The sequence below is a fragment of the Aureimonas sp. AU12 genome (assembly GCF_001463705.1).
Classification (GTDB): domain Bacteria; phylum Pseudomonadota; class Alphaproteobacteria; order Rhizobiales; family Rhizobiaceae; genus Aureimonas.
Map to the genome: position 1 here is coordinate 1 of NZ_BBWH01000033.1, position 56,273 is coordinate 56,273.

The 56,273-nt window shown below is 69.3% G+C and carries 50 protein-coding genes (1 of these 50 running past the window's edge); 26 read left to right on the forward strand and 24 right to left on the reverse strand.

The features are described 5' to 3' along the window. Positions 1-23: 23 nt before the first annotated feature. Positions 24-740: a LuxR family transcriptional regulator gene (locus AUL33_RS13925; RefSeq protein WP_062209169.1), complete on the reverse strand. Its 717-nt coding sequence runs from the start codon at positions 738-740 to the stop codon at positions 24-26. Between the two features lie 365 nt (positions 741-1,105). Between AUL33_RS13925 and hslU the strand changes: the two genes are divergently transcribed. Then, complete coding sequence (gene hslU / locus AUL33_RS13930; protein WP_062209173.1) at positions 1,106-2,413, forward strand: ATP-dependent protease ATPase subunit HslU; 1,308 nt, start codon at positions 1,106-1,108, stop codon at positions 2,411-2,413. A gap of 140 nt (positions 2,414-2,553) precedes the next feature. Here the strand turns inward: hslU and AUL33_RS13935 are convergent, their stop codons facing one another. Both AUL33_RS13935 and AUL33_RS13940 read right to left on the reverse strand, forming a co-directional pair. After that, positions 2,554-3,897 carry an SDR family oxidoreductase gene (locus AUL33_RS13935; protein WP_244492247.1) on the reverse strand — a complete coding sequence of 448 codons (1,344 nt, stop codon included), beginning with the start codon at positions 3,895-3,897 and terminating at the stop codon, positions 2,554-2,556. Next, positions 3,894-4,361, reverse strand: coding sequence for a DUF2269 domain-containing protein (locus tag AUL33_RS13940; protein WP_062209178.1), 468 nt, complete (start codon positions 4,359-4,361; stop codon positions 3,894-3,896). Before AUL33_RS13940 ends, AUL33_RS13935 begins: the two co-directional genes overlap by 4 nt. A gap of 280 nt (positions 4,362-4,641) precedes the next feature. Between AUL33_RS13940 and AUL33_RS13945 the strand changes: the two genes are divergently transcribed. Then, a complete protein-coding gene (locus AUL33_RS13945; protein ID WP_062209181.1) occupies positions 4,642-5,724 on the forward strand; it encodes a phosphatase PAP2 family protein in 1,083 nt (360 codons plus the stop codon). Positions 5,725-5,955: 231 nt separating this feature from the next. Then, on the forward strand, positions 5,956-7,272 hold the full coding sequence (locus AUL33_RS13950) for an MFS transporter (RefSeq protein ID WP_062209199.1): 1,317 nt from the start codon (positions 5,956-5,958) through the stop codon (positions 7,270-7,272). 142 nt (positions 7,273-7,414) lie between these two features. Here the strand turns inward: AUL33_RS13950 and AUL33_RS13955 are convergent, their stop codons facing one another. Both AUL33_RS13955 and AUL33_RS13960 read right to left on the reverse strand, forming a co-directional pair. Beyond that, positions 7,415-8,233 (reverse strand): class II glutamine amidotransferase, encoded by an 819-nt coding sequence (locus AUL33_RS13955; RefSeq protein ID WP_062209202.1) that lies wholly within the window; start codon positions 8,231-8,233, stop codon positions 7,415-7,417. A gap of 60 nt (positions 8,234-8,293) precedes the next feature. Next, the gene (locus AUL33_RS13960; protein WP_082652594.1) at positions 8,294-9,097 is read right to left on the reverse strand and encodes an aspartate/glutamate racemase family protein; all 804 of its coding nucleotides are present in this window, start codon (positions 9,095-9,097) and stop codon (positions 8,294-8,296) included. A gap of 175 nt (positions 9,098-9,272) precedes the next feature. On the opposite strand from AUL33_RS13960, the gene AUL33_RS13965 reads away from it, so the two are divergent. From AUL33_RS13965 to AUL33_RS13975, 3 genes are all read left to right on the forward strand, one after another. Then, positions 9,273-9,734, forward strand: coding sequence for an Lrp/AsnC family transcriptional regulator (locus tag AUL33_RS13965; protein WP_062209205.1), 462 nt, complete (start codon positions 9,273-9,275; stop codon positions 9,732-9,734). Continuing rightward, complete coding sequence (locus AUL33_RS13970; protein ID WP_062209208.1) at positions 9,727-10,317, forward strand: hypothetical protein; 591 nt, start codon at positions 9,727-9,729, stop codon at positions 10,315-10,317. Before AUL33_RS13965 ends, AUL33_RS13970 begins: the two co-directional genes overlap by 8 nt. A gap of 173 nt (positions 10,318-10,490) precedes the next feature. After that, a complete protein-coding gene (locus AUL33_RS13975) occupies positions 10,491-11,453 on the forward strand; it encodes a DUF1402 family protein (protein ID WP_062209211.1) in 963 nt (320 codons plus the stop codon). A 6-nt stretch (positions 11,454-11,459) separates the two neighbouring features. Here AUL33_RS13975 and AUL33_RS13980 read toward each other — a convergent pair whose 3' ends face one another. From AUL33_RS13980 to AUL33_RS14010, 7 genes are all read right to left on the reverse strand, one after another. Beyond that, a complete protein-coding gene (locus AUL33_RS13980) occupies positions 11,460-12,179 on the reverse strand; it encodes a hypothetical protein (protein WP_062209214.1) in 720 nt (239 codons plus the stop codon). A gap of 79 nt (positions 12,180-12,258) precedes the next feature. Then, entirely contained in the window at positions 12,259-15,528 is a 3,270-nt protein-coding gene (locus AUL33_RS13985) for an efflux RND transporter permease subunit (protein WP_082652595.1), read from the reverse strand. Next, the gene (locus tag AUL33_RS13990) at positions 15,525-17,195 is read right to left on the reverse strand and encodes an efflux RND transporter periplasmic adaptor subunit (RefSeq protein WP_062209217.1); all 1,671 of its coding nucleotides are present in this window, start codon (positions 17,193-17,195) and stop codon (positions 15,525-15,527) included. Before AUL33_RS13990 ends, AUL33_RS13985 begins: the two co-directional genes overlap by 4 nt. Positions 17,196-17,353: 158 nt before the next feature. Beyond that, the gene (locus tag AUL33_RS13995) at positions 17,354-17,749 is read right to left on the reverse strand and encodes a helix-turn-helix domain-containing protein (protein ID WP_062209220.1); all 396 of its coding nucleotides are present in this window, start codon (positions 17,747-17,749) and stop codon (positions 17,354-17,356) included. After that, a complete protein-coding gene (locus tag AUL33_RS14000) occupies positions 17,746-18,330 on the reverse strand; it encodes a Smr/MutS family protein (RefSeq protein WP_062209223.1) in 585 nt (194 codons plus the stop codon). Before AUL33_RS14000 ends, AUL33_RS13995 begins: the two co-directional genes overlap by 4 nt. Beyond that, positions 18,327-19,469, reverse strand: a complete 1,143-nt coding sequence (locus AUL33_RS14005) for a murein transglycosylase A (protein WP_062209225.1) — start codon at positions 19,467-19,469, stop codon at positions 18,327-18,329. Before AUL33_RS14005 ends, AUL33_RS14000 begins: the two co-directional genes overlap by 4 nt. 1 nt (position 19,470) lies before the next feature. Then, a complete protein-coding gene (locus tag AUL33_RS14010) occupies positions 19,471-20,169 on the reverse strand; it encodes a Tim44/TimA family putative adaptor protein (protein ID WP_062209228.1) in 699 nt (232 codons plus the stop codon). A gap of 183 nt (positions 20,170-20,352) precedes the next feature. On the opposite strand from AUL33_RS14010, the gene AUL33_RS14015 reads away from it, so the two are divergent. From AUL33_RS14015 to AUL33_RS14025, 3 genes are all read left to right on the forward strand, one after another. Further along, a complete protein-coding gene (locus AUL33_RS14015) occupies positions 20,353-20,883 on the forward strand; it encodes an FxsA family protein (protein ID WP_062209231.1) in 531 nt (176 codons plus the stop codon). Between the two features lie 136 nt (positions 20,884-21,019). Then, on the forward strand, positions 21,020-21,520 hold the full coding sequence (secB, locus tag AUL33_RS14020; RefSeq protein ID WP_156419419.1) for a protein-export chaperone SecB: 501 nt from the start codon (positions 21,020-21,022) through the stop codon (positions 21,518-21,520). A gap of 295 nt (positions 21,521-21,815) precedes the next feature. Next, the gene (locus AUL33_RS14025) at positions 21,816-22,997 is read left to right on the forward strand and encodes an acyltransferase family protein (protein WP_062209234.1); all 1,182 of its coding nucleotides are present in this window, start codon (positions 21,816-21,818) and stop codon (positions 22,995-22,997) included. On the opposite strand, the gene dnaQ is transcribed toward AUL33_RS14025, so the two are convergent. The 5 genes from dnaQ to AUL33_RS14050 form a co-directional block, all read right to left on the reverse strand. Then, positions 22,966-23,688 carry a DNA polymerase III subunit epsilon gene (gene dnaQ, locus AUL33_RS14030; protein WP_062209237.1) on the reverse strand — a complete coding sequence of 241 codons (723 nt, stop codon included), beginning with the start codon at positions 23,686-23,688 and terminating at the stop codon, positions 22,966-22,968. The genes AUL33_RS14025 and dnaQ overlap by 32 nt on opposite strands. 84 nt (positions 23,689-23,772) lie before the next feature. Further along, positions 23,773-24,381, reverse strand: a complete 609-nt coding sequence (gene coaE, locus AUL33_RS14035; protein ID WP_062209240.1) for a dephospho-CoA kinase — start codon at positions 24,379-24,381, stop codon at positions 23,773-23,775. 12 nt (positions 24,382-24,393) lie between these two features. Further along, positions 24,394-24,846 (reverse strand): hypothetical protein, encoded by a 453-nt coding sequence (locus AUL33_RS14040; RefSeq protein WP_062209243.1) that lies wholly within the window; start codon positions 24,844-24,846, stop codon positions 24,394-24,396. Between the two features lie 65 nt (positions 24,847-24,911). After that, entirely contained in the window at positions 24,912-25,817 is a 906-nt protein-coding gene (locus AUL33_RS14045; RefSeq protein ID WP_082652596.1) for a shikimate dehydrogenase, read from the reverse strand. Next, positions 25,810-26,409 carry a Maf-like protein gene (locus AUL33_RS14050; RefSeq protein WP_062209246.1) on the reverse strand — a complete coding sequence of 200 codons (600 nt, stop codon included), beginning with the start codon at positions 26,407-26,409 and terminating at the stop codon, positions 25,810-25,812. Before AUL33_RS14050 ends, AUL33_RS14045 begins: the two co-directional genes overlap by 8 nt. 817 nt (positions 26,410-27,226) lie before the next feature. Between AUL33_RS14050 and hemE the strand changes: the two genes are divergently transcribed. The 6 genes from hemE to mnmE all read left to right on the forward strand — a co-directional run bounded on the left by hemE (position 27,227) and on the right by mnmE (position 33,909). Continuing rightward, entirely contained in the window at positions 27,227-28,246 is a 1,020-nt protein-coding gene (gene hemE / locus AUL33_RS14055) for a uroporphyrinogen decarboxylase (RefSeq protein WP_062209250.1), read from the forward strand. A gap of 131 nt (positions 28,247-28,377) precedes the next feature. Continuing rightward, complete coding sequence (hemJ, locus tag AUL33_RS14060) at positions 28,378-28,941, forward strand: protoporphyrinogen oxidase HemJ (RefSeq protein WP_062209252.1); 564 nt, start codon at positions 28,378-28,380, stop codon at positions 28,939-28,941. Positions 28,942-29,179: 238 nt separating this feature from the next. Then, positions 29,180-29,686, forward strand: a complete 507-nt coding sequence (locus AUL33_RS14065; RefSeq protein ID WP_062209334.1) for a gluconokinase — start codon at positions 29,180-29,182, stop codon at positions 29,684-29,686. A 269-nt stretch (positions 29,687-29,955) separates the two neighbouring features. Continuing rightward, complete coding sequence (rho, locus tag AUL33_RS14070) at positions 29,956-31,266, forward strand: transcription termination factor Rho (protein ID WP_156419420.1); 1,311 nt, start codon at positions 29,956-29,958, stop codon at positions 31,264-31,266. Positions 31,267-31,514: 248 nt separating this feature from the next. After that, the gene (locus AUL33_RS14075; protein ID WP_062209255.1) at positions 31,515-32,000 is read left to right on the forward strand and encodes a YbaK/EbsC family protein; all 486 of its coding nucleotides are present in this window, start codon (positions 31,515-31,517) and stop codon (positions 31,998-32,000) included. 457 nt (positions 32,001-32,457) lie between these two features. Next, positions 32,458-33,909 carry a tRNA uridine-5-carboxymethylaminomethyl(34) synthesis GTPase MnmE gene (gene mnmE, locus AUL33_RS14080; protein ID WP_244492249.1) on the forward strand — a complete coding sequence of 484 codons (1,452 nt, stop codon included), beginning with the start codon at positions 32,458-32,460 and terminating at the stop codon, positions 33,907-33,909. Positions 33,910-33,930: 21 nt separating this feature from the next. Here mnmE and AUL33_RS14085 read toward each other — a convergent pair whose 3' ends face one another. Beyond that, on the reverse strand, positions 33,931-34,494 hold the full coding sequence (locus AUL33_RS14085; RefSeq protein WP_082652597.1) for a Uma2 family endonuclease: 564 nt from the start codon (positions 34,492-34,494) through the stop codon (positions 33,931-33,933). A gap of 191 nt (positions 34,495-34,685) precedes the next feature. Between AUL33_RS14085 and mnmG the strand changes: the two genes are divergently transcribed. The 4 genes from mnmG (at position 34,686) to AUL33_RS14105 (ending at position 39,369) form a co-directional block, all read left to right on the forward strand. Then, positions 34,686-36,569, forward strand: coding sequence for a tRNA uridine-5-carboxymethylaminomethyl(34) synthesis enzyme MnmG (gene mnmG, locus AUL33_RS14090; protein ID WP_062209264.1), 1,884 nt, complete (start codon positions 34,686-34,688; stop codon positions 36,567-36,569). After that, on the forward strand, positions 36,553-37,287 hold the full coding sequence (gene rsmG, locus AUL33_RS14095; RefSeq protein ID WP_244492251.1) for a 16S rRNA (guanine(527)-N(7))-methyltransferase RsmG: 735 nt from the start codon (positions 36,553-36,555) through the stop codon (positions 37,285-37,287). Before mnmG ends, rsmG begins: the two co-directional genes overlap by 17 nt. Before the next feature lie 88 nt (positions 37,288-37,375). Beyond that, a complete protein-coding gene (locus AUL33_RS14100) occupies positions 37,376-38,185 on the forward strand; it encodes a ParA family protein (protein ID WP_244492253.1) in 810 nt (269 codons plus the stop codon). Between the two features lie 134 nt (positions 38,186-38,319). Then, complete coding sequence (locus AUL33_RS14105; protein WP_062209270.1) at positions 38,320-39,369, forward strand: ParB/RepB/Spo0J family partition protein; 1,050 nt, start codon at positions 38,320-38,322, stop codon at positions 39,367-39,369. 212 nt (positions 39,370-39,581) lie between these two features. On the opposite strand, the gene ilvD is transcribed toward AUL33_RS14105, so the two are convergent. The 5 genes from ilvD to leuS all read right to left on the reverse strand — a co-directional run bounded on the left by ilvD (position 39,582) and on the right by leuS (position 47,105). Further along, positions 39,582-41,426, reverse strand: a complete 1,845-nt coding sequence (gene ilvD / locus AUL33_RS14110) for a dihydroxy-acid dehydratase (RefSeq protein WP_062209273.1) — start codon at positions 41,424-41,426, stop codon at positions 39,582-39,584. A 284-nt stretch (positions 41,427-41,710) separates the two neighbouring features. Next, positions 41,711-42,748, reverse strand: a complete 1,038-nt coding sequence (locus tag AUL33_RS14115; RefSeq protein ID WP_062209275.1) for an aldo/keto reductase — start codon at positions 42,746-42,748, stop codon at positions 41,711-41,713. A gap of 113 nt (positions 42,749-42,861) precedes the next feature. Then, positions 42,862-43,908, reverse strand: coding sequence for a DNA polymerase III subunit delta (gene holA, locus AUL33_RS14120; protein WP_062209278.1), 1,047 nt, complete (start codon positions 43,906-43,908; stop codon positions 42,862-42,864). 1 nt (position 43,909) lies between these two features. Then, a complete protein-coding gene (locus tag AUL33_RS14125) occupies positions 43,910-44,479 on the reverse strand; it encodes a hypothetical protein (RefSeq protein WP_062209281.1) in 570 nt (189 codons plus the stop codon). Between the two features lie 10 nt (positions 44,480-44,489). Further along, the gene (leuS, locus tag AUL33_RS14130) at positions 44,490-47,105 is read right to left on the reverse strand and encodes a leucine--tRNA ligase (RefSeq protein ID WP_062209284.1); all 2,616 of its coding nucleotides are present in this window, start codon (positions 47,103-47,105) and stop codon (positions 44,490-44,492) included. A 379-nt stretch (positions 47,106-47,484) separates the two neighbouring features. On the opposite strand from leuS, the gene AUL33_RS14135 reads away from it, so the two are divergent. From AUL33_RS14135 to AUL33_RS14165, 7 genes are all read left to right on the forward strand, one after another. After that, on the forward strand, positions 47,485-48,555 hold the full coding sequence (locus AUL33_RS14135; protein ID WP_062209287.1) for an HD-GYP domain-containing protein: 1,071 nt from the start codon (positions 47,485-47,487) through the stop codon (positions 48,553-48,555). Positions 48,556-48,634: 79 nt separating this feature from the next. Next, positions 48,635-49,306: a YggS family pyridoxal phosphate-dependent enzyme gene (locus AUL33_RS14140; RefSeq protein WP_062209290.1), complete on the forward strand. Its 672-nt coding sequence runs from the start codon at positions 48,635-48,637 to the stop codon at positions 49,304-49,306. A 139-nt stretch (positions 49,307-49,445) separates the two neighbouring features. Then, positions 49,446-50,525: an AI-2E family transporter gene (locus tag AUL33_RS14145; RefSeq protein ID WP_062209293.1), complete on the forward strand. Its 1,080-nt coding sequence runs from the start codon at positions 49,446-49,448 to the stop codon at positions 50,523-50,525. A 122-nt stretch (positions 50,526-50,647) separates the two neighbouring features. After that, positions 50,648-52,600 carry an acetate--CoA ligase gene (gene acs / locus AUL33_RS14150; RefSeq protein ID WP_062209296.1) on the forward strand — a complete coding sequence of 651 codons (1,953 nt, stop codon included), beginning with the start codon at positions 50,648-50,650 and terminating at the stop codon, positions 52,598-52,600. Positions 52,601-52,731: 131 nt separating this feature from the next. Continuing rightward, positions 52,732-54,171: a PTS galactitol transporter subunit IIC gene (locus AUL33_RS14155; protein ID WP_062209299.1), complete on the forward strand. Its 1,440-nt coding sequence runs from the start codon at positions 52,732-52,734 to the stop codon at positions 54,169-54,171. After that, the gene (locus tag AUL33_RS14160) at positions 54,168-54,632 is read left to right on the forward strand and encodes a PTS sugar transporter subunit IIA (protein WP_062209302.1); all 465 of its coding nucleotides are present in this window, start codon (positions 54,168-54,170) and stop codon (positions 54,630-54,632) included. Before AUL33_RS14155 ends, AUL33_RS14160 begins: the two co-directional genes overlap by 4 nt. 46 nt (positions 54,633-54,678) lie before the next feature. Further along, entirely contained in the window at positions 54,679-54,963 is a 285-nt protein-coding gene (locus AUL33_RS14165) for a PTS sugar transporter subunit IIB (RefSeq protein WP_062209305.1), read from the forward strand. A gap of 342 nt (positions 54,964-55,305) precedes the next feature. On the opposite strand, the gene AUL33_RS14170 is transcribed toward AUL33_RS14165, so the two are convergent. Then, positions 55,306-56,273, reverse strand: the 3' portion of a protein-coding gene (locus AUL33_RS14170; RefSeq protein ID WP_062209307.1) for an aldo/keto reductase. The gene runs 142 nt beyond the window's last position; 968 of the gene's 1,110 nt are visible here — the last part of the coding sequence; its start codon lies off the right edge, out of view; its stop codon occupies positions 55,306-55,308.

Genomic DNA, 56,273 nt, shown 5'->3' on the forward strand with positions numbered 1-56,273 from the left:
TGTTCAACCCGCCGCTGGCCGCGTCATGAGAGATATCCCAACTGCGCCGCGAGGGCGACCGCGTGGGTGCGGTTGGAGGCGTCGAGCTTGCGGGTCGCCGCCGTCAGGTATTGCGAGATCGTGTGCTCGGAGAGCGTCAGGATCGTGCCGATCTCCGAGGAGGTCTTGCCGAGCATGGCGAGCTTCAGGCATTCGCGCTCGCGCGCCGTCAGCGGGTTGTTGCGCCGGTTCTCCTCGAAGCGGCACGCCGCGAGGATGCCGAAGATCGAGAAGGCGGCCAGATGCAGGTCGTCGGCCTCCTCGTCGCTCACCGGCGCGCCCGGTCCCGAGAGCACCAGCACCCCGTTGAAGCTCGTCAGGCCGTGCACCGGGCAGTAGATCCCCGACAGGCAGGCATTCACCCCGAGAAACTTCGCCTGCGGGCTCATTTCCGGGTCGCCCTCGTCGTAGCCGTGCAGCGTCTCGGCATCCCAGACGAACGGCACGGCGCCGCCGCGCAACGCCCGCAGAACCGGCGTGAAGCGGTTGAAGCCGAGCCGCTCGAAGCCGCGACGGAACTCCTCGCTCCAGTTCGACAGGATCATCCGCATCTCCGCCCCCGCGTCGTCGGACGAGGGCACGGTCATCAGCGCGAAGCGGGTGAAGCCCCTCGCCTCGGCGAGCGCCGCCACGGCCGCCATCAGGCCCTCTTCCGTCCAGGGGCGCTCGAGCCGCGCGAGAAGGGCGGGACCGGCGCTCATCCCCGCGCGACGCAAGCGTCGAGGGAGGGAAAGATGGCGAGGATGGGGTCGAGACCCGTCGGGGTCATGCGGCGAAATCCTCTTTCGCAGGAGAACGGGACGAAGCGGCGGCAGTGATTCGATGGGCGTTCCGACTCCTCTGTCCTATCGCAAACCTGGCCGCTTTCGAACCGGGAAACGGCCGGGTTTCCTTGAGGGACACGATTTCTTCGCACTGCATGCTCATCGCCGCCCGCCCCCGTGAAACGGGGCCACGCCCGCCGTCCCGCCGCTCCTCTGGCACTCGGGCCCCGGCGATCCCATCTTGGAGGCCGACGCGCCCGCAGCCGGCGGGCGCCCCGCACACCACCGGACCGCTGAGCCGCATGACCGACTTTTCCCCCCGCGAGATCGTCTCCGAGCTCGACCGCCACATCATCGGCCAGGGCGACGCCAAGCGCGCCGTCGCCGTCGCGCTGCGCAACCGCTGGCGCCGGCAGCAGCTCACCGGTTCGCTTCGCGAAGAGGTGATGCCGAAGAACATCCTGATGATCGGACCGACCGGCGTCGGCAAGACCGAGATCTCGCGCCGCCTCGCAAGACTTGCCGGCGCGCCCTTCATCAAGGTCGAGGCGACGAAGTTCACCGAGGTCGGCTATGTCGGGCGCGACGTCGAGCAGATCATCCGCGACCTCGTCGAGATCGGCATCGGCCTCGTGCGCGAGAAGAAGCGCGAGGAGGTCAAGGCCCGGGCCCACCAGGGCGCCGAGGACCGGGTGCTCGACGCGCTCGTCGGCAAGACCGCTTCGCCCGCGACACGCGACAGCTTCCGCAAGAAGCTGCGCTCGGGCGAACTCGACGACAAGGAGATCGACGTCGAGGTGGCCGATACGTCCAACCCGATGGGCGGGCTCGACATTCCCGGCATGCCCGGGGCGAATGTCGGTGTCCTCAACCTGTCCGAGATGTTCGGCAAGGCGATGGGCGGGCGCACCAAGCAGCGCCGCACCAGCGTCAAGGAGAGCTACGACCTTCTCATCAACGAGGAGTCGGACAAACTGCTCGACAACGAGGTGGTGGTCGCCGAGGCGATCTTCGCGGTGGAGAACAACGGCATCGTCTTCCTCGACGAGATCGACAAGGTCGCCAACAAGGACGGCCATGGCGGCGCCGGCGTCTCGCGCGAGGGCGTGCAGCGCGATCTGCTGCCGCTCGTCGAAGGCACCACCGTCGCCACCAAGCACGGGCCGGTCAAGACCGACCACATCCTCTTCATCGCGTCCGGCGCCTTCCACGTCTCCAAGCCCTCCGACCTCCTGCCCGAACTGCAGGGCCGCCTGCCCATCCGCGTCGAGCTGAAGGCGCTGACGAAGGACGACTTCCGCCGCATCCTGACCGAAACCGAAGCCTCGCTCATCAAGCAGTACATCGCCCTGATGAAGACCGAGAACGTCGATCTCGAGATCACCGACGACGCCATCGACGCCATCGCCGATCTCGCGGTGTCGCTGAACGGCTCGATCGAGAACATCGGCGCCCGCCGCCTGCAGACCGTGATGGAGCGCGTCCTCGACGACATCTCCTTCGAAGCCCCCGACAAGGGCGGCCAGAGCTACCGGGTGGACGGCGCCTACGTCCATAAGGCCCTCGACGGCATCGCGGGCAATACCGACCTGTCGCGCTTCATCCTTTGAAGCGCGTGCCGGGTCTTGTTGGCAACACCGACCTGTCGCGCTTCATCCTTTGAAGATCTGGCGCGCTTAGCTGGCAGCACTCACTCGTCGCGATCCCTCTTCTGGGACGCGGCGAGCCTTGCCGATGAGACCGATCGCACTCAGCCGCGGTCGTCGAGAAGCGCCAGGGCGACAAGCATCAGGATGAGCGCGGGGACCGTCTTTACCATCGCCCCCAGCGGATCCAGCCAGAGCGTAGGCGTCAGCACCACGGCGCCCGCCATGTAGCCAAGCGTCAGCGCGATGCCGGCCTTGAGGCCCGCGCCGCTCCAGCGCCTCGTCGCGATGGCGAGGCCGATGGTGATGTCGGCCAGGCTCGTGACGGCTGTGATCGCGGCGGCGAGCGGGCGTGGAACGCCTTGCGCCACGAGGATCCCCGTGGCCGCATCGAAGGCCGGCCAAAGCGCGACCGCGCCTGAGACGATCCAGAACAGCGAGAGCCCACCCAGGATCGCGGCCTTCAGGAGATAGAGCCGGGCGAACCAGCGCTCCTGCACGGTGGCCGGCAGGTCGGCGACGATGCGGCGGATGTCGGGCGGCACGAGGCCGGTCTCGCGCATCCACGGCCCGGGGTCGCCCGCGACGCCGCGCTGCATTTCGCGCAGCGCCGTGGTGCGGATCGGCGGGCGCCAGCCGAGGAGCGCCGCCGCGTCGCCGGCCCGGCTGCCCAGCGCCAGAAGCCAGGACGGCAGGACGAAGCGCGGCTTGACGCCCCCGAACCGCGCGCGGAACGCCGCCAGCACGTCGCCGACGTCGGAGGGCGTGGCCTCCATCACGTCGAACGTCGCGCGTTGCCGGCGCTCTCCGTCCGCCCAGCGCGTCGCCAGATGCGCGATCCCGGAGCCGATATCGGCCATGCGCGTCGCCGCGAAGGGCCGCGCCGCCAGTCCGGCCGGAAGCGCGATGGGCAATGTGGCCAGGGCCCGCATCAGGGCGCTGCCGCCGAAGGCGGCATCACCGATGACGAAGCCCGGCCGCAGGATCACGAAGGGTATCGAGGCCGCCTCGATTCGGCGCTCGGCCTCGCGCTTGGTGCGGCTGAAAGCGGTGCCGTCCTCCTCCGGCCGGCCGGGCACCGACAGGTGCACGAGGAGCACGGGCCGGGGCTGTGCCGCGATCGCTTCGAGAAGGCGCGAGACGAAACCGGCATGGACGTCCCCCGTGCTCGATCCCCCGCCGTCCTGCAGCACGCCGATGCAGTTGACCACGAGGTCGGCGCTTGTGTCGGTCAGGAGTTGCGCAAGCGCCGGCGCATCGAGATCGACGAGCGGCACGATGCGGGCGCTCGAGCCGAAGGCCAAGCGCTGTGCGGCCGACAGGCGGCGCGCGGCGGCCACCACCGGAAAGCCGGCCGCCGCCAGATGGCGCGCGGTGGCCTCGCCGATGAGGCCCGCGGCGCCGAGGACGAGGATCGTCGGCCGGGCACTCACAGAACGGGCGCTCACAGGACGGGCTTCGCGATCATCAGCCAGACGATCGCCAGCACCGAGCCGAAGCCGGGAATGCCAAAGGCGAACCACCAGCGGAACAGCGTGTGATAGGCCGGCGGCAGCGGTTCGCCGACGAGCACCGCGGCGCGGGCGAGATCGCGCATGCGCGCCTGCATCCACACCACCGGCAGCCAAAACAGGCCGGCGACGCCGTAGAGCACCAGCGAGGCGAGGATCCAGCCCTCGCCGATCGGAAAGCCGGCTTCGCGCGCCAGGACGTATCCGGTGATCGGCTGCACCACCACCGCCGAGGCGGTGAAGAGGAGATCGGCGGTGACCACGGTCCCGGCGGTGCGCGCGATGAAGGCGGCGTCGCGGCTGCGATGGGCCATCAGCATGAAGAAGGCGATGCCGCTGCCGGTACCAAGAAGCACCGTCGCCCCGACCACGTGCAGGAACTTGAGGACGAGATAGGACATGGGGCAAGCGCAACGCGGACGAGGGGCAGGATGCCTGATCATCGCAACCGGGCGTGGAGATCCGGTAAAGGCCCGAGCGAGGCCCAAGGGCTCGCAACGCCGGTCGATCCGTTGCTCTGTCGCGACCGACATCGGCGCAGGGCGTTCGCAGGCACAACCACCGCGGCGTGAACCCTCGGGATCGGGCGGTCGTCCGGTGCATGTCGATTGCGTGCCAGCACGCCTTTCTTAACCGCTACCGTCTAAAGATCGGTCGTCGGTCCCCGGGGGGCGCTCCATCATGCCTGCCTATCTTCTCGGCCATGCCGGCGGTCTCATGCTGGAGATCCGACGCGCCGCCCGGCAATTTCGCTTCGTGGCTCTTCTCGTCGCGGCCCACGCGGCGGCCGCGGCCTTCGTCGTCGCGCAGTCCGGCCTGCCGACGAACGTCGCGTTGCTGGAGAGCGGACTCGACCTCTCGGCGTGGGTCTTCGTGCCCTTTCTCCTGTTCTTCGTGGTCTGGCGCGCAGTCCGGCTGATTGCGGTCGAGCGCCCGCCTCGCCCGCTCACGCGCCTTGTCGAGGATCTCGCCCTGATCGTCGGCGACCGGCGCCGGCTGGCGGAGGGTCTCGTCGTCACCCTGATCTACCTCGTGCTGATGGCGAGTTTTGCCCAGATCAAGCATCACGTTCCCCTCGTCGCACCCTTTGCGTGGGACAAGACCTTCTTCGAGCTCGACCACCTCCTCTTCCTCGGTCACGACCCCTGGCGCCTGCTCTGGCCTCTCCTGGGGTCGGCGGAGGCGACCTTCCTCGTCAACCTCTGCTACAATCTCTGGCTCTTCGTCGTCTATTTCTGGATGCTGGCCGCCGCGTTCTCGGTCAGCGATCGCGAGCGCAAGCTCGCCTTCCTCTTCGGCTTCGCGCTCATCTGGATCGTCGGCGGCAATGTCCTGGCGATCGCCTTCTCCTCCGCCGGGCCGGTCTATTACGAGCGCCTTGGCCTTGGAACCGCCTATGTCGAACTGATGGACGGGCTCGCAGCGTCGGACCGGATCTATCCGGTCTGGGCGCTCGGCGTGCAGGAAACGCTCTGGAACAGCTACGCCCACGGCATGGCCGGGCCGAGCGGCATTTCCGCCATGCCGAGCATGCACAACGCCTCCACCGTGTTCCTCGCCGCTTGTGCCCGCACGGTTCATCCCCGGCTCGGGCGGATCATGGCGGGCTTTGCGGTGGTGATCCTCCTCGGCTCGATCCATCTCGGCTGGCACTACGCCGTGGATGGCATCCTCGGCGCCGCCATCGGCGTGGCCGGCTGGTGGATCGGACGGGCGCTGGCCCGCGCCTCGATCCGCGCGACGCCGCGCAACGCCGAGCGCTGACCCGAGTTCGGCGGCCAGGCGCGATCCTCCCGCAAGATCGAAGCTTCGAGCCGCTCTTGCCAAAGGCCGGGTGGCCTGACCGGCGCCACCACCACCACCGAGCGAGTTCTGATCCCGCCATGACCGGGTCGCGGCAACCGACGTTGACGCGCCCGTGAAGGCCATGAACAGTCGCTCGCCGCGAATCGGGCGGGGCCGCTTCGGCCTGCCGCGCGGAGGGGATGACTGGCGATGTCCGCACTTTCCGTCGACGCCGCGCTCGCGGGGATCGGCACCGGCCGCTTCCAGCGCCGGCTCCTCCTCACCTTCGGCCTTGTCTGGGCCGCCGATGCCATGCAGGTCCTGGCGATCGGCTTCACCGCGCCCTCGATCGCCGCGAGCTTCGGCCTCACCGTGCCGCAGGCGCTGCAGACGGGAACGCTGTTCTTCCTCGGCATGCTCGTCGGCGCCTTCGCCTTCGGGCGGCTGGCGGACCGCATCGGACGGCGCAACGTCCTCCTCGTCACCATTCTTCTCGACGCGGTCTTCGGCATCGCCTCGGCCTTCGCGCCCGATTTCGGCTGGCTGCTAGCGCTGCGCTTCCTGACCGGGCTCGGCGTCGGCGGCACGCTGCCGGTGGACTACGCGATGATGGCCGAGTTCCTGCCCGCCGACCGGCGCGGCCGCTGGCTGGTCATGCTCGAAGGCTTCTGGGCGCTCGGTACGGTGTTCGTGGCGCTCGCCGCGCTCGGCGTGCAGACGGCCGGCGTCGAGGAGCCCTGGCGCGCGATCTTCCTCCTCACCGGCCTGCCCGCGCTGCTCGGTCTCGCGATCCGCTTCTGGATCCCGGAATCGCCGCTCTACCTCCTGAAGCGCGGACGCACCGCCGAGGCGCAGGCGGTGATCGCGACCGTGGCGCGGGTCAACGGCCATGCCGGCCCGGTGCCCGAACTTCTGGCGGTGGAAACGCGCCGCGTCTCGCTCGCGGGCCTTTTCCGCGAGCCGGGCCTTGCCCGCCGCACGGCACTGATTCTCGCCACCTGGTTCCTCGTCTCGATGTCCTATTACGGCATCTTCGTCTGGCTGCCGGTGCGCCTCGCCGGCCAGGGGCTCGGCTTCCTGCGCGGCCATCTCTTCCTCGTGCTCGTCGCGCTGGCGCAACTCCCCGGCTACGCGCTGGCGGCCTACGGCGTCGAGCGCTGGGGCCGGCGGCCGACGCTGATCGGCTTCCTCCTCCTCAGCGCCGCCGGGTGCCTGGCCTACGGGCTCGGCACTGCACCGGCGCTCGTGGTGGCCGCGACGCTCGGCATGAGCTTCGCGCTGCTCGGCACATGGGGCGCGCTCTACGCCTTCACGCCCGAGCTCTACCCGACCGAACTGCGCGCCACCGGCATGGGCACCGCCGGCGCCGTGGCGCGGCTCGGCGGGCTGCTGGCGCCCTCGCTTCTGGCGCCGGCCATGGCCGCGAGCTTCGGCCTGACGCTCGGCCTCTTCGCGGCGCTGCTGGCCGGGGCGGCACTGGCGGTGACGATGATCCGCGAGGAGACGCGCAACCAGCCGCTCGCCTGAGCGACGAGCGCATGTCCGGACGAAGCGAACCCCTTCGCTTTCGGACGACGGGGACGTGACGGAGACCTTGGGGGCGTCCGGCGAACCGACGGTCGCGGGACCGGCCCTGGCTCGGCCCGCTTGGGATCAAACACCTGGCTCGTCAGGCCGCCGCGCGGGAGGCGAGCGCGGCGGATTGGCCTTTGAGCGCAAGCCGCGGGTTGAAGCGCCGCAGGATCACCTCGCCGCCTGCCCCGGTTTCGAGGACGCTGCCGGGCGGAATCGCCTGCCAGCCGGCGGCGTCCGCGCCGCAGGGCTCGGAGGCGATGAGCACCGAGCCGTTCTCGATCTTCGAATAGAGCGAGGGCGGCAGGCCGTCGCTCGCCCAGCGGAAGGCGAAGAGCCGCGTCCCGTCGCTATGAACGGCGGCGAAGCGCACGGGCTCGCCCGGCTCGCCGGCCCGCAGCGCCAGGATTTCGGCGAGGATCTCGCCATAGGCGCCGATCGGATCGCTCTCCATGCCGCGCCCCAGCGCCGCGAGGAAGATCGCCTCGGAATCGCAGGTGCCCTTGCGCGCCGGGTAGAGCGCGTCGGGAATCATCGCCTCGACGCGACGGCGCACCTTGGCGTAGTCGCCGATCTGCCCGTTGTGCATGAAGAGCTGGCGCCCCTGCGCGAACGGGTGGCAATTGGCGGTGGAGACCCCGCCCGAGGTCGCCGCGCGCACATGGGCGAGAAAGAGCTTCGAGCGGATCTGCCGGCAGAGCGAGGTGAGGTTGGCGTCCGACCAGGCCGGCAGGATGCCGCGATAGAGGCCGGGCTCGGCCCGCTCGCCATACCAGCCGAGGCCGCAGCCGTCGCCGTTCACCACCGTGCGTGCCTCGCGCGCCGCCATCGACTGCGAGACGAGCGAACCTTCGGGCCGGATCAGGAGGTCCTCCAGGAAGAGAGGCGTTCCGGAATAGGCGAGAAGGCGGCACATGGGCGAACCGGTTCCTGATGCGAGGCCAGACGGGGCGGCGGCAACCGCCGCCGGCAGAGCCTATGCTGCGATGCGTTCCCCGGGCTGACCTCCGGTCGGCCCCATGCGCTCGACGGTCTGACCGGAGGTCGGGCTGGTGCGCCCGACGGGCTGACCACAGGTCAGGGCCGGCTCGCCGAAGGCGAAGCGGATGGCGGCCGCCGCATGGATCGCGGTGGAATCGAAGCCGGGCAGTTCGAGGGCGCCCGGATCGAGCGACAGGCAGATCTCGGTGCAGCCGAGGATGACGCTGTCGGCGCCGGCCGCTCGGCCGCGGGCGATGATGGCCTTCAATGCCTTGCGCGAGCCGTCGAGCACGCGGCCGGCGCAAAGCTCTTCGAAGATGATGCCATGGACGCTCGCGCGGTCCGCTTCGTTCGGGACGATGGGCCGGATGCCGCAATGGGCCTCCATGCGGTCGGCGTAGAAGCCGTGTTCCATCGTGTAGCGGGTGGCCAGCAGGAGCGGACGGCGTATGCCCGCATTCGCCAGCGCCGCGCCGGTCTCCTCGATGATGTCAATGAGCGGGATCGCGACGGCCGAGGCAACGGTCTGCGAGACCAGATGCATCGTGTTGGTGCAGATGAGGACGCAGTCGGCACCGGCCCGCTCCAGCCGTCCGGCACTCTCCGCCAGAAGCGCGCCGGCCAGATCCCAGCGCCCGGCCTTCTGAAGCGCCACGACCTCGGCGAAGTCGAGCGAGTGGATGAGGACATCGGCCGAGGCGAGGCCGCCGGCGCGGGCCCGCACCGCCTCGTTCAGCATGCGGTAGTAGACCGCGGTGGATTCCCAGCTCATGCCGCCGATCAGTCCGATGCGCTTCATTGCGAGGTCCCCTGCCCTGTTATCCCTGTCGATGCACCCAGAATGACACGAGCGCCGCGCGCCATGATCCGCGACTTTCCGAGAATATCGACATCTCCATGCACGATCGAAGCGTCATTCAGCGATATAGCGCATCCAGCTTGCGCCGCTCCTTCACTCGTCGCACATTGCTCCCATGCTCGACGATCGCGACCATCTTCTCCTCACCCTCCTGCAGGACGATGCCGACCGCCCGGTGGCGGAACTGGCCGAACGCGCCTCGCTCTCGCCGTCGGCCTGCTCGCGCCGCATCCAGCGGCTGCGCGACGAGGGTTATATCGTCAGGCGGATCGCGCTGGTGGATCGCCAACGGATCAACCTGCCGACCACGATCTTCGTGATCGTGAAGACCTCGCAGCACGAGAGCGGCTGGCTGGAGGAATTCCGCGCGGCTGTTCATGCGGTGCCGGAGATCGTCGAGGTCCACCGCCTCACCGGCAATTTCGACTACATCCTCAAGCTCGTGCTGCCCAATGTCGAGCACTACGACACGATCTACAGGCGGCTGGTGGCACGGGTCAGCCTGTTCGAGATGTCCGCCTACATCTCGATGGAGACGGTAAAGTCGCAGACCGCGGTGCCGACGCGGTATGCGTGAGCGGCGGCGGCAAGACGGGGACGGGACGGGCAGCGCCCTGGTGTTCGTCGGGGTTCTGCTGCTGGCGACGCCGAGCATCCTCTGGTTCGTGCTCCTCAGCATCGGAGGCACGCTAACGACGATTGTGGTCCTTCCCACCTGGATGGCATCGTCTTTCGACGCCTTTTGGACCGATCCGATCCCGAACGACATCGCGCTTACGTCAGGGCAGGGCATCATCACAAAGGCAGTCGGCCTGATCGGTATCCTGTTTCTCGGCCCGCTGGGGCTGTTCGCGCTCGGGCACCTCGTCGTCCTGCTCAGCGCGCGCGCGACCACGGGTCGGGCAGGGCTTCGGAACTCCCGCCGGTTTGTCGCAAGATGTTTCGCATCCGGCCTCTTGCCATTGCTCGCCGTCCTTGCGATTTCCATCGAATGGGTTGGTTCTCCTTCGACTACGTTTCTGTCCGACGATGACGGGCGGTGGACGATCCGTTGGGCGATCATGAGCGGTTGGCCGATGCTGCCTCTGCTGGTCCTGCTGGCAGCCGAGACCTGGAGCCGGCCTCCCCCGCAGAACACACGGGCCGACGACAGTCCCTGACAATGACCTCGTATGAGACGATAGCGGCGTGTCCTCTCCGGCAACCGAACCCGCCCGACTGTGCGCGAAATGTTTCACGTGGAACGGCCATCGCACCCCTCAGCCTGTTTGGCCTCGCGCCCGCCCCATTGTCCGGTCTAGGACGGGGACCACCCCCGAAGGCCGTCCTGTCCATGTCCCCTTTCGCCGCGATCGCCGCAGCTCTCCTCCTCACCTTCGCGATGCCCGTCGGCGCGGTCAGCCTCGTGCCGCCCGGCAACCGCAATGCCGAGCAGCCCGCGGTACCCGGCGGCTCGACCGCGCGCACGAAGGCGACGCGCTCAAGCTTCGACGCCAAGTACGAGAAGATCCGCGCGCTTCTGGCGGGAAACAAGGACCTGCAGGAGAAGATCCGCACGGCGGCGCGGGCCTACGGCATCCGCCCCATCCACATCGCGGGGGCGCTGGTCGGCGAGCACACCTACAATGTCGACGCGCTCGATCGGCTGCAGACCTATTACGTCAAGGCCATGTCCTACATGAATTCGGGCGTCGCCTTCGCCTATGCGGGCGAGCCGATCGAGGACTTCCTCGCCCGCCCGCAGTTCGGCGTCTGCGACGTCGACGGCGCCAGCGACACCGCCCTCTGGTCCTGCCGCGAGCGGGTCTTCGACGCCGCCTTCCGGGGCCGCGCGGTGGAGGGGCGCTCCTATCCCGCCAACCGCTTCGGCGCGGTGTTCTTCCAGCCCTTCTATGCCGGCCAGACCTTCGGCCTCGGCCAACTCAACCCGCTGACGGCGCTGTCGGTCTCCGACATCGTCCACCGCGTCTCCGGCTATCCCGAGCTCGACATGCGCGAGGCCGGCGAGGTCTATGCGGCGATCATGGATCCCGACAAGACGCTGGCCTACATGGCCGCCGTCATCCGCTCCTCGATCGAGGCCTATCGTGACATCGCCGGCTTCGACATCTCGGGCAATCCCGGCCTCGTCGCGACGCTCTACAATGTCGGCGATCCCGTCGGCCGCGCCCGCGCCCTGAAAGCCGACAACGAGCGCAACCGCGCTGCGGGACGCGCGCCCCGCCTGCCGGAAGAGAACTATTACGGCTGGCTGGTGAACGACCGGATCGAAGATCTCAGCGCGATCTTCCCCTGAGCCGCGTCAGCGCGCGTCCGGTCTACCGAGAACTCCACGTCCATCATGATCCAACGGATGCAGGACGAGGCGTCCCTCCCGCTCGCGATCCTCGAACCAGCGGCGCTCGGCCTCCCAGGCATGGCCGTCCCAGCCGGCGAAGCCGAAGCCGTAGCAGTCGATCCGGGTGTGCGGCGTGGCGACGGTCTCCAGGAGATGGCGCACGGTGAGGAAGCCGGTGCTCGGCGGCGGCGACGGGGTGCCGGGGGCGTCGCCGCGCTCCGTCGCCAGCAGTCGGCTGCTCGCCTCCTCGAGGGCGCCGGGCAAAAGTTTCACAGGCCGTCCGAGCGCGGCAAGGCGAGCCGCCGCCTCCTGCGTCCAGTCGTGGTCGCCGGGTGCCGCCCGCTTCTCGGCGTCCGGGCGCGGTGTGCGCAGCGCCGCCTCGCCGGGATGGATCGGGAGCAGGAACTCGGCAGCCGCGCGCAACACCGGGCGATCGAGGAAGCCGTGATCGTCGAGCCACTCGCGCATCTGCCCGCCGAAATTGACGAGCACGAGATGGGTGACGCGCCGGCCCGTCCTGGCGCCGTGGCCGGCGGCATTGTTGAACCGCACCACCCAGTCGGCGGCGTCGATGGCGTCGCGATGGTCGCCGACCTCCGGCGCGTTGCCGACCACCGCGATCGTGCGTGGCGGCGTCGGAATGTCGTCATGGGCGACGCCGGCAAACAGGGTGATCGGTTTCATCAGGGCCGGCGGGGTCAGGAGGTTCGAAGGACGATGCGCGGGTCTTCGCAGGACAGGCCGTCGCCGGTCTGACCCCGCCTCACTCCGCCGGTGCCGGCCGCGGGGGGGCCTTGGTCCCGAAGCTCCAGGGGAAGCGATCCTCCTGGGTCGAGCTCGGCGCCGCACCCTCCGGCGCCCGCTCGGCTTCGGCTGCCTCGGCCTTCGCCTTCGCGCGCTCCGAAAGGTCGGACCGGTCTTCCCGCTCGCGGCCCCAGAACTTGCCCTTGCGACCCTCGCGCAGCCGCTCGAAGAAGGCGAAGAGCGCCGGCACGATGAAGATGCCGATGAAGGTCGCCGCCAGCATGCCGCCGATCGCCGCCGTGCCGATGGCGTTGCGCGAAGCCGCCCCCGCCCCCGAGGTCAGGACCAGCGGCACGAGGCCGAGGATGAAGGCCAGCGCGGTCATCAGCACCGCGCGGAAGCGCTGCTTGGCGCCGACCACCGCCGCCTCGGTGATCTCCATCCCGTCGAGTTCGCGTCGTTCCTTCGAGAACTCGACGATGAGGATGGCGTTCTTGGCGGCCAGGCCGATCAGCATCACCATGCCGATCTGCGAGTAGATGTTGGAGGAGTAACCGAAGAGCGCCAGCGCCCCCGCCGCGCCTGCGGCCGCGATGGCGATCGACAGCATGACCGCGAGGGGCTGCAGCCAGCTTTCGTACTGCGCCACGAGGAAGAGATAGGCGAAGACGAAGGCCAGCGCGAAGGCGATGGTGGTCACCGAGCCCGCCTGCTGCTCCTGATAGGAGGTGCCGGAAAACTGGTAGGAATAGCCCTCGGGTAGCGTCTCCGCGGCCACCTCCTCCAATGCCGCGAGCGCGGCGCCCGAGGAATATCCCGCCGCCGGCTGGCCGGTGATCTGCGGCGCGGTGAAGAGGTTGAAGCGCGGCACCGTATACGGGCCGAAGGTCGTGTCGACCGTCACCACCGAGCGCAGCGGCACCATCTGTCCGCTGGCGTTCTTGGCGTAGAGTTCGGCGATGTCGGAGGCCGCCGCGCGCGCGTCGGCCTCGGCCTGCAGGCGCACCTGATAGACGCGCCCGTCATAGATGAACTGGTTGACGAAGGTCTCGCCCATCGCGCTGCCGACAGTGTCGTAGATGTCGGAGACGGTGAGGCCGAGAGTCTCGGCCCGGTCGCGGTCGATCGTCATGTAGAGGCGCGGCACGTCGGCCGAGAAGGTGGTGCGGGCGCCCTCGATCTCCGGCCGCTCGTTGACGGCCGAGACGAAGGAACTGGCGACCTGCGCCACCTCGGCGGGGTCCTGCCCGCCCTGCGCCAGCAGTTCGAAGGTGAAGCCGCCGACCGAGCCGAGGCCGGGAATGGGCGGCGGCGGGAAGGCCGCAACCTGGACGCCCGGGATCTGCGCGAAGCGGCCCTGGAGTTCGCCGAGGATGGTGAAGAGGTCGGGCCGCTCGCCCCAAGGGGTCAGCGTGACGATGCCGAGGCCCCCGGAGGAGCGCTGCGAGGACTGCAGCAGCGAGTAGCCGGCATTGAGGACGTAGGCGTTGACGCCCTCGGTCTCGCGCAGGATGTCGCCGATCTCCAGCATCGCCTCGGTGGTGCGCTGAAGCGAGGCGCCGTCGGGGAGCGAGACGTCGAAGAGGATGGCGCCCTGGTCCTCGTCCGGCAGCAGCGTCGAGGGCAGCGCCAGGAACGAGACGGTGGCGACCGCGAACCCGAGCGCCAGCACGCCGAGCGCGATGAGGACGCGGCGCACGAGAAACTCGACGGAGCGCCCATAGGCGTTGCGGGTGGCGTCCAGCCCCTTGTTGAACCAGCGCAGCGGCCCCCAGGCGGCGCTGGGCGGACGCAGCATCGTGGCCGCGAGCGCCGGGGTCAGCGTCAGCGCCACGATCGAGGACAGCACCATCGAGATCGACAGGGCCAGGCCGAACTGGCGGTAGAGCTGGCCGGACAGGCCGGGCAGGAAGGTGGTGGGCAGGAACACGGCCAGCAGCACGAGCGTCGTCGAGACGATCGGGCCGGTGATCTCGGCCATGGCGATGCGCGTCGCCTCGACCCGGTCGAGCTTGCGCTCGGTCATCACCCGCTGGACGTTCTCGACCACGAGAATGGCGTCGTCGACCACGAGACCGATGGCGAGGATCAGCGCCAGCAGCGTGATGACGTTGATGGTGAAGCCGATCACCAAGAGCACCGCAAAGGTGCCGATGAGCGAGACGGGAATGGCGAGCGCGGGAATGAGCGTCGAGCGCCAGTCCTGCAGGAAGACGAACACCACGACGACGATGATCGCGGCGGTGATCGCCAGCGTCAGGATGATCTCGTGGATCGTGGCGTCCACGAACTGGGTGGAATCGTAGATGATCCGGTAGTCGAGCCCGGCGGGGAAGCTGCCCTTCAGGCGCTCAAGCTCGGCGCGCAGCGCCGTCACGGTCTGCAGCGCGTTGGCGCCGGGCGCCTGGTTGACCTGGATCGTCTTGCCGGGATTGTCGCCGACATAGGAATTGACCGCGTAGCTCTCCGAGCCGAGCTCGATGCGCGCCACGTCCTTCAGCCGCACGATGGCGCCGTTGGTCTGGGCCCGAACGACGATGTTCTCGAACTGCTCGGCGGTGTTGAGCTGGCCCTGCGAGGTGACGGTATAGACCACCGCCTGCCCCTCGGGCGCCGGGGCGCCGCCGATCTGGCCGGTGGAGGCCGGCAGGTTCTCGGCGGCGATGGCGTTGGTGATGTCGGCCGCCGAGATCGAGAGGGCGGCCATGCGCACCGGATCGGTCCACACGCGCATCGAATAGTCGGCATTGCCGATGATGTTGGCGTCGCCCACGCCGTCGACGCGCTGCAGCGCCGTCACCACGTCGGACGACAGATAGGCGCCGATGTCGATCGTGGAGATCCGCCCGCCCTCGGAATAGAAGGCGACCGCCATGAGGAAGTTCGGCGAGCGGGAGCGCACCGTCACGCCCTGACGCGTCACCGCCTCGGGCAGCTGCGCGGTGGCGAGCTGGACACGGTTGGAGACGTTGACCTGTGCGATGTCGGGATCGGTGCCGATGGCGAAGGTGATGGACAGCGAATAGGTGCCGGAATCCGTCGAGGTCGAGGACATGTAGGTCATGTTCTCGACGCCGTTGATGGCGCGCTCCAGCGGGTCGCCGACGGCTTGCGCCAGCACCGTGGAATCGGCGCCGGGATAGGTCGCCGAGACCGAGACGGTCGGCGGGGTGATCTCGGGATATTGCGCCACCGGCAGCACCGCCATGGCGAGAAGCCCGGCGAGCACCACGACGATCGAGATGACGCCCGCAAGACGCGGGCGGCGGATGAAGGTTTCGGAGATCATCGCGCGGCCGATCCGCCGCCGGTGCCGGCAGTCCCGGTATCGGACGTGCCCGGCGTCGTGGCCCCGCCTGTCTGGCCGCCGCGAGACTGGCGCCGGGCCTCGGCCTCGGCCTCCGCTTCCGCCGCGCTGAGCGGGCGCACCGTCGCCCCCTCCTTGGCGCTCGCCGAACCGCGCACGATGACGGTCTCGCCGCCCGACAGGCCGCTCGTCACCGAAGCCATGTTGCCGATCGTCTTGCCGGTGGTGACCGGGCGGCGCTCGACGACGTTCTCGCCGTTCACCACGAGCACCGAGCGGCCCTCGCGCGAGAGCTGGATCGCGGCCTGCGGGACGACGGGCAGGACCGGCGGGTTCTTCTCGCTCGCCACGAGGCTGACATTCTGGTTGTCGAGGAGGATGCCGCCGGGATTGGGAAAGGCGATGCGGGCCTCGACCGTGCCGGTCGCCGCGTTCACCGTGTTGCCGACGAAGTCGAAGCGTCCGTTCGGCTCGTAGTCGGCGCCGTTGGGCAGGCGTAGCGCCAGCCGGAAATCGTCGCCGATCGCGTCGGCGTCCGAGCGCGTGCCGGCATCCACCGTCTCGGCGCCGGGGGGCGGCGGGGGCGCGCCGGCTGCGGCCGTGCCCTCGGCGGACGCGATGCGCGTGCCCCCGCCAGTGCCGCCGGCGGCGCCCTCGCTGGGTGCCACAGCGTCGCCCTGGTCTTCACCACCCGGCGCGGCAGCCGCCGCGGTCTCGCCCTCAGCGCCCTCGCCGGCGCCGCCGATCTCACCGTTGCGGGCGATCGGGGTCTCCTGCGTCTCGCCGACGCCGATGCGCTGCCAGGTGATGAGCTGGCCCTCGCCGATCGGGAAGACGCCCCAGATCGGGTCCATCTGCGTCAATGTCGCCAGCTCGCTCGCCGTGGTGGTTGAGACGTAGTTGCCGCGGGTGATGAGCGGGGCCGACATGACGCCGTCGATCGCGGCCTCGATGCGGGTGTAGGAGAGGTCGAGCTGGGCCTGCGTCACCGCGGCCTCGGCCTGGAGGAGGCTGGCGCGTGCGGTCTCGACCTGCGCCGTGGCGTCGTCGAGCGTGGCGCGCGCCGTGACGCCGGACTGGGCGAGGCCCCGCTGGCGCTCGAAATTACGCTGCGCCTGCGAGAGCGTCGCCTGCGCGCCTGCCTGCTGCGCCTCGGCCGAACGCAGCGCCGCTTCGTATTGCGCGGGTTCGATCTGGAAGAGCAGGTCGCCGGCGCGAACCCGCTGGCCGCCGTTGAAAGCGACGTTCTGGATGTATCCGTCGACGCGCGCGCGCACCGCCACCTGCTCGATCGGCTGGATCGTGCCGATGAAGTCGATCGTGTCGCCGACGGCCTGCGTCTGCACGGTCTCGACGATGACCGCCGCCGGCTCGGCCGACGCGCCGGCGACATCGCCCGTGCCCTGTCCGCCACCGTCCGCTGCCTGCTCGTCGCCTTTGCCGCCGCCGAACCAGCCGGCCATGAAACCGGGCAGCTCGACGCGGCCGATGAGCGGAATGTCGATGCCGGGGGCCTGCGCCGCCGCACCGGTCGCCGCCGGCTCGGCCGCGCCGCCGGATTGGGCGAGCGCGACGCCGGGCACGGCAAGGAGCGAGCCGAGCACGAGCGCGCTGGCGGCGGAGCGGAAGCGAACGGCTTTCGAGCCCATCGAAGATCTCACGTGACGGGAGGCGGCGGCGCGGACGCGCGGCCGGATCGATCGAGCAATTAGGCGCGAATGCAAATGTGGCGAGCCGCACTGCAACGATCACGGGAAGATGACGCTGCGGCCCATCGTCCTGCGGGCCTGTCGGCGTCGTCCTTGCTTCAGCGACGGCGTCGCGCCCGGTTGGCGGCCGCGGCTCGCGCGGCGGCCTCTTCGAGCAGCGCCAGCAGCGCCCGGTGGTCGGCCGGCGCCAGCAGGCCGATCGTCTCGGCCAGCCGGTTGGCGAGCGCTGTCGCGTCCGGCCCGAGCCCGGCGGTGTCCACCGTGACCTTGGGATGGGAGAGTTCGGCGAGACGCTGCAACTCCTCCGCCTCGTCCCAGATCACGTTGAGATAGCCGAGGATGCGCTGGAGGAGGTCCCAGGTCGGACGCCCGCGCCGCCCGTGCTCCAGCGCCGAGAGATAGGCCGAGGAAACGCCGAGCGCCTGCGCCATCTGGCTCTGCGTGACGCCGCGCTCGCGCCGCAGTTCGCGCAGGCGCTGGCCGAACGGCGTCACGGCCGGCGCACCCGCACGTAGAAGGCGCCGTCGCCGCCATGGCCGCGCTCGGCCGGCTCGAACCCGGCGACGAGCCGGCGGAACTCGGGCGTCGAGAACCAGTGCGGCATGGCGCGTTTCAAGGTGCCGGTGGAGCCGAAGGAGGCGCCGCGCCCGGTGATCACCAGCACGTGGCGCATGCCGCGCGCCTGCGCGCCCCGCAGGAAGAACAGGAGCGTGCCGTGCGCGGTCGCCTCGGTCTGGCCATGCAGGTCGATGCGATCGTCGAGCGCGATGCGGCCCTTGCCGATCTTGCGCCGCACCGGCCGCTCGATCGGATGCAGCGGCGCGAAGCCGAGCCCGGGGCGCGGCGGCGCAAGCGGGGTGGCGCCAGCGGCGACGGGATCGGCGAGCGCGAAGGCGCCTTTCCGCTTGTCGGGTTTGGGGGGCGCCGGGGGCGGAGGCGGCGGAGGCGGCGGAAACACGGCATCCGGCTCGGCCAGCAGCTCCGGCATGCGCTTGCCCTTCAACGGCACGGCGGAGCGCGCGATCACCGCCCAGAGGCGCGTCTCGTCGCTCGACAGGGGTCGGCGCTTCCTCATGGCCTCGCCCCCTCGCGCGGATGCAGCAGGGTGAAGCGGGCGGCATCGCGGATGCGCCCGGCGAGCGCCCCCGCCGCCTCGCCCGAGCCGGTGAAGAGATCGCCGCGCGCCGCTCCGAGGATCGCCGAGCCGGTGTCCTGCGCCACGAGAAGCCGGCGGAACGGCGCGCCGTCCACCTGCAGGCCGGGAGCCTCGACGATCACGGGCGTCCCGAACGTGTGCAGCGTGCGATCGACCGCGAGCGAGGCCATCGCCGTCAACGGCACGCCGGCGGCGCCGATCGGCCCATGGGGCGTCCCCGCGCCCGGCGCCTCGTCCGGCAGGAGGCGAAAGAAGATGAACGAGCGGTTGCGCTCCAGCAGCGCCCGGCGCTCGCCGGGATGGGCGGCGAGCCAGCGACGCAGGCCCGCCATGTCGGCCTCCTCCAGCGCCAGCTTGCCCTCGGTCACGAGAACCCGGCCGATCGCGGTGAAGCGATGGCCGTTCTTGGCGGCATAGCCGACCCGCACGGTGCGACCATCCTCCAGCACGAGGCGCGCCGAACCCTGAACGTGGATGAAGAAGGCGTCGACGGGATCGGCGAGCCAGGCGATCTCGAGCCCGCGGCCGGCCAGCGCCCCGGCCTCGATCGCGGCGCGGTCGGGATAGTCGGCAAGGCTTCCATCAGTGAGGCGCCGGTGAAACGTCGGGGTCGCCGGCGTGGCCGGCTCGCCCTCGTTCTCGATCCGTACGAGGTCGGCAGGCGGGCCGTAGAGCGGCACGCCGAAGCGCGGCGTTCGGGTCAGCGAGGCTTCGACCAGCGGTTCGTAATAGCCGGTCAGGAAGCCCTCGGCCTCGATCCGCATCGGCTGGAACCAGCGCTCGAAGAAACGCCGCGCTTCGTCCTGCGGGATGTCGACGGGCTGCGCCAGCACGGCCGCGGCCGCGCCGGCGAAGCGCGCCGGGCCCAAGCCGAAGCGTCCGGTTTCCGGCGTTCCCGCGAGAAGTGCGGGCGCGGAGGCGCGGAACGCGGCGAGGGCCGGCCCGGCATGGAAGCCGGACCAGCCCTCGACGGCGTCGAAGCTTACGGGAGAGAGACTGGGAAGAGACGCGGCGGGCGGAGATGGAACTCCGGGGGCCGGGGCGTCGGGGGACGCCATGTCAGTCCTCGGATTCGGTCTCGACCAGTTTCCAGTTCGGATCCTTCGAGCGCGTGTCGCGGGCGAAGGTCCAGACGTCGCGGACCTCGACCACGGTCTCGGGATCGCCGTCCACCACCTCGCCGCTGGCCTTCGTGGTGGCCGAGATGAGCTGCGAGACAATGCGCAGCGTCACGAAGGCCTCGCGGTCCTTCAGTTCGGCCGAGGCGATCGCGGCGTCGTTGATGCCGACGAAGGAGGACTGCATCCGCTCGCCCCGCGCCTCGCGCTGGGTGATCGAGGCCTCGAAGCCCTGGTAGACGTCCGACGACAGGAGATTCTTCAGGAGCTTGCGGTCGCCATCGGCAAAGGCCGTCACCACCATCTCGTAGGCGACCTTGGCGCCGTCGAGGAAGGTCTTCACCTCGAAGGCGGGATCGGCGTCGCGGATGCGGCGCAGTTCGGCGTTGAGCGGCGTGCCGGGTTCGGCCAGCTTGTCGATGCCGTCGTAGATCCCGACCGCCGGGGTCTCGTCGGTGCCGACGCGGCGCGAGGGCAGGGTCACGACATTGCCCTGCTCGCGCGCGGCGCCCGTCTCGGGCGGCCGCGAGAACGGATCGAAGGGCGGCCGCTCCTGGCCGGTGCGACGGCCCAGCACGCTGCGCAGCTGATAGAGGACAATCGCCGCCACCACGATGAAGAAGATCGTCCCGAAGCCCATGAAACCGTGTCTGCCTTACAAGAAGAATTTGATGTCTCTCCATATAGAGACTCCCGGCCCTTCATTCAAATTCACGAAGACGCGTCTTATCTCTGGTGCATCCGCTCTTGCCGAACGTGGGAAACCGATCCTTATCCTCACGCCGGCGCCCTCGCCCCGAATTGCCGGAGACCCGTTCCGCCCATGCCGCTGATCCTCGTTCCCCTTGCGCTCCTGGCGCTGCCGCTTCTCGAGATCGGCGTGTTCATCTGGGTCGGCAACCATATCGGCGTCGGCTGGACGCTGGCACTGGTGCTGCTCTCGGTGGTGGTCGGCGCGACGCTCCTCAAGCGCCAGACCCTCTCGACGCTGGCGGCGGCCCGCGCCACCGCCCGCGCCGGCCGGGTGCCCGACCGGGAGATCGCCCACGGCGCGATGATCGCGCTGGCCGGCATCCTCCTGGTGCTGCCGGGCTTCGTCACCGATATCGCAGGCCTGCTCCTGTTCCTGCCGCCGGTGCGCGATCTCGTCTGGAACGCCGTGCGCCGTCGCATCCGGGTCGTCGAGGTCGGCGGACGAAACGGCCCGGTCCGGCCCTACGAGCCCGCGCCGGACGTTCTCGACCTCAGCGGCGCCGAGTTCACGCGCCGCGACGACGGCAGTCCCTGGGTGCGAATCGACGACGCAAGCCGCCGCAAGCCGGGCGGGCGCGACGATACGCCGACGGTACACTGACGGATGCGCATGCCGAGCCGCCCCGGCGCTGCAACTTGTCTCGCAGGAGCGCGCGTGATAGCTGCCGCACCGATCAAAGGCGCCGCGTGACGCCCCACCCGGCCCTCGCGCCGAACCCATGAACGGGAGGCTTTCCATGTCCGAAACCGATCAGACGCCGATGAACGGCACCGACACCAGCGCACCGGCGCCCAACCTCAGCATCCTCGCCCAGTACATCAAGGATCTCTCCTTCGAGAGCCCGAAGGCGCCGGGTTCGCTGCGCGGCCAGACGAACGCGCCGGGCATCAACATCGGCGTCAATGTCGGCGCCAACGCGGTGCAGGGCGGCGACAACGAGTACGACGTGCGGCTGACGCTGAACGCGCGGGCCGGCGAAGGCGCCGAGACGCTGTTTCACGTGGAACTCGAATATGGCGGCGTCTTCCGCCTGACCGGCTTCCCGCAGGAGCACATGCTGCCGCTGCTCTTCATCGAGTGCCCGCGCCTGCTCTTCCCGTTTGCGCGCCAGATCGTCGCCGACGTCACCCGCAATGCCGGCTTCCCGCCGCTGATGATCGACCCCATCGACTTCTCGACGCTGTTCACCCAGCGCATGGCCGAAGAGCGGGCCCGTGCGCAGGTCCAGACCGTCTAAACGACGCACGCTGATCGATCGCGAACGAAGGCGCCCCGGTCCCCGGCGGCGCCTTTTTCATATCCGGCGCTCCGATGCCGCCGGAACCCGACGCGGCTCCTCCGGACCATCACCACGGCGGCGGATCGACCACCGGGATCCCACGTCAAGCCCTGCGATTTCGGCGGCTACGCCTTTCGGGCGTGCCTCTACGTCCTTCTGCTGCACCGCAATATGTTCAACTTGCGCGTGCGAACGACTCCCCGGCTCCTGACGGGATCGGGGCTACGGCCCCCGATCGGGTCGGAGGCTTGCGATGGCAGCGCGGTACCATGGTCTCGACGCGGCACGGGCGACCTTCATGCTGCTCGGCATCCCCTACCACGCGGCGATCGTCTACAATCCCTATCGCGACTGGTCGGTCCACTCGCCCGAAACCTCGCCCGTGCTCGCGCTTCTGGCGGGCGCGATCAACTACTTCCGGATGCCGGCCTTCTTCCTCATCGCCGGCTTCTTCGCCGCGCTCCTCCTTGCCCGCAGCGCGGCGCCGGGGCGCTGGCTCGAAGGCCGCCTCCTGCGCCTCGGACTGCCGCTCGTCACGGCGGCGCTCCTCCTCAACCCCCTGCAGATGCTGGCGACCGGCTGGACCGACACCTTCTACGGCCTGCCGAACACAGCCGCCGCGGACCTCGCGCAGTTCGGACCCCAATGGGTGCGGCACCTCTGGTTCCTGCCGGTGCTCATGCTGCTGTGCTCGCTCGCGGCTCTCGCCTGGCTCGTCGCCGCGGCTGGGATCGAGCGGCTCGCGGCGCTCTATGGCCGGATGCTCGAGAGCCGGCCGCAGGCGACGCTCCTCGCCAGCGCCGCGGTCTGCGCCCTCGGCTGTCTCACCGCGGCGACGCTGCCGACGCTGCTGCACAGCCCGATGAAATACGCGGGCGATCTCCTCGACCTGCGCAACACGCTGTTCTACCTGCCGTTCTTCGCGCTCGGCGGCCTTCTCGGCGCGCGGCCCGCGAGCCTCGGGCCGTTCAACCGTTTCCAGCCATTTCTGCTGGCGCTGGCACTGGCCCTGATGGCGGTGCATGCGCTCGTCTGGGGCGTCGACACGCCTGCCGCCAATGCGGTGCGCGTCGCCTGCTCGGCCTTCGGCGGCCTGTTGATGGCGCAGTCGATCCTCGCGGGGCTCGAGCATTCGGCGGGGGTCGAGCGGCGCTGGGTCCGCTTTCTCGTAGACGCGTCGCTGACGATCTACCTGCTGCACCAGCCGGTGATCTCGCTTCTCGGCACGGGGCTCCTCTGGATCCACGCCGATCCGATCCTGGAATTTGCCGGGATCACCGCACTGACGCTCGCCATCACGCTTGCGGCCCATGCCCTTGTGATGCGCAGCGACGCCTTGCTCTTCCTCCTTAACGGGCGCTTGGCGCCTTCGAAGCCCACCCGAACGCGCGAGCCGGTTCCCGCTATCGGGCCGCCTCGACCGGCGGGGGAGTGAGGAGCTTCGACCAGAGGCTGTCGGGGCCGAGCGTCGCGACGAAGCCGGCATGGGCCTCGCGCTCGGCGGCGGTCAGGCGGGGGGCCAGCGGCACGGGGCGCGGTGGAATGCGGATAGCGGCGAGCGCGACGCCACGCTCATCCAGCCCATCGGCATCGGTAACGAGCCGCAGCGCCGACTGCCGGCCGCCGATCAGCTCGATATAGACCTGCGCCAGAAGCTCGCTATCGACGAGCGCGCCGTGCTTGTCGCGCTTCGTCGTATCGATCGAGAAGCGCGAGCAGAGCGCGTCGAGCGTCGCCGGCGCCATCGGAAACTTGCGCCGCGCCATCGGCAGCGTGTCGATCACGAGGCCCGGCTCGATCGCCGGGCGGCCGAGGCGGCCGAGTTCGGCATTGAGGAAGCGAACGTCGAAGGCGGCATTGTGGGCGATCAGCCGCGCGCCGTCGAAGAAGGCGGCAAAGTCCTCGACGATCTCGCCGAACACCGGCTTGTCGCGCAGGAACTCGTCGGAAATGCCGTGGATGTCGAAGGCGGACGGATCGACCTTGCGACCCTCGGGCCGGATGAAGCAGTGATATTCGCGGCCGGTCGGAATGTGGTTCCAGAGCTCGATACCGCCGATCTCGATGATGCGGTCGTCGGCAAAGTCGAGGCCGGTGGTTTCCGTGTCGAAGACGATCTCGCGCATGGGGCCGGTCCTTGAGGTGCTCGAACCCTATCTCGGTGGTTTTCGGACCGCCCGCAAGCGCCTCCCCGCCGTTCTCCCCCGGACTTAAATTCTTGTTCCCGCTTTGTTTTCATCGCCCGTGAGGCCGGCGAGGATCGTCTCGACCTGTCGCCGCGCCCCCGCCAGTCCGTCCCCGGTTTCCACCACGAAATCGGCCCGCCGGCGCTTCTCGTCATCGGGCATCTGCTGCTTCAGGATCGCCTCGAAGCGCTCGGGCGTCATGCCGGGGCGGGCGAGAACGCGGGCCCGCTGCACCTCCGGCGGCGCGCTGACGACGAGCGTGCGATCGACGCGCAACTCTCCGCCGGTCTCGAAGAGAAGCGGGATGTCGAGGACGGCCAAACGCGCGCCGGCCTCGCGCGCCTCGGCCAGGAACCTGACCTCCTCGGCGCGCACGAGCGGGTGGACGATGGCCTCGAGATCGCGGAGCGCCGCGGGGTCGCCGAGGACGCGGGTTCCCAGCATCCCGCGGTCCACCACGCCGCTACGCACCGTGCCGGGAAAGCGCGCCTCGATGAGCGGCGCGGCAGCGCCCGTATAGAGCCGGTGCACGGCAGCATCCGCCGAGTGGACGGGGCAGCCGAGGTCCGCGAACATCTCGGCGGTGGTGGATTTGCCCATGCCGATCGAGCCGGTGAGGCCGAGGACGATCATCGCGGAGCCCCTTCAGTCGTTGACGGCGAGCGCGAGGCGCCAACCCGGCCGCGTCTGTCGATCCGCGTCGAAGCGGTTCGAGCGCACGAGATGCTTCGCGGCCGCGAAAGGGGATGCGGCCTCGCCGTCGGCCCGTTGCCGGCGCCCGTCGATGACGGTGAAGGCGTCTGTGCCGTTGGCGGCCGCTGCGACCGGGCGCTGGGACGATCCGGCGACCGCCTCTCGCCCACACGCGGCGGGGAGCGGCTCGATCGCCTCCGTCAGGTCGCCCTCGTCGGCGAAGACGTTGCCGCGCCGGGCCTGCCGGATCCCCACCGCAATCGCGAAACGAGCGGCGATGGCCGGGGCGTCGAACGCGCCGAAGTCTTCGGCATAGGCGGCGAACCGATGCCCGGTCGCATCGTCAGCGTCACGGGGAACGCTGGACGCGGACGCAAAGAGCGAAGGCAGCGATCGGTGGTCCATCGGCGATGTCCTCATGAGGTCCAACCCCCTCCAGCATTGCCACAGCCGGCCGCGGCGCTTTCATGTCAGCCGGCGGCGATGTCGTCGAGAATACGCTGGCGCAACGCCTCGTCGACCGTCGGCCGTCGGCCGAACCACCGCTCGAATCCCGGCACCGCCTGATGCAGGAGCATGCCGAGCCCGTCCGCCGTGCGATGGCCGCGGGCGCGCGCCTCCGACAGGATCGGGGTCTCCAGCGGCACGTAGACGATGTCGGTGACGAGCGAGCCCGCCGCCAGCCCGTCCAGCGACAGGGCCAGGTCGGACGCCGCCCCGCCGGCCTTGGCGGAGGGACGCGTGTTGACGAGCAGGTCGGTGCGGGCAAGCAGCCGGGCCGCTTCGTCCTCGCCATGCGCGGTGATGCGTACGCCTCGCCCCTCGAAAGCGCCGGCGATCGCCTCGGCCCGCGCCTTCGTGCGGTTGAGGACCGCGATCTCGGCGATCCCCGCTCCGCGCAGGGCCTCCACCACGGCCCGCGCGGCGCCCCCGGCGCCGAGCACCAGCGCCGTTCCCGCATCGCGCCAGCCGAACAGGCGGGCGTCGAGATTGGCGGCGAAGCCGTAGGCGTCGGTGTTGCTGCCGACGAGCTGGCCGCGCTCGAACCAGAGCGTGTTGACCGCGCCGATCGCCTCGGCCGCGCCGTCACGGCGCTCGACGAGCGCGAAGGCCGTCTCCTTGTGCGGAATGGTGACGTTGCCGCCCACCCATGCGCCGTCCTTCAAGGATATCAGGAAGTCCGCGAAATCCTCGGGCGCAACGGCGACGCGCTTATAAGAGCCGGCGAGGCCGAGGTCCTGAAGCCAGGAGCCGTGGATCAGCGGCGAGCGCGAATGGGCGATCGGCCAGCCGGTGACGAAGGCGCGCGGGACCTCGGCCGGTGCCGAGCCCGATCTCGACAGGGGCTCTGCGAGAGGGCTGCCGGCCTCAGCCATCGATCGTGCCCCGCGCGCGCAGTTCGGCGACGAGCGGCAGGATCGGCAGGCCGATGATGGTGAAGAAGTCGCCCTCGATGCGCTCCATCAGCTGGATGCCCTGCTTCTCGATCTGGTAGGCGCCGACGCTCGTCAGCGCGGCGTCGCCGACCTTGGCGAGGTAGCGGCCGATGAAGACCGGGGAGAGCGGACGCAGCGTGATGCGGGCGATGGCGACGTGGCGCCAGGTCACGACGCCGTCCTCGACGATCACCACGGCGCTGGCGAGCTGGTGCGTTCGGCCCGAGAGCTTCAGGAGCGTGCGCCGGGCGCCCTCCATGTCGGCGGGCTTGTGGAACATCTCGTCGCCGAGCGACAGGGTCTGGTCGGCGCCGATTACCAGCGCGCCACGATGGCGCACCGAGACGTCGGCGGCTTTCGCCTCGGCGAGGACGCCGGCAATGTCCTCCGGCGTCAGGCCGCTGTCGGCGAGCGGCGCCTCGAGCGCCCGCTCGTCGAGCGAGGACGGGTCGACGACGGCGTCGATGCCGGCATTCTTCAGGAGTTCGCGGCGGTGGATGCTGCCGGACGCCAGCACGATACCCTTCGTCATGATGGTTCCCTCATCGAGTGATCGGCTCTGGCCAGTCGTTTCCGCGTATGGGTCGGAACGCCGACGTGACGATCCGCGTTCAGCAACCCTAACGCCTGGAAAGGCGGGTTTCGCAAACCCTTTCGACCTTGCCGCCGCGTTAAGGGTTTGTTGAAGATTGGAGGCTTTAATAAAGCCTAAGATCGGGTTCAGGAACCGGTCGGCACCGAAACGAGCCGGATTTTCCGGCTGAAACCGCCGATCGGGCCACGAAACTCACCCGGAGGCGGCGTTTTCGTCCCTCCGAACGGCCGGTCGGGCGGACTCGATTCGCTCGGGAACCGCAAGCGCCGTCTGGGTTTTTGCCCGGTGTTTCCGGCCCCCTGTGGGCAAGCGCGGACAAGTCGGCGAGTTGTCCCGCCCCCGTCCGTCATCCCGGGATAACCCGTCCGTCATCCACAGATCATACCCGCGGGAGGCTTGTGAAGAGCCGCTTGTGGACAACGGGCAAGACGCCGTCTTGGCGCCTCGCTCATGAAGCCGTTTCATCCGGCTGATCAGAGGTTTGCGGACGCGGCGCCGAGGCGGGATAGAGGCAGCCGCGAGAGCCCGTTTTCGGGGCGCCTGTTGATCCCTGCTATCCACCGACTCATAGAATCAGAATCTCAGATTCAAAGATTTCTTTGAAGAGAAGAGGCGACGCGGGAGAAGCCGGGACTAACTGGAGACCGATCGGCGCATCGGCCGGGAAAGGGCTGGACGCGACCGCCCCCACCCGTCATGCCCTCCTCTGGCAGCGCCCCCGGCGCCGCCCAACGATCCGAAGGTCTTCCTCGACATGGAACAGCGAAAGCTCCTGCGCGTCCTCTCCGGCGAGACGGTCTTCCCGCCCCCGGTCTGGCTGATGCGGCAGGCCGGTCGCTATCTCCCCGAGTACCGGGCGACGCGGGCCGCCGCCGGCTCGTTTCTCGACCTCTGCTACAATCCCGATCTCGCGACGGAAGTGACGCTGCAGCCGATCCGGCGCTTCGGCTTCGATGCGGCGATCCTCTTCTCCGACATCCTCGTGATCCCCGATGCGCTACGTCGCAACGTACGCTTCGTGGTCGGCGAGGGTCCGCAGATGGATCCGATCGCGCCGCACGAGATCGAGGCGCTCGACCCCGGCCGGGCCGAGACGCATCTCGCGCCCGTCATCGCCACGGTGGCGCGTCTTCGCGCCGAACTGCCGGCCGAGACCGCGCTCATCGGCTTCTGCGGCGCGCCCTGGACGGTGGCGACCTACATGATCGCCGGCCACGGGACGCCCGACCAGGCGCCCGCCCGCCTCTTCGGCTATCGCCATCCGGAGGCGATGGACGCGCTGCTGGCCCTGCTGGCCGAGATGAGCGCCGAATACCTCATCCGCCAGCTGCAGGCCGGGGCGGACTGCGTGCAGATCTTCGACAGCTGGGCCGGGGTGCTGGACGAGCTCTCCTTCGAGCGCTTCTCGGTCGGCCCGACCCGGCGCATTGTCGACCGGGTGCGCGCCGCCGTTCCGGGCGCGCGCATCATCGGCTTCGCCAAGGGCGCCGGGCCGCTGCTCGAGCGCTACCGCGCCGGCACCGGCGTCGACGCCATCGGTCTGGACTGGTCGGTGCCCTTCAGTCACGGCGCTGCCCTGCAGCGCGGCGGCCCGGTGCAGGGCAATCTCGATCCGCTGCGCCTCATCGCCGGCGGCCGGGCGCTGGACGAGGGCGTCGACGCCATCCTGGAGACGCTGGGCGGGGGGCCGCTGATCTTCAATCTCGGCCACGGCATCACCCCCGAGGCGCCGATCGCCCATGTCGAGGCGCTGCTGCGGCGCGTGCGCGGCTAGCAGCGACCTGCGCCACGCGCGAAGGGCTGCGCGCGAGCAGCCGGGACATCGCGTCCGCTTTCGTCCGAAACGGTTCTCGACTAGGCAGAGCGGGACTGACGCCCGCTTTCCTCTTCCAGACAGGTTTCCCCATGGCTTCTCCACCCAAGAGCCCCTCCGTCGTGACGCCCGGTCCCGTCCTTGGCCGAACACCGAAGGACCGTTCGGTCCTCGTCGCGCTCGCCGCCGGTCTCGTGCTCGCCCTCGTGCTCTTCCTCGCCGTGCCGCTCGAGGCGCAGCTCTGGGTCAAGGCGCTCCACGTCCTCGCCGTGATCTCGTGGATGGCCGGGATGCTCTACCTGCCCCGCCTCTTCGTCTACCACACCGAGGCCGGCGCCGGGTCGCCGCAGGCCGGGACCTTCAAGGTCATGGAACGGCGCCTGATGAAGGCGATCATCAATCCCGCGATGATCGTCACCTGGGTCACCGGCCTCTGGATGGCGATCGAAGTCTTCGCCTTCCAGGGCGGCTGGCTGCACGCAAAGCTGGCTCTGGTGATCCTGATGACCGGCGCGCACGGCTATTTCTCGGCCTCCCGCAAGCGCCTGGAGCGCGACGAGATCACCTGGTCCGCCAAGCACTGGCGGATGATGAACGAGGTGCCGACCGTGCTCCTCGTCCTCATCGTCATCCTCGTGATCGTGAAGCCCTTCTAGCCGCCCGACCCCTCCCCTCTCCATCGTGCCCGCCGCGAAAGCGGCGGCCGCACGAAAAAGAGCGGGGATGGCGGGCCCGCCATGGCTTGGCCTTCGCGCTGCAATGCGCAATCATGCGGCCTCGTGCGTTGCCCGTTTTCCGAACGATCCTGGCGGCGCGGCCGATCCCGCCACCGGAGAACCACAGCCCTTGCCCTCGTCCCCGCCTCGCGCCCGCTCCGTCACCTGTCTCGTGGTGATGGGCCCCTCCGGCACCGGCAAGACCACCACCGCCAAGCTCCTGTCGCAGCGCCTCGGCTGGAAGTTCGCCGAGGCCGACGACTTCCATCCCAAGCCCAACATCGACAAGATGTCCGCCGGCATCCCCCTCGACGACGCCGACCGCGCGCCCTGGCTGCGCCTCATCCGCGACTGGATCTCCGACGAGGCCGGCATGGGCGAGAACACCGTCATCACCTGCTCCGCCCTCAAGCGCCGCTACCGCGACGTGCTGCGCGGCGCCGAGGCCCGCGTGCGTTTCGTCGAGCTCGAAGCCGGGCCCGACCTCGTCGCCGCCCGGCTCGCCGAGCGAAAGGGTCACTACATGCCCGCCTCCCTCCTCGCCTCGCAGTTCGCCGATTTCGAACCCCTCGCCGCCGAGGAGGACGGCGTCCGCATCTCCGTCGACAAGACCCCCGAAGCCGTCGCCGCCGATGCGCTCGGCCAACTCGAACTCACCGACCCCGCCGGCATTCGCGCCCACTGAACGCGCCGGGCGGGGGTCGGGGCGGCAGCCCCTCCATCCCACCCCCTGCGGCGTTTCGGCTTGCACGGGGCGCGGGGCGCGGTTATATCTTTCGCGTATCCCGCCTCCCGGCGCGGAGCGGCCTTTGGCCCGCGTCCCGCCTCTCGACGCCGAAACATACGCATTCCGTAGTCCGGCCCGACCTTTTCCCGTCTGATGAACACCCTCGAGGATGGCCCGGGGACCCTGCGGTCCCGTGCGGCGCTTCCGGGGCGGAGCTGAAACGTCCCATGTCCGAGATCACGACTCCCGAGATCGCATCGATCGAGACCAAGCCGTCCGAGATCAAGCTTCAGGATCTGAAGAACAAGACCGCCGCCGATCTCGTGGCGTTCGCCGAGGAGAACGAGGTTGAGAACGCCTCGGCGCTGCGCAAGCAGGAGCTGCTCTTCGCGATCCTGAAGCGGTTGGCCGCGCAGGACATCGAGATCATCGGCGAGGGCGTGGTCGAGATCCTGCAGGACGGGTTCGGCTTCCTGCGCTCCCCGGAGGCGAACTACCTGCCGGGCCCCGACGACATCTACATCTCGCCGTCGCAGATCCGCCGCTTCTCGTTCAAGACGGGCGACACGGTGGAGGGCTCGATCCGCGGGCCGAAGGACGGCGAGCGCTATTTCGCGCTGCTCAAGGTCAACACGATCAACTTCGACGACCCCGAGCGCATTCGGCACAAGAGCCATTTCGACAATCTGACGCCGCTTTATCCGAACGAGCGGTTCAAGATGGAGCACCCGGATCCGACCCGCAAGGACATGTCGGCCCGCGTGATCGACCTCGTGGCGCCGCTCGGCAAGGGCCAGCGCGCGCTGATCGTGGCGCCGCCGCGCACCGGCAAGACGGTGCTGCTGCAGAACATCGCCCATTCGATCACCGCCAACCATCCCGAGTGCTACCTCATCGTTCTGCTCATCGACGAGCGGCCGGAAGAGGTGACGGACATGCAGCGCTCGGTAAAGGGCGAGGTCGTCTCCTCGACCTTCGACGAGCCGGCGACGCGCCACGTGGCGGTGGCCGAGATGGTGATCGAAAAGGCCAAGCGCCTCGTCGAGCACGGGCGCGACGTGGTGATCCTCCTGGATTCGATCACGCGTCTGGGCCGTGCCTACAACACGGTGGTGCCCTCATCCGGCAAGGTGCTGACGGGCGGTGTGGATGCCAACGCGCTGCAGCGGCCCAAGCGCTTCTTCGGCGCGGCGCGCAACATCGAGGAAGGCGGGTCGCTGACGATCATCGCGACGGCCCTCATCGACACCGGATCGCGCATGGACGAGGTGATCTTCGAGGAGTTCAAGGGCACCGGCAATTCCGAGCTCGTGCTCGACCGCAAGGTGGCGGACAAGCGCATCTTCCCGGCGATGGACATCCTCAAGTCCGGCACCCGCAAGGAGGACCTGCTCGTGCCGCGCGGCGACCTGCAGAAGATCTTCGTCCTGCGCCGCATCCTCTCGCCGATGGGCACGACCGACGCGATCGAGTTCCTCAACGACAAGCTGAAGCAGACGAAGACCAACGCCGACTTCTTCGACTCGATGAACACCTGAGGCCGCTTCGGCGACGAAGGGCCCGCGCGGGCTTCTTCGTTGCTCTCATGGAGCGGACGACGTTCGATGCCGTCGGCATCGACGGACAACGGTGACGATGAAGCGGCGGAGAGATCTTGTCGGGCGACCCGAGCCGAGTTTTCCGCAGGCTTTGACGACGAAGCGCTTCGTCGGTGATATGAGGCCCCCGCAGCCGATGCGGGGGCCTCGTTCGTTGGAGGGGCTGCCGTCCAGCCCGAGGAGGCATCATGACCGACCAGCCGACCCGCCCCGATGCCGTGCGCCGCGTCGAGATCGCCGCGCTGGCGCGATCCCTGCCGATCCGCGTCGTCGAGACCCAGGTGATCGCGCGCACCGCCGAGGAGGCGGCGCTCGCGGTTTCCGCCGAGGTCGGGCAGATCGTCAAGAGCTTGGTCTTCCGGGGCGCGACGAGCGGCGAGCCGGTGCTGCTGCTGGTCTCCGGCGCCAACCGCGTCGACGAGACGGCGGTGGCGGTGCATGTCGGCGAGCCGCTGGAGCGCCCCGACGCCGACTTCGTACGCGAGGCCACCGGCTTTGCCATCGGCGGCGTCGCTCCGCTCGGCAGCCTCCACCCGATCCGCACCTTCATGGACCGCGATCTCCTGGCTCACGATGTCGTCTGGGCGGCGGCGGGTACGCCGTTCCACGTCTTCGAGACGGTGCCGGACGCCTTGCGCATCGCTTGCGACGCCGTGGTGATCCCGGTGCGCTGAGGCGCGATCCCGCATGCCGGGTCGGGTGCGCCGTCGCGCTCGTGCCCCTGCCCGGCTCGCGACAAGCAGGGCACCGTCCGAACTTCCGCAGGGTGCGCCGCTCGAGCCCGCGAAGGGTCTTCGTCACCCTCCGCCGCCTCTCCGCCGCCTCCCCCACCCTCGAAACTTCGTCATCCCGGCCCCCGAGCCGGGATCCATGCCGTCCCCCGGGTCTCGGTGGAGCGCCGCGCTGCCCGGTGCCGATCACCGATTGCCTGGTCATCGAGAACCCTCCCCGCTGCTCCCGTCGCCGTCGACCGGCTCGCCCGGTTCCCGGCGCACCGACCGCCATCGCCGCGCGAGTGGCCTCGGGTCCTCGCCACCACCCCTTTTGCCCCGTCGCGGCATCCGCTACGGCAGGACGGCGCGAATGCGGTTCCCCGCACCCGCCCGCCCGCCGCCACCCCGGAGACCCGCCTTGAGCGAAGACGAGACCATCGTCGCCCTGTCGTCGGGCGCCCTTCCCGCCGGCATCGCGGTGCTGCGCGTCAGCGGGCCGGCGGCACGGGCCGCGCTCGCCGCCCTCGGTGGCTCGGTGCCCGAACCCCGCCGCGCTGCGCTGCGCAGCTTTCGCGACGGCGATGGCGCGATCATCGACCGGGGCCTGGCGCTGTTCTTTCCCGGTCCCGGCTCGGCGACGGGCGAGGATCTTGGCGAACTGCATCTCCATGGTGGCCCGGCGGTCGCAGCGGCGGCGCTCCGGGCGCTCACGGCGCTGCCCGGCGTCCGACTGGCCGAGGCCGGCGAGTTCACCCGCCGCGCCTTTGCCAACGGGCGCATCGACCTGACGGAGGCGGAGGGCCTCGCGGACCTTCTGGTGGCCGAGACCGAAGGCCAGCGGCGACAGGCGGTGGCACAGGCCGGCGGGGCCCTGCGCACGCTCTACGAGAGCTGGATGGGGCGGCTGGTGCGCCTGCGCGCCCTGCTGGAAGCCGAGTTCGACTTTTCCGACGAGGGCGATGTCGCCGACGATGTCGCCGCCGACGTGGCGGTCCGCGTTGCCGATCTCGCGAGCGAGATCCGTGCCCATCTGAACTCCGCCCGGCGCGGCGAGATCCTGCGCGACGGCTTCAACGTCGTCATCGCCGGACCGCCCAATGCCGGCAAGTCCAGCCTTCTCAACGCATTGGCCGAGCGCGACGTCGCGATCGTCTCCGCCGTCCCCGGCACGACGCGCGACGTCATCGAGGTGCGGCTCGACCTCGGCGGCGTGCCCGTGCGCCTCGCCGACACGGCAGGCCTGCGCGAGACCGGCGATGCGGTCGAGGCGATCGGCATCGAGCGCGCCCGCCAGGCCATGGCGGCGGCCGACCTCGTGCTGCTGCTCGCCGACGGATCGCCCGAGGCCGCGGGCCTGATGGAGAGGACGCCGGTGGACCAAGCGCCGGCATCTGAGGAGCCGAGCGTGCCGTGGCCCTCGCCCGGCCGCGCCGCGCTATCCTTCGTTACCCAAACGCCTCCGTCCGGCATGGGAGACCTCACAGGGCAGTCCGGGCCGCCAGTCCTGCGCATCCGCACCAAGATCGACGCCGCTGCCTCGATCATGAAGACTGATATTTCGCCGGCTTATGATCTCGCCGTCTCTTCGCGCACCGGCCAGGGTCTCGACACCCTCATCGCCCGTCTCGCGAGCCACGCCGCCGAAGCTGCGGGCGACCCCTCGGCCGTCGTACCGGCCCGTCTACGCCAGCGCGAGATTCTTGCCGATGCGCTAGCGATCCTCGACGATCCCGCGCTCGACCGCCTGCCGCCCGAACTTGTGGCCGAGACCCTGCGCCGCGCCACCGACCGGCTCGGCGCCCTGACGGGTCGGGTCGGCGTCGAGGACCTTCTCGACGTCATCTTCTCCGAGTTTTGTATCGGCAAGTGAGAAGGCCTGCTTCGTGGGCGCCTATCCCAGCAGACGGTCGTAGATCTCGCGCATCGGCAGGTCGACGCCGATGGCGGGAAGCGCGATGACGGCGTCCAGGCCTTCCACAACCCGCTCGTCCCACGCGGTCTGCCCGATGCGCGACCACAGCGTCGCATAGGCCCGTTCCGGCTCGACCAGCACGATATGGCGCAGGAAGGCCATGCCCTTGTACTCGGCGATCTTGCGCAGCCGGTCGAAGTCGCGCGTCGAGGGCGACAGGACCTCGAAGATCACGGTCGCCTCGCTGGCCAGCATGGCGTCGGGCTGGGTTGGCCCGCAATCGACCCCCACATCGGGCCGGCGGATCTGGCCGGGCCGGGTCTCGACCGCGCCGTCCGCCGTGAACGGCTGGCAAGGCCTGCCGCGAAGGCGGTTTCCAAGGGCTACGATGATGTTGACGACGATCGTGTCGTGGCGGCGCGAGGCGCCCGTCATCATTTTCAGCGGAAATCCGTCCACGAGTTCGTATCGATCCGGCTGGTCTGTCTGCCAGTGGAAGAACTCGTCGTTGGTCCAGGGCTGAAGAGGAGTGATGGCGCTCATCGGTTCCGTCTCTCGGCAGGGTGGCTTGCGCGCCATCCCTCGCATGAGGATAGGACGAAACAGGGAATGGTTGAAGAGGTGGATACCGTCGCGCAGCCCGTCGCTCGCGTGGAGGGCTCCCGCACAGACTGGGTTCGCGGACGTCTTCCGATTTGACAGCACCGCCCGCGCCGCGCTTTACCCTCCATCCCATGAGCGACCATCCTGTCCATCTTCGCGCCGCGGTCGTCGTGATCGGCGGCGGCCATGCCGGCGTCGAGGCGGCCTGCGCGTCGGCGCGCACGGGCACGCCGACGATCCTCCTGACCCATGCGTTCGATACCGTCGGCGCGATGAGCTGCAATCCGGCGATCGGCGGCATCGGCAAGGGCCATCTCGTGCGCGAGATCGATGCGCTCGGCGGCGTCATGGGCGAGGCGGCGGATGCCGGCGGCATCCAGTTCCGGCTCCTCAACCGGCGCAAGGGCCCCGCCGTGCGCGGACCCCGCACGCAGGCCGACCGCAAGCTCTACAAAGCCGCCGTGCAGCGTGCGGTGCGCGCGCAGGCCGATCTGACGATCGTCGAGGGCGACGCGTTCGACCTGGAGATCGGCGAGGGCAACCGCGTCGCCGCCGTCACCCTCAGTGATGGCCGGCGGATTGGCTGCGGCGCCGCGGTGCTGACCACCGGCACGTTTCTCGGCGGCCTCATCCATATCGGCGACCGCAAGATCCCGGCGGGCCGCATGGGCGAGGCGCCCTCGCTCGGGCTCTCGGCCACGCTGAAGCGTCTCGGCCTTCGCCTCGGGCGGTTGAAGACCGGCACTCCGGCGCGGCTCGACGGGCGCACGATCGACTGGGCCGGGCTCGACCGGCAGGGGCCGGACGAGGTGCCGTACGCCTTTTCCTATCTGACGTCCGCGATCACCAACCGGCAGATCGACTGCGGCATCACCCGCACGACGCCCGAGACCCATCGCATCATCCGCGACAATCTCCATCGATCTGCCCTCTATTCCGGTCAGATCGAGGGGGCGGGACCGCGCTACTGCCCCTCGATCGAGGACAAGATCGTCAAGTTCGGCGATCGCGACGGGCATCAGGTCTTCCTGGAGCCGGAAGGGCTCGACGACGACACGGTCTATCCCAACGGCCTCTCGACCTCGCTGCCGGAGGACGTGCAGGCGGCGTTCCTGCGCTCGCTACCGGGGCTCGAACAGGTCGCGATCCTGAAGCCCGGCTATGCCATCGAATACGACCATGTCGACCCGCGCGAGTTGAACCGGACGCTGGAGGTTGCGGTGGCCCCCGGCCTGTTCCTGGCCGGCCAGATCAACGGCACGACGGGATACGAGGAGGCGGCGGCGCAAGGGCTGCTCGCCGGACTCAACGCCGCGCGCCGCGCCGGCGGGGCCGAGCCCGTGGTGATCGACCGGGCCGACGCCTATCTCGGCGTCATGGTGGACGACCTGACCCGCACGGGGATCACCGAGCCCTACCGCATGTTCACCAGCCGGGCCGAGTTCCGCCTGAGCCTTCGCGCCGACAATGCCGACCGCCGCCTGACGCCGCTCGGCCTCGAATGGGGACTGGTCGACGCGCGCCGCGGGGCCGTCTTCGAGGCCAGCGAAACCGAACTCGGGGAGGCCCGCGCGCGTCTCGAAAACGCCGTCATCACCACCGGGGAAGCCGCCCGCCGGGGACTAGCGGTCAATCAGGACGGCCGCCCGCGCTCGGCCTGGATGCTGCTGTCGAATGCCGATACGAGCCTCGAAATGCTGAGCGCCGTGTGGCCAGAACTCGCTTTCCTGCAAGGATCGGTTCGGGAGCGGATCGAGATCGAGGCGGCCTATGACGTCTATCTCGAGCGCCAGCGCCGCGATCAGGTTCGCCTGCGCCGCGACGAGGCCAAGCGCATTCCCGCGGATCTCGACTTCGCCGGCCTCAAAGGCCTGTCGAACGAACTGAAGCACAAGTTGACGCTGCGCCGGCCCGCGACGATCGCGGAAGCCGAGCGCATCGACGGCATGACCCCCGCTGCCCTCGCGATCATCCTCGTCGCGCTGCGAAAGACCGATCTTGCGAAAGCCGCCTGAAGCCAAGCCCCGCCCGCCCCGTATCCCCCCGAAGACGCCACGCTCCAAACCGCGCATGGGCCGCGTCGCCACCGACGCCAAGCTGGCCGAGGAGCGCGCGCTCGTTCTGTCACGCCACGGTGTTTCACGTGAAACGGTGGATCGGCTCGACGCTTTCGTGGCGCTGCTGCGCCAGTGGCAGGCCAAGATCAACCTGGTCTCGCCGACCACCGTGCCTGAACTCTGGACGCGCCATCTCGAAGACGGGCTGCAACTGACGGAGCTGGCCAAGGGCACGCTGCGCTGGGCGGATCTGGGATCGGGCGCTGGATTTCCCGGTCTCGTCGTCGCCATCGTGCTGGCGGGGCGCGAGGGCGCGCATGTCGATCTCGTCGAGAGCAATGCCAAGAAGGCGGCGTTCCTGCGCGCCGCGGTGCGCGAACTCGACCTGCCCGCCGCCGTTCATGCCGAGCGGATCGAGGATTGCGGCGAGGTCCTGGGGGCCGCCGAGGCCGTCAGCGCCCGGGCGCTCGCCGGGCTGCCGGATCTCTTCGCGCTCGTCGCGCCGCACCTGACGCAGGGCGCGGTCTGCTGGTTCCCGAAGGGGCGCACGCATGACGAGGAAATCGCGGATGCTTCTGCCCATTGGCGCTTCGACATGGTAAAGCATCCTTCACACATCGAGGACGGTTCGGTGGTGCTGGAAATCCGGAACCTCAAGGCCCTGGCGGGGGCCTGACAGGCCGGTGGGAGCGCTTGGCGCCCCCGCCTTCGGACGATCGCGGGACATCTTGCGAAAAGCGCTGCCGGGCCGAGGAACGAGGTTCATGGATACGCTCCCTGTCCCGCGCATGCGCGTCATTACGGTCGCGAACCAGAAGGGCGGCGTCGGCAAGACGACGACGGCGATCAATCTCGCCACGGCGCTCGCCGCCATCGGCAAGCGCACCCTGCTCATCGACCTCGACCCGCAGGGCAACGCCTCGACCGGGCTCGGCATCAACCGCGAGGACCGTGAGACCTCGTCCTACGACGTCCTCGTCGAGAACGCCTCGATCAGCGAGGCGGCGATGGCGAGCGCGGTGCCAAACCTCTCCGTCGTGCCCTCGACCCTGGATCTCCTCGGCGTCGAAATGGAGATCTCCGGTGCGGCGGGCCGGGCCTATCGCCTGCGCGACGCCCTGCACTTCCATTCGGAGGAGACGGCGCAGTTCGACTTCGTGCTCGTCGACTGCCCGCCTTCGTTGAACCTCCTGACGATCAATGCCATGGCGGCGGCGGATGCCATCCTCGTACCGCTGCAATGCGAGTTCTTCGCGCTCGAGGGGCTCAGCCAGCTTCTGGAGACGGTGGAGCAGGTGCGCGACACGCTGAACCCCGCGCTGTCGCTGCACGGCATCGTCCTGACCATGTATGACGGGCGCAACAACCTCGCGAGCCAGGTGGTGCGCGACGTGCGCTCCTACATGGGCGACCACGTCTACGACACGATCATCCCGCGCAACGTGCGGGTGTCGGAGGCGCCCTCCTTCGGCAAGCCGGCGATCCTCTACGACATGAAGTGCCCGGGCAGTCAGGCCTATATCCGGCTGGCCTCGGAGGTCATCCAGCGCGAGCGCCAGCTCGCCGCGGCCTGACGAGAGGCCTTTCGATCCCGCCGCGCAGGCGGCGACCCACCCTGCCCCGCCCGTCGGCGGTGCCCATCCGACCCGCCGCCCTGCGGCGCCGACAGACTGAACCGGCCCGGCCGGACGATGCCAGGAGACCTCCCATGAACGACGACAAGGCTCGCCAGAGGCTCGGACGCGGCCTCGCCTCGCTGATCGGCGGCTCGGCCTCTTCCGGGGTTCCCTCGCGCTCGGGCGGCGCCTTCCCGCTGCCCTCCATGGCCCGCGCCGAGGAAGCTTCGGGCGGCGAGCGGCGCGTGCCGGTGGGCGAGCTTTCGCCCAACCCGAAGAACCCGCGCCGCGCCTTCGGCGAGGCCGAACTCGCCGAGCTGACGGCCTCGATCCGCCAGCACGGCGTGGTCCAGCCGATTCTCGTGCGCCGCACGCCCGGCGGGGCGACGCGCTTCGAGATCGTCGCGGGCGAACGGCGCTGGCGCGCGGCTCAAGGCGCGGGGCTCGGCGAGGTGCCGGTGGTGCTGCGCGAGATCAGCGATCGCGAGTCGCTGGAAATCGCCATCATCGAGAACGTGCAGCGCGCCGATCTGAACGCCATCGAGGAGGCGCTCGGCTACGAGATGCTGATGGCCGAGTACGGCTACACCCAGTCCGATCTCGGCGACGTCCTCGGCAAAAGCCGCTCGCATGTCGCCAACACGCTGCGTCTGCTGAAACTGCCGGCCAGTGTCAAGGCGATGGTGCAGGAGGGCACGCTGTCGGCCGGAGCGGCGCGCACCGCCGTTGCGCAGCCCGATCCCGAGGTTTTCGCGCGCCGGATCGTGGAGGGCGGTTTGAGCGTGCGCGAGGCCGAGACGATGGCGCGCGCGGCGTCCGCGCCCGCGCCTGCCGTGGAGCCGCCTGCCGCAACGTCCGAGGCGCGAGCCGCCTCCGAGCCGGGCACGGCCTCCCGCGCGAAGGCCGGCTCGACGGCACCGAGCGGGTTGCCCAAGCCCGCGCCGACGAAGGATGGGGACACGCAGGCGCTGGAGCGGCTGCTGACGGAGGCGCTCGGCCTCAGCGTCGGCATCGATCTGCGCGGCGAAGGCGGGACGATGCATCTCAACTTCCGCAATCTCGACCAGCTCGACGAGATCTGCCGCCTGCTCCAGACGCGCCGGGGCGGCGGCGACAGTGGGCCGCGCGTGCGCAGTCTCTGACGCCGAGGGTTCGGCCTGCCGGAGACGCGGGCTCTCTCCCTCGACGGTCCGGCAGAGCGACCGGGCGATGCCGGGGCGACGGAGCGGGCCGGGCCGCTATCGACGGTCGCGAGGAGCAGGATAAGAAAAAGGCGCCGCTCGGAGGAGCGGCGCCTTTTTCCTTGGCTGAAGCGGACCGCGCAGGGCGCGGCGCCCTGCCCGGCCCCGCCGGATCAGTCGACCTGGCGCACCGCGCCGCGGGCGGCGCTCGTGGTCATCGAGGCGTAGGCGCGCAGCGCCGTCGTGACCTTGCGCTTGCGGATCTCGACCGGCTTCCAGGCCTCGCTCCCGCGCGCGATCATCGCCTCGCGGCGCTTGGCGATCTCGGCATCGGGCACCGCGAGCTGGATGCGGCGGTTGGGGATGTCGATCTCGATGGGATCGCCCTCCTCCACGAGGCCGATGATGCCGCCCTCCGCCGCTTCCGGCGAGACGTGACCGATCGACAGGCCGGAAGAGCCGCCGGAGAAGCGGCCGTCGGTGACGAGGGCGCAGGCCTTTCCAAGGCCCTTCGACTTCAGGTAGCTCGTCGGATAGAGCATTTCCTGCATGCCCGGCCCGCCGCGCGGTCCCTCGTAGCGGATGAGCACGATGTCGCCGGCCACGACCTCGTTCGAGAGGATCGATTTCACCGCCGAATCCTGGCTCTCGAAGATCCGCGCCCGGCCGTTGAAGGTGAGGATCGAGGCGTCGACGCCCGCCGTCTTCACGATGCAGCCGTCCTCGGCGAGATTGCCGTAGAGGACCGCGAGGCCGCCGTCCTTCGAGAAGGCATGCTCGAGATTGCGGATGACGCCGCCCTCGCGGTCGGTGTCGACGCTGTCGTAATGGCGGTTCTGCGAGAAGGCGACCTGCGTCGGCACGCCGCCGGGCGCGGCGCGGAAGAAGTCGTGGACGGTGGTGCTGTCGGTGCGCTTGACGTCCCAGCGGTCGAGCGCGGCGCCGAGGTTCTCGGCATGGACGGAGCCCACCGACGTGTCGAGCAGGCCGGCGCGGTCGAGTTCGCCGAGGATGCCCATGATGCCGCCGGCGCGGTGGACGTCCTCCATGTGGACGTTGGCGATCGAAGGCGCGACCTTGCAGAGCACGGGCACCCGGCGCGACAGCCGGTCGATGTCGGCCATGGTGAAGTCGACTTCGCCTTCATGCGCGGCGGCGAGGAGATGCAGCACGGTGTTGGTCGAGCCGCCCATGGCGATGTCGAGCGTCATGGCGTTCTCGAAGGCCGCGAAGCTCGCGATGGCGCGCGGCAGAACGCTCGGATCGTCCTGCTCGTAATGGCGCTTGGCGAGGTCGACGATGAGATGGCCGGCCTCGACGAAGAGGCGGCGGCGCTCGGCGTGGGTGGCCAGCGTCGAGCCGTTGCCGGGCAGCGACAGGCCGAGGGCCTCGGTGAGGCAGTTCATCGAGTTGGCGGTGAACATGCCCGAGCAAGAGCCGCAGGTCGGGCAGGCCGAGCGCTCGATGATCTTCACGTCCTCATCGGAAATCCGGTCGTCGGCGGCCGCGACCATGGCGTCGACGAGGTCGAGCTTCTTGGTGGTGTTGTCGGGCCAGACCACCTTTCCGGCCTCCATCGGGCCGCCCGAGACGAAGACGGTGGGAATGTTGAGGCGCAAGCTCGCCATCAGCATGCCCGGCGTGATCTTGTCGCAGTTGGAGATGCAGACCATGGCGTCGGCGCAGTGCGCGTTGACCATGTACTCGACGCTGTCGGCGATCAGCTCGCGCGAGGGCAGCGAATAGAGCATGCCGTCATGGCCCATCGCGATGCCGTCATCGACGGCAATCGTGTTGAACTCCTTGGCGACGCCGCCCGCCGCCTCGATCTCGCGGGCGACGAGCTGGCCGAGATCCTTGAGGTGGACGTGGCCCGGCACGAACTGGGTGAAGGAGTTGACGACGGCGATGATCGGCTTGCCGAAATCCTCGTCCTTCATGCCGGTGGCGCGCCAGAGCCCGCGGGCGCCGGCCATGTTGCGACCATGGGTGGTCGTGCGGGAGCGATAGTGCGGCATGACGATGACCTTGCCTCGTGTTGTCCGGGCCTGTGTTGCCTGCCCTGTGTTGCCTGCCCGGGCGCGTCTCGTGGCGCGACATCCGCGGAGCGTACCCGGCATTACACCTGTCGGGCATTCATTCCAACCGCCTTTTGGCGAAGCGCGCAAAGAACCGTTGCGGCAGCGCACGCGGATGGGCGTGCTCCGGATGGCTTGTGGGACCGGAAGATAGGGCGCGGAGCCCGCGATGTCAGCGGCCGCCCCGGTTTCCCGAGGCGGCCGCGAACGATCGGCAGATGGCGTCAGGAGCGGTCCATCACGAGATCGGCCGGGCCGAACCGGTCGCGCGCCGAGTTCTGCTGGTGCCAGTAGGGATAGATGAGCGGCGGCTTGCTCACCGCGTCGAGCCGGGTGCGCTCCTCGTCGGTGAGCTGGAGCGAGGCGGCGGCGATGTTGTCGCGGAACTGCGCCTCGCTGCGCCCGCCGATGACGAGCGAGGAGACGGCGGGGCGTCCGAGGAGCCAGGCGAGCGCGACCTGCGCGCCCGAGACGCCGCGATCGGCGCCGATGGCGTTGACGGTGTCGACGATGCGCCAGAGCCGGTCCTCGTCGCGGATCGGCGGCTCGGTCCAGCCGCCGACGTGGCGGGCGGTGGCCTCGTCGCGCTTGTACTTGCCCGACAGGAGGCCGCCGGCGAGCGGGCTCCAGACGAGGATGCCGAGCCCCTGGTCGACCGAGATCGGCACCAACTCGTACTCCGCCTCGCGGGCTTCCAGCGTGTAGTGGATCTGCTGGGTGACGAAGCGCGGATGGCCGCGAAGGTCGGAGATGCCCAAGCCCTTCATCACGTGCCAGCCCGAATAGTTGGAGCAGCCGATGTAGCGGATCTTGCCCTGCTCGGTCAGCGTGTCGAGGGCCGCCAGCGTCTCCTCGAGCGGCGTCAGGCCGTCCCATTCGTGCAGGTAGTAGATGTCGATATGGTCGGTGCGCAGGCGCTTCAGCGAGCGCTCGCACTCGCGGATGACGTGGTGACGCGACAGGCCCTCGTCGTTCGGGCCCTTGCCGATGCGCATGCGCGCCTTCGTGGCGATGAGGAGGTCCTCGGGGCGCTCGCCCCCCAGCGCCTCGCCGATGATCTCCTCCGACAGGCCGTCGGAATACATGTTGGCGGTGTCGAGGAGATTGATGCCGCCGTCGATGCAGAGGTGGATGAGGCGCCTGGCCTCCTCGACCCCGGTATTGCCGGCGGCGGCGAAGGCGCCGGTGCCCCCGAATGTCATCGTGCCCATCGTCAGCGCCGAGACCTTGAGGCCGGATCGGCCGAGCGTGCGATAGTCCATGTGTCGCGTTCCTCCCCAGGATGCCGGCGATCCACGTCGCCCGCCGCGCTGGTTTGAACCCGTTCGCCGGCGCTCGCAACCCTTGCGAGCCGGCGCACCCGTGCCCTGCCCTCTCAGCGCCGGGCGCGAGTGCGCCGGCGGGCGGCCTCGACGCTGATCTCGGTGAGGGTGCGGCGCATGATGGTCATGCCGAGCACGTTCTCGCGGCGCGACAGGAGGATGTCGGTCTCGATGCGCTGGAGGACGGCGGCGATGGCCTCGCCGCTCCAGGCCGAGAGCGCGGCTTCCAGCGCGGGCTTGCGCCGGAAATGCGGGCGCCGCTTCTCGACCACGGCGGAGATCGGGGTGCCCTGCCCTTCCACCTCCGCGCGCATCAATTGCAGCTGCTGGAAGAAGCGCTGCAGGCCGGAATGGAGTTGGAAGGTGGAGGTGCCCGCCGAGACGAGCCGCTCGATCAGCTCGGGCAGGCGCTTGACCTCGCCCGACGCCGCCGCGTCCACGGTCTCGTCCACCGTGTCGGCCGAGACGTCGCCGACGATCGTCTCGACGTCCTCCTCCGTCACGACAGACTTGCCGAGCGCGTAGAGGCAGAGCTTCTGCACCTCGGAGCGCGAGGCCAGCCGGTTGGCGCCGAGCCGGGCGCGCAGAGTCTCGCGCGCGTGGCGGTCGATCGAAAGGTTCGAGGCCGCCAGCTCCTCGTCGATCATCTTGTCGAGCGCCCGCGCCTCGTCGGGATAGCAGGGCAGCGCCATCGCGCCCCGGCCCCGCTCGACGTTGGCGCGCAGCGCCGAACTCTTCTTGAGATCGCCGGCCTCAATGACGATCGTGGCGTCGCGCGGCGGATCGGCGGCGAGATCCACCACGGCGTCGGCGAGGTTCTTGCCGTTGCCGGCGCCCCGCACCCGGATCAGCCGGCGCCCGCCGAACATCGACAGCGTGCGCGCCTCGTCGAAGAGGCGGCCGATGTCGCGTTCCAGCTCGTCGGCGGCGAGCACCACGCTGGCGAAGGGATCGCCGGGATCGACGCCCGAGAGCTTGACGATCTGGCCGGCGCGCTCCGACACGAGGCCGGGATCGGGCCCGTAGAGCAGCACCACGGGAAACGAGGTGTCGGGGCGCGACAGGAACGCCTCGACCTCGCCGGCCTTGCGCTGGGCCATCTCAGCCCTTGATGGGTGCGGGAGCGGTGGGCGCCGGGTTCATCGCCTCGCGCTGGATCGCCGGGGCGATGGCGCCGAGAATGCGTTCGGCGACCCCCTCGCCCGCCTGGTCGCGCGCGTCGATCACCGCGCGCTCGGCGGCGAAGAGCTGGTTCGAGCGGTCGTAGGGCACCATCGCGAAGCGCTGGCCCTTCGTCACCACGACGCCGTCGGACAGGCGCACGAGCTGGAAGTCGACGGTCATCCGGTAGAGGCTGGCCGAGGGCACGCCGGTGCCGGTCTCGACGCTCGATACCTGATCCGACGCCGAAATGGTGTAGCGCAGCTCGTAGACGGGCGCCGTGACGGGCGTCGCGCCGTTCAGCTTGTAGAGCATGGCGTTGCGGAAGACCTGCGCGGTGCGGCTCTGGGCCTGCGTCACCGCGATGCGGCCGCGCAGCTGCGTCAGTACGCTGGAGCGCGCGCCGGTCGCGGGATCGACGCTGGTGGTGCCGTAGAGCGGGCCGGAGGTGCAGCCGGCGAGAAGGCCGAGCGCGAGGATCGGCCCGAGCCGGGAAAGACGAAAACGCATGCGGGACCCCTCAGACGACGACATTCACGATCCTCCCGGGAACCACCACGACACGCTTTGGCACCGCGCCCGCCAGGGCTTCGACCACGAAGGGCAGAGCCAGCGTCGCGGCCTCGATTTCGTCCTTGCCGGCCTTGGCCGAGACGGTGATGTCGCCGCGCTTCTTGCCGTTGAGCTGCACCGGCAGCGTCACCTCGTCGTCGACGAGGAGTGCCGGATCGACGCTCGGCCAGGGCGCGGCGGCGGCGAGACCCGCCTCCCCCAGCGCCTGCCAGCATTCCTCGGCCAGATGCGGCATCATCGGCGCCGTGAGGCGCACGAGCACCGACAGCGCCTCGCGCGCCGCCGGGCGCAGCGACGGGTCCTGCCGCAGCGCCTCGGGCGTCAGCGCGGCGCTCAGCGCGTTCACCAGCTCGTAGAGCCGCGCGACGCCCTTGTTGAAGGCGAGGCGCTCGATGTCGTCGCCGACCCCCGCCGCGGTGCGGTGCGCGGTGCGGCGCAGCGCCAGCGCCGCCCCGGACGGCTCGCCGCCGCCCTTGTCGAGCGCGGCCAGCGTCTCGGCGGTCTCACCGACGAGGCGCCAGACGCGCTGCACGAAGCGGTGTGCGCCCTCGGCGCCGGCTTCCGTCCAGATCACGTCGCGCTCGGGCGGCGAGTCCGACAGCATGAACCAGCGCGCGGTGTCGGCGCCGTAGGAGGCGATGATGTCGTCGGGATCGACGACGTTCTTCTTCGACTTCGACATCTTCTCGATCGAGCCGATCTCGATCGACGCGCCGTCGGAGATGCGGGTGGCGGAGCGGGATGCGCCCTCGCCCTCGATGCGGATGTCGGCCGGAGCCACCCAGTCGCGCCCGATGCGGTAGGTCTCGTGGACCACCATGCCTTGCGTGAACAGGCCCTTGAAGGGCTCGTCGAGATCGAGATGGCCGGTGGCGCGCATGGCGCGGGTGAAGAAGCGCGAATAGAGGAGATGCAGGATCGCGTGCTCGATGCCGCCGATATACTGATCCACCGGCAGCCAGGCATTGGCGGCTTCGCGGTCGGTCGGCTCCTGCGCATGGGGCGCGGTGAAGCGGGCGAAATACCAGGAACTGTCGACGAACGTGTCCATCGTGTCGGTCTCGCGCCGCGCCGGCCCGCCGCAATGCGGGCAGGTCGTGTGCTTCCACGTCGGATGCCGGTCGAGCGGATTGCCGGGCGTGTCGAAGTCGATGTCGTCGGGCAGCGTCACCGGAAGGTTGGCCTTCGCCTCCGGCACGACGCCGCAGGCGTCGCAATGCAGGACCGGGATCGGGCAGCCCCAGTAGCGCTGGCGCGAGATGCCCCAGTCGCGCAGGCGGAAGTTGACCCGGCGTTCGGCCTGCGGGCGGCCGTTCAGGTCGCTCGCCTCGAGGCGCGAGGCCATCTCGGCGAAGCCCTCGGCCGGGGTCAGCCCGTCGAGGAAGCGCGAGTGGAACAGGCGGCCCTCGCCGTCGTAGGCGGTGCCCTCTACCGCGAAGGTCGCGGCATCGGCGCCCTCGGGCAGCACCACGGGCTGGACCGGCAGCCCGTATTTGCGGGCAAAGTCGAGATCGCGCTGGTCATGCGCCGGGCAGCCGAAGATGGCGCCGGTGCCGTAGTCCATCAGCACGAAGTTGGCGACGTAGACCGGCAGCGTCCAGTCGGGATCGAACGGATGCACCGCGCGCACGCCGGTGTCGAAGCCGCGCTTCTCCGCCGTCTCGATCTCGGCCGCCGAGGTGCCGCCGCGCTTGACGTCCTCGATGAAGGCGGCCAGCTCGGGGTTCGTCTCGGCTGCTGCCCGCGCCAGAGGATGATCGGCGGCGACGGCGAGGAACGAGGCGCCGAACAGCGTGTCGGGCCGGGTGGTGAAGACTTCGATGTCGTCGATGGCAGCCGGCTTACCATCCGCCAGCGCCCAGCGGACGATGAGCCCCTCGGAGCGGCCGATCCAGTTGCGCTGCATCAGGCGCACCTTTTCGGGCCAGCCCGGCAGGTGGTCGAGCGCGGCGAGGAGATCCTCGGCGAAGGCGGTGATGCGGAAGAACCACTGCGTCAGCTCGCGCTGCTCGACGAGGGCGCCTGAGCGCCAGCCACGGCCGTCGATCACCTGTTCGTTGGCGAGCACCGTGTTGTCGACGGGATCCCAGTTCACCTTCGACTTGCGGCGATAGGCGAGGCCCTTTTCGAGGAGATCGAGGAAGAGCATCTGCTGGCGGTGGTAGTAGTCGACGTCGCAGGTGGCGAACTCGCGCGACCAGTCGAGCGACAGGCCCATGCTTTTCAGCTGCGTGCGCATCGTCGCGATGTTCTGGTAGGTCCACTCGCGCGGATGCACCTTGTTCTGCATCGCCGCGTTCTCGGCGGGCATGCCGAAGGCGTCCCAGCCCATCGGATGCAGGACGTTCATGCCCCGCGCCCGCTTGTAGCGCGCCACCACGTCGCCCATCGCATAGTTGCGCACGTGGCCCATGTGGATGCGCCCGGACGGGTAGGGGAACATCTCGAGCACGTAGTACTTCTCGCCCGGCGCGTCGGTGCGGGTCTCGAAGAGTTGGGCGTCGGCCCAGCGCTCCTGCCAGCGGGGCTCGGCAGCGCGGGGATTGTAGCGTTCGATGGCCATTTCGGGCGGATGTCTCGCGAAAGCGTCGGATCGGGTCGGATCGTCAATAATGACTTATCTTGGGGAGGGCACGGGAATAATGCCGGGCCGGGTGAATTCCACCGGCGGAGGGCACCGTGAGCCGGACGCCCCCGGCCACGCCAAGGGCCGGCGCGAATGCGTGGCGGCGCGGCGATCTTCGGGACCGGCCGAGGATGATCGGGGGCACGCCGGACGAAGTTGACGGGCATCGGCGAGACGGCAGGGAATGCGAACCAGGACCATTCGCGAGTGTGGTGCAGCAAACCGCAGTTGTAACTTGTGAGTGACAAGATCGTGCGGTCCGTGTTTCCTGCGGAGCCTGACGAGCGAACGAACTCTCCTGGAAACCCCGAAATCCATGCTGAAGCGGATCGGCCGCCACGAGGTGAGGCTCGGCATGTTCATCGAGCGGATCCACGGCAACTGGCTCGATCATCCGTTCTGGCGCTCGAAATTCGTGATGGACGATCCCGCCGATCTCGCCCGCCTGCAGGCCAGCACCATCGAATTCGTGATCGTCGACGAGGCCCGCAGCCTTCCTGCGGCGCCCGTCCCACGGCCCGCCCGCGCGGCGGCCCGACCCCCGGCCTTCATTCCCGCCGAGGAAGCGATGCGACAGTATCGCAAGGCGACGGGCCAGCTCTTCGCCGACGCCTGTCTCGGTCGCAGGCTCGACGCCGCCCGATCCTCGAAGATCGTCGTGGAGATCACCCGCTCGCTCGACGTGAACCCCGATGCGATCCTGAAGCTGACGCGCCTCAAGTCGATCGACGCCTACACCTACACCCATTCCGTCGCCGTCAGCACGATCATGGTCGCTTTCGCCCGCCATCTGGCGCTGGACGAGGCCGAGATCCACGAGCTCGGCGTTGCCGGCCTGATGCATGACATCGGCAAGGTCGCGATCAGTCCGGCGATCCTGACGAAGGCCTCGACGCTGAGCGACCACGAGATCGAGATCGTGCGACGGCATCCGGTGGACGGCCACGACCTTGTCAAGGCCGGTGCCTTTTCCGACGTCGTGCTCGACGTGACGCGGCACCATCACGAGAAGATCGACGGCAGCGGCTATCCCGACGCGCTGGCGGGCGAGGCGATCTCGCGCCCCGCGCGCCCCGCGCGCATCGCCGCGATCTGCGACGTCTACGACGCCGCCACCTCGCTGCGGCCCTACAAGCGGGCCTGGAGTTCGGCCGAGGCGCTGACCCAGATGGCGCGCTGGCACGGCCATTTCGACCGCGAACTCTTGGTCGAGTTCGCCGCCCTCCTCGGCCTGCGGAAGATGATCTCGCTCGACGGCGGCGAGGGAGCGGTCCCCGACGACGGCGCGCTGCCCTTCCTCGAGAACGGCTTCTCCGATCCGACGAACGACCCGCGTGGCATCGCGCCGCCCCGCATGCAGGACGCCCTGCGGCACCCCGAGCGCTGACCCCGGCCGAGCTCGCCGCTTCCCCGGCCCAGTGCGCCACGCTATGTCGGGCCGATCCCTTTCGATCGCGAGGCCCGCCATGACCGCCGAGACCAGCACCACCCGCCTCGAAGCCGTGCGCGCCCGCATCCACGCCGCGGAAGCCGAGGCGAAGCGCGAGGCTGGGTCGGTGACGCTGGTCGCGGTGTCGAAGACCTTCGAGGCCGACGAGATCCGCCCCGTGCTGGAGGCCGGGCAGCGCGTCTTCGGCGAAAACCGGGTGCAGGAATCGCAGGGAAAGTGGCCGGCCCTGCGCGAGGCCTATGAGGGGATCGAACTCCATCTCATCGGCCCGCTCCAGTCGAACAAGGCCGACGACGCGGTGGCGCTGTTCGACGTGATCGAGACCGTGGACCGCGAGAAGATCGCCCGCGAACTCGCCAAGGAGATCGCCGGGCAGGGCAGGGCGGTGCGGCTCTACGTGCAGGTCAATATCGGCGAGGAGGAGCAGAAGGCCGGCGTGCCGCCGCGCGAGGCCGTGGCCTTCGTCGCCCGCTGCCGCGAGGTGCATGGCCTCGTCATCGAGGGCCTGATGTGCATTCCACCCGCCGACGAGCATCCCGGCCCCTATTTCGCGCTGCTGGAAAAGCTCGGGCGCGAGGCCGGCGTGGCCAAGCTGTCGATGGGCATGTCCGGCGACTTCGAGCGTGCCATTCCCTTCGGCGCGACGAGCGTGCGTGTCGGCTCGGCGATCTTCGGCACGCGGGACTGACGGTCGGCCGCCGAGCCGGGAGGGTCGGGGACAACGGGCGCCTCGCCAAGCAACGCACCGTCTTCCCGCAACGCGGCGGGCCGCTATCTGCGAGCGTCAAGCCGGCATCCGTTCCGAGGGGCCGCAAAGGAGCCTTGCCTTGTCCCTTCCCGTCGCCACGCCGGTTCCGCCTTTGGAAACTCCGCCCACCGCCAATTTTGCCTATCGCACCGTGACGGCCGCCGCAATCGTGCTTGCCATGGTGCTGTTGGTGGTGATCTTCACGGTGGCGGCCTCGGCCTTCTTCCTCATCTTCGGCAGTCTGCTGCTCGCGGCAATCTTCTGTGGTCTCGGGCGCCTCCTGCAGCGCACCGGCTTGCCGCGTTGGGCGGCGATGCTCACCGTTTTTCTCGTTACGCTGGCGCTCATCATCGTCCCCGTGCTCTGGGGCGGGTTGGCGGTGGTGCAGCAGTTCAGCCAACTCCTGTCGGGCGTGCGCGATCAGGCCAATACACTCCTGGCGTCGCTCGCCGATCTCGGCCTGCCCGTCAGCCCCGACACCACCGCCAACGATCTGGAAAGCATGCTGCCCAACCCGTCGGGCCTCGTCTCCTCCGCCGGCAAGGCGGTGTTCTCGGCGCTCGGCGGGCTCGGCAATTTCTTCGTGCTGCTCTTCCTCGCCATCTTCATCGCCTGGCAGCCCGGCCTCTACCGCGATGGGCTGGTGTCGCTGTTTCCCAAGGAAAAGCGGGCGCGCATTGCCGACGTCCTCGAGCAGAGCGCCCATTCGCTCATCATGTGGGTGGCGGGCGACGCGATCTCGATGGCGATGATCTTTTCGATTTCCTGGGTCGGCCTCTGGGCGATCGGCATCAACAACGCGTTTCTTCTAGCACTGCAGGCCGGGCTCCTGGCCTTCATCCCGACGCTCGGGCCTTTCGTGGCGGGCGTCGTTATCGTGCTGGCGGGGCTGGCGCAGGGCGTCGATATGGCGCTCTGGGCGCTCGGGGTCTACGTCCTGATCCAGGGCGTCGAAAGCAACGTGGCGCAGCCGATGGCGCAGCGCTTCACCTCGGCCCTGCCGCCGGCGCTGACGCTCAGCGTCCAGATCATCTTCGGTCTGCTCTTCGGTCTGCTGGGATTTGTGCTCGCCGTGCCCTTCGTCGCGGTTCTGGTGACGATGGTACGCGAACTCTACGTGGTGGATGTTCTCGGGGGGCCCGTCGAAACGGTGGAGTGAGTTGGGAGAAAGCGTGCCAGCTTGGGTTTTCAGGAGGGCGAGGCCGCTCTAGTCTGCAACAGGAGGCGGGAACCCGTGGAAAGCCGGACCGCCGTCGCATCCATCCGGGAGGATACCAGCCGATGAGGTCCATTGTCGCCGTCAAGGACAAATGGAAGGCGGGAGCGCTTCTGACGAAGGCCGACTACGAGGCGTGGTACGCGCGCTCGGTGGACGATCCCGACGGCTTCTGGCGCGAGCACGGGGCCCGGCTCGACTGGATCAAGCCCTACACGAAGGTCAAGAACACCTCGTTTGCCCCCGGCGCCGTCTCCATCAAGTGGTTCGAGGACGGTACGCTCAATCTCTCCGCCAACTGCCTCGACCGGCACCTGGCCGACAAGGGCGACGACACCGCGATCATCTGGGAGGGCGACAACCCCGACGAGTCGCGCCTCATCTCCTATCGCGAGCTGCACGAAGACGTCTGCCGCATGGCCAACGTGCTGAAGGGCCTCGGCGTCGGCCGGGGCGACCGGGTCTCGATCTACATGCCGATGATCCCCGAGGCGGCGGTGGCGATGCTGGCCTGCGCGCGCATCGGCGCGGTGCATTCGGTGGTCTTCGGCGGCTTCTCGCCGGACGCGCTCGGCGGGCGCATGGAGGGCTCGGCGACCAAGCTCCTGATCACCGCCGACGAGGGGCTTCGCGCCGGCCGCAAGGTGCCGCTGAAGGCCAATGCCGACAAGGCGATGGAGATCGCGGCCAAGGCCGGCCACGAGGTCGAGGCGATGCTCGTCGTGCGCCGCACCGGGGGCGAGGTCACGATGCGCGAGGGCCGCGACCACTGGTGGCACGAGGCGCGCCAGACCGTCTCGCCCGACTGCGCGCCGGAGGAGATGGGCGCCGAGGATCCGCTCTTCATCCTCTACACGTCCGGCTCCACCGGCAAGCCGAAGGGCGTGCTGCACACGACGGGCGGCTATCTCGTCTGGGCCTCGATGACGCATCAATACGTCTTCGACTACCGCCCCGGCGAGGTCTTCTGGTGCACCGCCGACGTCGGCTGGGTCACCGGCCATTCCTATTCGGTCTACGGGCCGCTCGCCAACGGCGGCACGACGCTGATGTTCGAGGGCGTGCCGAACTATCCCGATGCCGGGCGCATGTGGCAGGTCGTCGACAAGCATCAGGTCAACATCTTCTACACCGCACCCACCGCCATCCGCGCGCTGATGGGCGCGGGCGACGAGTTCGTGACGAAATCCTCGCGCCGCTCGATCCGCCTTCTCGGCTCGGTCGGCGAGCCGATCAACCCGGAAGCCTGGAACTGGTATTACAAGGTGGTGGGCGAGGAGCGCTGCGCCATCGTCGACACCTGGTGGCAGACCGAGACCGGCGGCATCCTGATCTCGCCGCTGCCGGGCGTCACCGACCTCAAGCCCGGCTCGGCGACGACGCCGCTCTTCGGCGTCCAGCCGCAGCTCGTCGACAACGAGGGCACGGTGCTGGAGGGCGCCACCGAGGGCAATCTCTGCATCGTCGATAGCTGGCCCGGCCAGATGCGCACCGTCTACGGCGACCACGAGCGCTTCGAGCAGACCTACTTCTCGACCTATCCCGGCAAGTACTTCACCGGCGACGGCGCTCGGCGCGATGCCGATGGCTACTGGTGGATCACGGGGCGCGTCGACGACGTCATCAACGTCTCCGGCCATCGCATGGGCACGGCCGAGGTCGAATCGGCCCTCGTCTCGCACCCGAAGGTCTCGGAAGCCGCGGTGGTCGGCTATCCCCACGACGTGAAGGGGCAGGGGATCTACTGCTACGTCACGCTGATGGAGGGGCAGGAGCCATCTGAGGAGTTGAAGAAAGAACTCGTCGCGCACGTTCGCAACGAGATCGGCCCGATCGCCTCGCCCGACAAGATCCAGTTCTCGCCGGGCCTGCCCAAGACGCGCTCGGGCAAGATCATGCGCCGCATCCTGCGCAAGATCGCCGAGGACGATTTCGGCGCGCTCGGCGACACCTCGACACTCGCCGACCCCGGCGTGGTCGACGACCTCGTCGACAACCGACAGAACCGCAAGGGATAGGGCAGGGGACGAGCAGGCTTTGAGGCATGAGAACATCTTGTCATCGGTTGCGACAGGTGTTCTTCTGCCTTCCGGCAACGGAGAGGGAACCATAATCCCTCCCGGATGCCCTCGGGTCTCGGGAGGGGCGAATGGACAGTCTACTGGGCACTCTGAAGGGGGTGGTCGACGCACTCGGCGCGACCGTTCTCCTGCCGATCATCATCTTCGTCATCGCGCTCGTTCTCGGCGCGCGGCCGGGCCGGGCCTTCCGCGCCGGCCTGACGATCGGCATCGCCTTCATCGGCATCAACCTCGTCCTCGGCCTGATGCTGACGACGCTCGGCGGGGTGGCGCAGGCCATCGTCACCAACACCGGCATGCAGCGCGACATCGTCGATGTCGGCTGGCCCTCGGCCGCCGCCATCGCCTTCGGCTCCTCCGTCGGCCTCTGGGTCATCCCGATCGGCATCCTCGTCAACGTCGTGCTGCTCTTCTCCGGCCTGACGCGCACCCTCAACGTCGACGTCTGGAACTTCTGGCACTTCGCCTTCGTCGGCTCGCTCGTGGTCGCGGCCACCGGGAGCCTGGGCTACGGGCTGATCGCCGCCGCGCTGATGGCGGCGCTCTCGCTCGTCCTCGCCGACTGGACCGCCAAGGGCGTGCAGCGCTTCTACGGTGTGCCCGGCGTCTCCGTTCCCCATCTCGCCTCGGCCCAGATCGTGCCGCTGGCGATCGTCCTCAACTGGGTGATGGACCGCATTCCCGGCATCAACCGCATCCGCATCGACACCGAGACCGTGCATCGCCGACTCGGCGTCTTCGGCGAGCCGATCGTGCTCGGCCTGGTGATCGGGCTGGTGCTTGGTCTCGTCGCCTATGCCGGCAGCGCGGACGCGGGCACCGTCATCACCAAGAGCCTGCAGACCGGCATGAGTCTGGCCGCCGTCATGCTGCTCCTGCCGCGCATGGTGAAGATCCTGATGGAAGGGCTGATCCCCGTCTCGGAGGCGGCGCGCGAGTTCGTGCAGAAGCGCGCCGGCGACCGCGAGATCCATGTGGGACTGGATTCGGCGATCCTCATCGGCCATCCCGCCGCGATCGCCAGTTCGCTCATCCTCGTGCCGATCGCCATCCTCCTGTCGCTGGTGCTGCCCGGCAACCGGATCATCCTCTTCGCCGACCTCGCGGTGATCCCCTTCGTGGTCGCGATGACCGCGCCGATCGTCAACGGCAACGTCTTCCGCATGGTGGTGATCGGCACGGTGACGCTGATCCTGGGTTTCTATGTCGGCATGGCGCTTTCGCCGCTGATGACGGCGACGGCCGCTAGCTCCGGCTTCGCCATGCCCGCCAACGCCGCCGGCATCACCAGCGTCGTCGACGGCTTCCTCTACATCCCCTACGTGGTGATCGAGGCGGCGACGGGCCTTGGGCTTCTCGGGCTGGCGCTGGTCTTCGTGGCCATCGCCGCGCTGCTCCTGGCGGTGCGCGCCCGGCCCGCCGCCTTCGAGCGGATCGCCGGCGGCGACGAGCCGGCGGTGGATCTGCCGGTGGAGCGCCCCGTCGCCCCGCGCCCGGTGCGCCCGTGACCGCGAGCCTGCTCGGCGCCTATCTCGACCGCGACGCGCTGCTGCTCGACGTCGAGGCCGGGGATGCAGCCGATGCGATCGGGCTGCTCGCCGCACGGCTCGAAGCGTCCGGCCGGGTGCGCGCCACCTATCGCGACGCCGTCATCGCGCGCGAGGCGACCATGCCGACCGGCCTACCGCTCGGCGCGATCAACGTCGCGATCCCGCACACCGACGTCGAGCACGTGATCCGGCCCGGCGTCGGGCTGGCGGTGCTGCGCGCGCCCGTGCAGTTCGCCAGCATGGACGACCCCGACGAGCGTCTCGACGTGCGCATCGTCTTCGCCCTGGCCCTGACCGAGAAGACCGCGCAGATCGCCATGCTGCAGGCCATCATGGAACTCATTCAGGACGAGGAGGCGCTGGTCCGGCTGGCGGCGGCGCGGGATCCGGCGCAGGCCCTTGCCGCCATCGGCTGCTGACCAAACCATTTCGACCCGACCGACCCGCCTCGAAAGGACCCGTCCGATGCGACGCAAGACCGTTCTCGTTGCCTGCGGCACCGCCGTCGCCACCTCCACCGTCGTCGCGGTGGCGATCGAGGAGGCGATGCGCGACCGCGGCATCGCCGTGGAGATCCGCCAGTGCAAGGCCACCGAAGTGCGTGGCCTCATCGAAGACGCCGATATCGTGGTCGCCACCACGCCGGTGCCGGACGATCTCGGCAAGCCCGTGTTCAAGGGCCTGCCCTTCCTCACCGGGATCGGGCGCGACAAGCTTCTCGACGACATCGCGGCGGCACTGTCGGCCTGACAGGCTCATGCGCCGGTTTCGGGCCGTCGGCGGGCTAAAATACGGCTAAATTTTGAGCCCTGCGTCAAACCGACCAAAAGCGTGGCAGGGGACTTGCGAGGCTTGAGACTTCGTCTCATATTCCTCTCGTGTTCAACGTAGTGAAAGGAGGTGATCCAATGTCGAGTGATTTCCAAATGCCGGTTGGGTCTTTGTATCTCGCGGGTTCGATGGAGCAGTCTCCTTCCAACGCGTAAGCGATATGTCGATCCGGGAACGGTCTCGACGACCACCGGTATGACAGACGTCACGGGGCCGCCTTCCAGCAATGGGAGGCGGCCTTTTGGTTTCAAGACCCGGCGTTCAGGCCTGTTCGTCCCATCCCGCGACGTCACTGCCGAAAACCATGCGGTTCACCGCCTTGGAAAAGATCGGGTAGGGATAGGCGGGCTCCGGCTCGCTGACGGCGTCGAGGGCTTGCGTCTGCTCGGCCGTGAGGACGATGTCGAGCGAGGCGATGTGGCCCTGCATCTGCGCCACCGAATTCGCGCCGACGACGACCGACGAGATGCCGGGGCGAGCGCGCAGGTAAGCCAGCGCCACCTCGGCGGGGGAACGGCCCACCTCGTCGGCGACGCGGCGGAGGGTCTCGAGGATCGTCCAGTTGCGCTCGGTGAATTTCGAGCTGCCGAACGGATTGGCGCCGGCGAGGCGCCCGCTCGCGTCGGGCTCGGCTTCTGCGGCACTCCCGGCTTCGGCCGGAAGCTGCGGGCCACTCAAAGCCCGTTCCGCCGCCCGGTCGTATTTGCCGGTGAGGAAACCGCCGGCCAGCGGGCTCCAGGGCATGGTGCCCAGACCGAAGGCCCGCGCCGCCGGCAGATGCTCGCGCTCGATGCCGCGCTCTGCCAGCGAATATTCCAGCTGCAGCGCGATCGGGCCGGGCACGCCGTGAACGCGGGCGAGCGTCGCCATCTCGGCGAGGTAGAAGGCCGGCACGTTCGACAGACCGAAATATCGGATCTTGCCGGCCGCCACGAGACGCCCGAGCGTGTCGAGAACCTCTGCGGCCGGTGTGACCTTGTCCCAGACATGGATCCAGAAAAGATCGACATGGTCGGTCCCGAGGCGCCTCAGCGAGCCCTCGAGCGCGGTGTGGATCGCCTTCGCGCCGTTGCCGCCGGCATGGGGATGGCCGTCCTGCGTGCTGAAGCCGGACTTGGTGGCCAGCACCAGCCGGTCGCGCAGGCCGCTCTCCGTGATGAAGCGTCCGAGCATGCGCTCGCTTTCGCCGCCGGAATAGACGTCGGCGGTGTCGACGACGTTGCCGCCGG

Excerpts from the sequence above, each read along its gene's own strand:
- AUL33_RS13925 (WP_062209169.1), bottom strand. The coding sequence starts at position 740 with ATGAGCGCCGGTCCCGCCCTTCTCGCGCGGCTCGAGCGCCCCTGGACG.
- hslU (WP_062209173.1), top strand. The coding sequence starts at position 1,106 with ATGACCGACTTTTCCCCCCGCGAGATCGTCTCCGAGCTCGACCGCCAC.
- AUL33_RS13940 (WP_062209178.1), bottom strand. The coding sequence starts at position 4,361 with ATGTCCTATCTCGTCCTCAAGTTCCTGCACGTGGTCGGGGCGACGGTG.
- AUL33_RS13945 (WP_062209181.1), top strand. The coding sequence starts at position 4,642 with ATGCCTGCCTATCTTCTCGGCCATGCCGGCGGTCTCATGCTGGAGATC.
- AUL33_RS13950 (WP_062209199.1), top strand. The coding sequence starts at position 5,956 with ATGTCCGCACTTTCCGTCGACGCCGCGCTCGCGGGGATCGGCACCGGC.
- AUL33_RS13955 (WP_062209202.1), bottom strand. The coding sequence starts at position 8,233 with ATGTGCCGCCTTCTCGCCTATTCCGGAACGCCTCTCTTCCTGGAGGAC.
- AUL33_RS13960 (WP_082652594.1), bottom strand. The coding sequence starts at position 9,097 with ATGAAGCGCATCGGACTGATCGGCGGCATGAGCTGGGAATCCACCGCG.
- AUL33_RS13965 (WP_062209205.1), top strand. The coding sequence starts at position 9,273 with ATGCTCGACGATCGCGACCATCTTCTCCTCACCCTCCTGCAGGACGAT.
- AUL33_RS13970 (WP_062209208.1), top strand. The coding sequence starts at position 9,727 with ATGCGTGAGCGGCGGCGGCAAGACGGGGACGGGACGGGCAGCGCCCTG.
- AUL33_RS13975 (WP_062209211.1), top strand. The coding sequence starts at position 10,491 with ATGTCCCCTTTCGCCGCGATCGCCGCAGCTCTCCTCCTCACCTTCGCG.
- AUL33_RS13980 (WP_062209214.1), bottom strand. The coding sequence starts at position 12,179 with ATGAAACCGATCACCCTGTTTGCCGGCGTCGCCCATGACGACATTCCG.
- AUL33_RS13985 (WP_082652595.1), bottom strand. The coding sequence starts at position 15,528 with ATGATCTCCGAAACCTTCATCCGCCGCCCGCGTCTTGCGGGCGTCATC.
- AUL33_RS13990 (WP_062209217.1), bottom strand. The coding sequence starts at position 17,195 with ATGGGCTCGAAAGCCGTTCGCTTCCGCTCCGCCGCCAGCGCGCTCGTG.
- AUL33_RS14000 (WP_062209223.1), bottom strand. The coding sequence starts at position 18,330 with ATGAGGAAGCGCCGACCCCTGTCGAGCGACGAGACGCGCCTCTGGGCG.
- AUL33_RS14005 (WP_062209225.1), bottom strand. The coding sequence starts at position 19,469 with ATGGCGTCCCCCGACGCCCCGGCCCCCGGAGTTCCATCTCCGCCCGCC.
- AUL33_RS14010 (WP_062209228.1), bottom strand. The coding sequence starts at position 20,169 with ATGGGCTTCGGGACGATCTTCTTCATCGTGGTGGCGGCGATTGTCCTC.
- AUL33_RS14015 (WP_062209231.1), top strand. The coding sequence starts at position 20,353 with ATGCCGCTGATCCTCGTTCCCCTTGCGCTCCTGGCGCTGCCGCTTCTC.
- secB (WP_156419419.1), top strand. The coding sequence starts at position 21,020 with ATGTCCGAAACCGATCAGACGCCGATGAACGGCACCGACACCAGCGCA.
- AUL33_RS14025 (WP_062209234.1), top strand. The coding sequence starts at position 21,816 with ATGGCAGCGCGGTACCATGGTCTCGACGCGGCACGGGCGACCTTCATG.
- dnaQ (WP_062209237.1), bottom strand. The coding sequence starts at position 23,688 with ATGCGCGAGATCGTCTTCGACACGGAAACCACCGGCCTCGACTTTGCC.
- coaE (WP_062209240.1), bottom strand. The coding sequence starts at position 24,381 with ATGATCGTCCTCGGCCTCACCGGCTCGATCGGCATGGGCAAATCCACC.
- AUL33_RS14040 (WP_062209243.1), bottom strand. The coding sequence starts at position 24,846 with ATGGACCACCGATCGCTGCCTTCGCTCTTTGCGTCCGCGTCCAGCGTT.
- AUL33_RS14045 (WP_082652596.1), bottom strand. The coding sequence starts at position 25,817 with ATGGCTGAGGCCGGCAGCCCTCTCGCAGAGCCCCTGTCGAGATCGGGC.
- AUL33_RS14050 (WP_062209246.1), bottom strand. The coding sequence starts at position 26,409 with ATGACGAAGGGTATCGTGCTGGCGTCCGGCAGCATCCACCGCCGCGAA.
- hemE (WP_062209250.1), top strand. The coding sequence starts at position 27,227 with ATGGAACAGCGAAAGCTCCTGCGCGTCCTCTCCGGCGAGACGGTCTTC.
- hemJ (WP_062209252.1), top strand. The coding sequence starts at position 28,378 with ATGGCTTCTCCACCCAAGAGCCCCTCCGTCGTGACGCCCGGTCCCGTC.
- AUL33_RS14065 (WP_062209334.1), top strand. The coding sequence starts at position 29,180 with ATGGGCCCCTCCGGCACCGGCAAGACCACCACCGCCAAGCTCCTGTCG.
- rho (WP_156419420.1), top strand. The coding sequence starts at position 29,956 with ATGTCCGAGATCACGACTCCCGAGATCGCATCGATCGAGACCAAGCCG.
- AUL33_RS14075 (WP_062209255.1), top strand. The coding sequence starts at position 31,515 with ATGACCGACCAGCCGACCCGCCCCGATGCCGTGCGCCGCGTCGAGATC.
- AUL33_RS14085 (WP_082652597.1), bottom strand. The coding sequence starts at position 34,494 with ATGAGCGCCATCACTCCTCTTCAGCCCTGGACCAACGACGAGTTCTTC.
- mnmG (WP_062209264.1), top strand. The coding sequence starts at position 34,686 with ATGAGCGACCATCCTGTCCATCTTCGCGCCGCGGTCGTCGTGATCGGC.
- AUL33_RS14100 (WP_244492253.1), top strand. The coding sequence starts at position 37,376 with ATGGATACGCTCCCTGTCCCGCGCATGCGCGTCATTACGGTCGCGAAC.
- AUL33_RS14105 (WP_062209270.1), top strand. The coding sequence starts at position 38,320 with ATGAACGACGACAAGGCTCGCCAGAGGCTCGGACGCGGCCTCGCCTCG.
- ilvD (WP_062209273.1), bottom strand. The coding sequence starts at position 41,426 with ATGCCGCACTATCGCTCCCGCACGACCACCCATGGTCGCAACATGGCC.
- AUL33_RS14115 (WP_062209275.1), bottom strand. The coding sequence starts at position 42,748 with ATGGACTATCGCACGCTCGGCCGATCCGGCCTCAAGGTCTCGGCGCTG.
- holA (WP_062209278.1), bottom strand. The coding sequence starts at position 43,908 with ATGGCCCAGCGCAAGGCCGGCGAGGTCGAGGCGTTCCTGTCGCGCCCC.
- AUL33_RS14125 (WP_062209281.1), bottom strand. The coding sequence starts at position 44,479 with ATGCGTTTTCGTCTTTCCCGGCTCGGGCCGATCCTCGCGCTCGGCCTT.
- leuS (WP_062209284.1), bottom strand. The coding sequence starts at position 47,105 with ATGGCCATCGAACGCTACAATCCCCGCGCTGCCGAGCCCCGCTGGCAG.
- AUL33_RS14135 (WP_062209287.1), top strand. The coding sequence starts at position 47,485 with ATGCTGAAGCGGATCGGCCGCCACGAGGTGAGGCTCGGCATGTTCATC.
- AUL33_RS14140 (WP_062209290.1), top strand. The coding sequence starts at position 48,635 with ATGACCGCCGAGACCAGCACCACCCGCCTCGAAGCCGTGCGCGCCCGC.
- acs (WP_062209296.1), top strand. The coding sequence starts at position 50,648 with ATGAGGTCCATTGTCGCCGTCAAGGACAAATGGAAGGCGGGAGCGCTT.
- AUL33_RS14155 (WP_062209299.1), top strand. The coding sequence starts at position 52,732 with ATGGACAGTCTACTGGGCACTCTGAAGGGGGTGGTCGACGCACTCGGC.
- AUL33_RS14165 (WP_062209305.1), top strand. The coding sequence starts at position 54,679 with ATGCGACGCAAGACCGTTCTCGTTGCCTGCGGCACCGCCGTCGCCACC.